Source organism: Streptomyces sp. UC4497, from assembly GCF_054871485.1.
Map to the genome: position 1 here is coordinate 226445 of NZ_JBTYHB010000004.1, position 57245 is coordinate 283689.

At 71.3% G+C, this 57245-nt stretch carries 47 protein-coding genes, 1 pseudogene and 1 riboswitch (2 of these 49 running past the window's edge); of the genes and pseudogenes, 25 read left to right on the top strand and 23 right to left on the bottom strand.

Translation table 11 applies throughout. The features are described 5' to 3' along the window. The 4 genes from ACYSUO_RS08235 to ACYSUO_RS08250 form a co-directional block, all read right to left on the bottom strand. On the bottom strand, positions 1–760 hold the 5' portion of the coding sequence (locus ACYSUO_RS08235; RefSeq protein WP_461775375.1) for an outer membrane protein assembly factor BamB family protein. The gene continues 1397 nt to the left of window position 1, outside the view; 760 of the gene's 2157 nt are visible here — the first part of the coding sequence; its start codon is at positions 758–760; the stop codon falls past the left edge of the window. A gap of 152 nt (positions 761–912) precedes the next feature. Continuing rightward, the gene (locus ACYSUO_RS08240; RefSeq protein ID WP_461775376.1) at positions 913–1758 is read right to left on the bottom strand and encodes a citryl-CoA lyase; all 846 of its coding nucleotides are present in this window, start codon (positions 1756–1758) and stop codon (positions 913–915) included. Then, the gene (locus ACYSUO_RS08245) at positions 1755–2957 is read right to left on the bottom strand and encodes a CaiB/BaiF CoA transferase family protein (RefSeq protein ID WP_461775377.1); all 1203 of its coding nucleotides are present in this window, start codon (positions 2955–2957) and stop codon (positions 1755–1757) included. The genes ACYSUO_RS08240 and ACYSUO_RS08245 overlap by 4 nt, the downstream gene beginning before the upstream one ends. Before the next feature lie 94 nt (positions 2958–3051). Next, on the bottom strand, positions 3052–3855 hold the full coding sequence (locus ACYSUO_RS08250; protein WP_461775378.1) for an IclR family transcriptional regulator: 804 nt from the start codon (positions 3853–3855) through the stop codon (positions 3052–3054). Positions 3856–4032: 177 nt separating this feature from the next. On the opposite strand from ACYSUO_RS08250, the gene ACYSUO_RS08255 reads away from it, so the two are divergent. The 6 genes from ACYSUO_RS08255 to ACYSUO_RS08280 are packed head-to-tail and all read left to right on the top strand — an operon-like array spanning position 4033 to position 12002. Next, complete coding sequence (locus ACYSUO_RS08255; RefSeq protein WP_461775379.1) at positions 4033–5538, top strand: aldehyde dehydrogenase family protein; 1506 nt, start codon at positions 4033–4035, stop codon at positions 5536–5538. Beyond that, positions 5535–7313: a thiamine pyrophosphate-binding protein gene (locus ACYSUO_RS08260; protein WP_461775380.1), complete on the top strand. Its 1779-nt coding sequence runs from the start codon at positions 5535–5537 to the stop codon at positions 7311–7313. The genes ACYSUO_RS08255 and ACYSUO_RS08260 overlap by 4 nt, the downstream gene beginning before the upstream one ends. Before the next feature lie 57 nt (positions 7314–7370). Next, positions 7371–8516 (top strand): ABC transporter substrate-binding protein, encoded by a 1146-nt coding sequence (locus ACYSUO_RS08265; RefSeq protein ID WP_461775381.1) that lies wholly within the window; start codon positions 7371–7373, stop codon positions 8514–8516. A gap of 20 nt (positions 8517–8536) precedes the next feature. Further along, positions 8537–9406, top strand: coding sequence for a branched-chain amino acid ABC transporter permease (locus ACYSUO_RS08270; RefSeq protein ID WP_266717104.1), 870 nt, complete (start codon positions 8537–8539; stop codon positions 9404–9406). Next, positions 9403–11247, top strand: a complete 1845-nt coding sequence (locus tag ACYSUO_RS08275; RefSeq protein ID WP_461775382.1) for a branched-chain amino acid ABC transporter ATP-binding protein/permease — start codon at positions 9403–9405, stop codon at positions 11245–11247. Before ACYSUO_RS08270 ends, ACYSUO_RS08275 begins: the two co-directional genes overlap by 4 nt. Further along, complete coding sequence (locus tag ACYSUO_RS08280) at positions 11244–12002, top strand: ABC transporter ATP-binding protein (RefSeq protein ID WP_461775383.1); 759 nt, start codon at positions 11244–11246, stop codon at positions 12000–12002. Before ACYSUO_RS08275 ends, ACYSUO_RS08280 begins: the two co-directional genes overlap by 4 nt. Here the strand turns inward: ACYSUO_RS08280 and ACYSUO_RS08285 are convergent. Continuing rightward, complete coding sequence (locus tag ACYSUO_RS08285; RefSeq protein WP_461775384.1) at positions 11959–13734, bottom strand: FAD-binding protein; 1776 nt, start codon at positions 13732–13734, stop codon at positions 11959–11961. The two genes, ACYSUO_RS08280 and ACYSUO_RS08285, sit on opposite strands and share 44 nt — an antisense overlap. 204 nt (positions 13735–13938) lie before the next feature. Between ACYSUO_RS08285 and ACYSUO_RS08290 the strand changes: the two genes are divergently transcribed. Continuing rightward, a complete protein-coding gene (locus tag ACYSUO_RS08290; RefSeq protein WP_461775385.1) occupies positions 13939–14199 on the top strand; it encodes a hypothetical protein in 261 nt (86 codons plus the stop codon). Positions 14200–14539: 340 nt separating this feature from the next. After that, positions 14540–14734 (top strand): annotated as a pseudogene (locus ACYSUO_RS08295) (aldehyde dehydrogenase family protein); the annotation flags it as partial. Here the strand turns inward: ACYSUO_RS08295 and ACYSUO_RS08300 are convergent. After that, positions 14723–15580: a MurR/RpiR family transcriptional regulator gene (locus tag ACYSUO_RS08300; protein ID WP_461775386.1), complete on the bottom strand. Its 858-nt coding sequence runs from the start codon at positions 15578–15580 to the stop codon at positions 14723–14725. The pseudogene ACYSUO_RS08295 and the gene ACYSUO_RS08300 overlap by 12 nt on opposite strands. Positions 15581–15593: 13 nt before the next feature. Continuing rightward, a complete protein-coding gene (locus ACYSUO_RS08305; RefSeq protein ID WP_461775387.1) occupies positions 15594–15896 on the bottom strand; it encodes a putative quinol monooxygenase in 303 nt (100 codons plus the stop codon). Positions 15897–16057: 161 nt separating this feature from the next. On the opposite strand from ACYSUO_RS08305, the gene ACYSUO_RS08310 reads away from it, so the two are divergent. The 7 genes from ACYSUO_RS08310 to ACYSUO_RS08340 all read left to right on the top strand — a co-directional run bounded on the left by ACYSUO_RS08310 (position 16058) and on the right by ACYSUO_RS08340 (position 25456). Beyond that, a complete protein-coding gene (locus tag ACYSUO_RS08310) occupies positions 16058–17431 on the top strand; it encodes an MFS transporter (protein ID WP_461775388.1) in 1374 nt (457 codons plus the stop codon). Next, positions 17428–18648: a metal-dependent hydrolase family protein gene (locus ACYSUO_RS08315; RefSeq protein ID WP_461775389.1), complete on the top strand. Its 1221-nt coding sequence runs from the start codon at positions 17428–17430 to the stop codon at positions 18646–18648. Before ACYSUO_RS08310 ends, ACYSUO_RS08315 begins: the two co-directional genes overlap by 4 nt. A 153-nt stretch (positions 18649–18801) precedes the next feature. Beyond that, complete coding sequence (locus ACYSUO_RS08320) at positions 18802–19416, top strand: TetR/AcrR family transcriptional regulator (protein ID WP_461775390.1); 615 nt, start codon at positions 18802–18804, stop codon at positions 19414–19416. A 172-nt stretch (positions 19417–19588) separates the two neighbouring features. Next, complete coding sequence (locus tag ACYSUO_RS08325) at positions 19589–20560, top strand: alpha/beta hydrolase (protein ID WP_461775391.1); 972 nt, start codon at positions 19589–19591, stop codon at positions 20558–20560. 185 nt (positions 20561–20745) lie between these two features. Then, positions 20746–21705 (top strand): NAD(P)H-quinone oxidoreductase, encoded by a 960-nt coding sequence (locus tag ACYSUO_RS08330; RefSeq protein WP_461775392.1) that lies wholly within the window; start codon positions 20746–20748, stop codon positions 21703–21705. A gap of 239 nt (positions 21706–21944) precedes the next feature. Then, positions 21945–23972, top strand: a complete 2028-nt coding sequence (locus ACYSUO_RS08335; protein WP_461775393.1) for an FAD/NAD(P)-binding protein — start codon at positions 21945–21947, stop codon at positions 23970–23972. Continuing rightward, positions 23969–25456 (top strand): nitrosuccinate lyase, encoded by a 1488-nt coding sequence (locus tag ACYSUO_RS08340; protein ID WP_461775394.1) that lies wholly within the window; start codon positions 23969–23971, stop codon positions 25454–25456. Before ACYSUO_RS08335 ends, ACYSUO_RS08340 begins: the two co-directional genes overlap by 4 nt. Before the next feature lie 83 nt (positions 25457–25539). On the opposite strand, the gene ACYSUO_RS08345 is transcribed toward ACYSUO_RS08340, so the two are convergent. Continuing rightward, positions 25540–27585: a SpoIIE family protein phosphatase gene (locus ACYSUO_RS08345; protein ID WP_461775395.1), complete on the bottom strand. Its 2046-nt coding sequence runs from the start codon at positions 27583–27585 to the stop codon at positions 25540–25542. Positions 27586–27889: 304 nt separating this feature from the next. Between ACYSUO_RS08345 and ACYSUO_RS08350 the strand changes: the two genes are divergently transcribed. Further along, positions 27890–28096, top strand: coding sequence for a hypothetical protein (locus tag ACYSUO_RS08350; RefSeq protein ID WP_461775396.1), 207 nt, complete (start codon positions 27890–27892; stop codon positions 28094–28096). 53 nt (positions 28097–28149) lie between these two features. On the opposite strand, the gene ACYSUO_RS08355 is transcribed toward ACYSUO_RS08350, so the two are convergent. Both ACYSUO_RS08355 and ACYSUO_RS08360 read right to left on the bottom strand, forming a co-directional pair. Continuing rightward, positions 28150–29433 (bottom strand): MFS transporter, encoded by a 1284-nt coding sequence (locus tag ACYSUO_RS08355; protein ID WP_461775397.1) that lies wholly within the window; start codon positions 29431–29433, stop codon positions 28150–28152. 41 nt (positions 29434–29474) lie between these two features. Then, positions 29475–32204 carry a family 78 glycoside hydrolase catalytic domain gene (locus ACYSUO_RS08360; RefSeq protein ID WP_461775398.1) on the bottom strand — a complete coding sequence of 910 codons (2730 nt, stop codon included), beginning with the start codon at positions 32202–32204 and terminating at the stop codon, positions 29475–29477. A gap of 110 nt (positions 32205–32314) precedes the next feature. On the opposite strand from ACYSUO_RS08360, the gene ACYSUO_RS08365 reads away from it, so the two are divergent. Continuing rightward, positions 32315–32923, top strand: coding sequence for a TetR/AcrR family transcriptional regulator (locus ACYSUO_RS08365; protein WP_461775399.1), 609 nt, complete (start codon positions 32315–32317; stop codon positions 32921–32923). A 55-nt stretch (positions 32924–32978) separates the two neighbouring features. Here ACYSUO_RS08365 and ACYSUO_RS08370 read toward each other — a convergent pair whose 3' ends face one another. The 4 genes from ACYSUO_RS08370 to ACYSUO_RS08385 form a co-directional block, all read right to left on the bottom strand. Beyond that, on the bottom strand, positions 32979–34064 hold the full coding sequence (locus ACYSUO_RS08370) for a hypothetical protein (protein ID WP_461775400.1): 1086 nt from the start codon (positions 34062–34064) through the stop codon (positions 32979–32981). A gap of 159 nt (positions 34065–34223) precedes the next feature. Then, complete coding sequence (locus tag ACYSUO_RS08375) at positions 34224–35111, bottom strand: geranyl diphosphate 2-C-methyltransferase (protein WP_461775401.1); 888 nt, start codon at positions 35109–35111, stop codon at positions 34224–34226. A gap of 16 nt (positions 35112–35127) precedes the next feature. Then, positions 35128–36465: a family 2 encapsulin nanocompartment cargo protein terpene cyclase gene (locus ACYSUO_RS08380; protein WP_461775402.1), complete on the bottom strand. Its 1338-nt coding sequence runs from the start codon at positions 36463–36465 to the stop codon at positions 35128–35130. Positions 36466–36519: 54 nt separating this feature from the next. Then, a complete protein-coding gene (locus ACYSUO_RS08385) occupies positions 36520–37938 on the bottom strand; it encodes a family 2B encapsulin nanocompartment shell protein (RefSeq protein WP_461775403.1) in 1419 nt (472 codons plus the stop codon). A gap of 413 nt (positions 37939–38351) precedes the next feature. Further along, a riboswitch (TPP riboswitch) is annotated at positions 38352–38446 on the top strand. Here ACYSUO_RS08385 and ACYSUO_RS08390 point away from each other — a divergent pair. From ACYSUO_RS08390 to thiD, 4 genes are all read left to right on the top strand, one after another. Continuing rightward, on the top strand, positions 38436–39836 hold the full coding sequence (locus tag ACYSUO_RS08390) for a purine-cytosine permease family protein (protein WP_461775404.1): 1401 nt from the start codon (positions 38436–38438) through the stop codon (positions 39834–39836). Its footprint overlaps the riboswitch before it by 11 nt. Positions 39837–39922: 86 nt before the next feature. Beyond that, positions 39923–40744 carry a hydroxyethylthiazole kinase gene (gene thiM, locus ACYSUO_RS08395; protein ID WP_461775405.1) on the top strand — a complete coding sequence of 274 codons (822 nt, stop codon included), beginning with the start codon at positions 39923–39925 and terminating at the stop codon, positions 40742–40744. Continuing rightward, the gene (gene thiE, locus ACYSUO_RS08400) at positions 40741–41457 is read left to right on the top strand and encodes a thiamine phosphate synthase (RefSeq protein ID WP_461775406.1); all 717 of its coding nucleotides are present in this window, start codon (positions 40741–40743) and stop codon (positions 41455–41457) included. The genes thiM and thiE overlap by 4 nt, the downstream gene beginning before the upstream one ends. Next, complete coding sequence (thiD, locus tag ACYSUO_RS08405; protein WP_461775407.1) at positions 41454–42275, top strand: bifunctional hydroxymethylpyrimidine kinase/phosphomethylpyrimidine kinase; 822 nt, start codon at positions 41454–41456, stop codon at positions 42273–42275. The genes thiE and thiD overlap by 4 nt, the downstream gene beginning before the upstream one ends. Here the strand turns inward: thiD and ACYSUO_RS08410 are convergent, their stop codons facing one another. From ACYSUO_RS08410 to ACYSUO_RS08440, 7 genes are all read right to left on the bottom strand, one after another. Then, positions 42276–42983, bottom strand: coding sequence for a plastocyanin/azurin family copper-binding protein (locus ACYSUO_RS08410; protein WP_461775408.1), 708 nt, complete (start codon positions 42981–42983; stop codon positions 42276–42278). Next, positions 42971–43495: a hypothetical protein gene (locus tag ACYSUO_RS08415; RefSeq protein WP_461775409.1), complete on the bottom strand. Its 525-nt coding sequence runs from the start codon at positions 43493–43495 to the stop codon at positions 42971–42973. Before ACYSUO_RS08415 ends, ACYSUO_RS08410 begins: the two co-directional genes overlap by 13 nt. Positions 43496–43638: 143 nt before the next feature. Beyond that, complete coding sequence (locus ACYSUO_RS08420; RefSeq protein ID WP_461775410.1) at positions 43639–44739, bottom strand: cupredoxin domain-containing protein; 1101 nt, start codon at positions 44737–44739, stop codon at positions 43639–43641. A gap of 65 nt (positions 44740–44804) precedes the next feature. Then, the gene (locus ACYSUO_RS08425; RefSeq protein WP_461775411.1) at positions 44805–46142 is read right to left on the bottom strand and encodes a copper resistance CopC/CopD family protein; all 1338 of its coding nucleotides are present in this window, start codon (positions 46140–46142) and stop codon (positions 44805–44807) included. Next, positions 46139–46774, bottom strand: coding sequence for a hypothetical protein (locus ACYSUO_RS08430; protein ID WP_461775412.1), 636 nt, complete (start codon positions 46772–46774; stop codon positions 46139–46141). Before ACYSUO_RS08430 ends, ACYSUO_RS08425 begins: the two co-directional genes overlap by 4 nt. A 236-nt stretch (positions 46775–47010) precedes the next feature. Beyond that, positions 47011–48690 (bottom strand): amidohydrolase, encoded by a 1680-nt coding sequence (locus ACYSUO_RS08435; RefSeq protein ID WP_461775413.1) that lies wholly within the window; start codon positions 48688–48690, stop codon positions 47011–47013. 48 nt (positions 48691–48738) lie between these two features. Further along, the gene (locus ACYSUO_RS08440; RefSeq protein ID WP_461775414.1) at positions 48739–50157 is read right to left on the bottom strand and encodes a purine-cytosine permease family protein; all 1419 of its coding nucleotides are present in this window, start codon (positions 50155–50157) and stop codon (positions 48739–48741) included. A 137-nt stretch (positions 50158–50294) separates the two neighbouring features. Here ACYSUO_RS08440 and ACYSUO_RS08445 point away from each other — a divergent pair, with 137 nt between their 5' ends. After that, positions 50295–50909, top strand: a complete 615-nt coding sequence (locus ACYSUO_RS08445) for a TetR/AcrR family transcriptional regulator (RefSeq protein ID WP_461775415.1) — start codon at positions 50295–50297, stop codon at positions 50907–50909. 105 nt (positions 50910–51014) lie between these two features. Here ACYSUO_RS08445 and ACYSUO_RS08450 read toward each other — a convergent pair whose 3' ends face one another. Further along, positions 51015–54203, bottom strand: a complete 3189-nt coding sequence (locus tag ACYSUO_RS08450; RefSeq protein WP_461775416.1) for a bifunctional cytochrome P450/NADPH--P450 reductase — start codon at positions 54201–54203, stop codon at positions 51015–51017. A 236-nt stretch (positions 54204–54439) separates the two neighbouring features. On the opposite strand from ACYSUO_RS08450, the gene ACYSUO_RS08455 reads away from it, so the two are divergent. After that, positions 54440–55054 (top strand): helix-turn-helix transcriptional regulator, encoded by a 615-nt coding sequence (locus ACYSUO_RS08455; protein WP_461775503.1) that lies wholly within the window; start codon positions 54440–54442, stop codon positions 55052–55054. A 56-nt stretch (positions 55055–55110) separates the two neighbouring features. Here ACYSUO_RS08455 and ACYSUO_RS08460 read toward each other — a convergent pair whose 3' ends face one another. Then, positions 55111–55968 (bottom strand): helix-turn-helix transcriptional regulator, encoded by an 858-nt coding sequence (locus ACYSUO_RS08460; protein ID WP_461775417.1) that lies wholly within the window; start codon positions 55966–55968, stop codon positions 55111–55113. A gap of 186 nt (positions 55969–56154) precedes the next feature. Here ACYSUO_RS08460 and ACYSUO_RS08465 point away from each other — a divergent pair, with 186 nt between their 5' ends. After that, complete coding sequence (locus ACYSUO_RS08465; protein WP_461775418.1) at positions 56155–56361, top strand: tautomerase family protein; 207 nt, start codon at positions 56155–56157, stop codon at positions 56359–56361. A 94-nt stretch (positions 56362–56455) separates the two neighbouring features. Then, positions 56456–57245, top strand: partial view of a serine/threonine-protein kinase gene (locus ACYSUO_RS08470; protein WP_461775419.1) — the 5' portion only. It continues 767 nt past the right edge of the window; the window shows 790 of its 1557 coding nt (coding positions 1–790); its start codon is at positions 56456–56458; the stop codon falls past the right edge of the window.

Genomic DNA, 57245 nt, shown 5'->3' on the forward strand with positions numbered 1-57245 from the left:
CCTCCCAGGTGTCGTGGCCGTACTCGCCGGGGCCCGGCGGTCCCCAGAAGGTCCACACGACGTCGCCGGTCTTCGCGTCCAGCGCGTAGCCACGGCCGCGCGCGCCGGCCGTCGAGCCCTCCGTGCCGACGTAGATCCTGCCGTCGTGGTGCACGACCGCGCCGGCGAGTCCGCCGCTGTTGCCGCCGCACTGGCCGCTGTTGTTGTCGCAGCCGTCGTCGCCGCCGTTGTCCTCGACGATCAGCTTCTTCTGCCAGACGATCGCACCGGTCCTCTGGTCGAGGGCGTAAACGATGTTGGCGCCCGAGATGGTGAAGACCTTGCCCTCGGCGACGGCGACACCACGCATGTTGGTGGTCTCGGTGCCGAGGTTCGTCTTCCACAGCACCTTGCCGGTGCGCCCGTCGACGGCGAAGACGTTCTGCTGTGTCGTCTCGACGTACAGCACACCCTTCTGCACGACGATCGTGCACTGCTGGTACGCGCTGGTGGAGCCGCCCTCCAGATTGATGTGCCAGGCGCCGCCGAGCTTTTTGACGTTGCCCGGGGTGATGTCGGTGAGGGTGGAGTGGTTCTGATTGCCGTAGTTGCCGCCGACCTTGGGCCAGTCACGCGCGGCGACGCCGAGGGTGGCGGGCTGCGCGGGGACGGGGAGCGCGAGGCCGGCGGGCTTCGGTGCCGCCTCGGCGGTGGCGGCGAGTGCGGGGAGCGAGGTCGCGCCGCTCGCGGCGGCGGTCAGCAGGAAGGTGCGTCTTTCCATCGTTCAGTGCCTCGATTCGATCAAGGTCCGCTAGATGGTTCGAAAGTTCCGCACAGTAGGTTCGCGGGATGGTGGGTCACGTTAGGGACGGGGGTGCGGGCATGGCAATACCCGGGGCGGGGGTTGTTGCCGGGAACTTCCTCAACTGACGTTCACGCAGGTGAAGTTGGTGCCACCAGGTGGACCGGGACCATCGACGGCGGCATGGGGCTCTTGTTGCGGCGCCCCTGCCCCGTCTCCTCCCAGGCGTGCGCCAGGATGCCGACGCTGCGGCTGAGCACGAACAGGCCGCGCGCCAGCGGCGCGGCGAAGCCGAGTTCGGCGTAGATGACGGCGGTGGCGCCGTCGATGTTCATCGGGACCGGCTTGCGGCCCTCGCGGCCGCGGTTGAGGTGTGCCTCCACGGCCAGGGCCGCGCGCAGGTAGGTGCCCTCGACGGTACCGTCCGCCACGGCCAGCTCCACGAGTGAGAGCAGCGGGTCGCGGCGCGGATCGTGGGGGTGAAAGCGGTGGCCGAAGCCCGGAAGGTAGCGGGAGCGTGCGCGCCACTCGGTGATCACGTCGACTGTGGCAGCTTCCAACTCCTGTCCTGTCGCGTGTAGTTCGACTATGTCCGTGAGTAGCTGTACGCACTGCTGGCCCGCCCCGCCGTGCACGTCCCCGAGCATGTTCACCCCGGTCGCGACCGCGCTGTTGAGGCCCACCCCGCAGGTCGCCGCCATCCGGGCGGCCGCGATGGAGGGCGCCTGCGGGCCGTGGTCGACGCCTGCCACGAGGGCCGCTTCGAGGAGGCGGGCCTGGTCGGGGCGGGGGAGCTCGCCGCGCAGCAGCAGCCAGATCGTCTCGACGAAGGTGGCGTGGCCGATCAGCTCCTGCACGGGGCGCTCGCGCAGTTCGATGATGCCAGGCTCGATGCGGCTGACGGCCGTGGCCCACCACTGGGCGACCTTGCTGTCCGGGTCCTGCCGGTCCTGCCCCTCGGGGGGTGCGGCCGTCATGAGCGCAGCGCCTCAGTGGCGCGGCTGTCGGTGCGCCAGCGCGCGATGAGCCGCTCGCGTTCCTCGCCGTGCTGGTCGAGCAGCGGGGGAGGGGAGGCCGGTGGCAACGGCTCGCCGTCCACCAGGACGCCGTTGCCGCTGACCCGTAGCGTGCGGTCGGAGCCGTCCGGATAGGGGAGATCGGTGAAGAACCCGCGGTGCGCGAGCTGTTCGAGCTCCACCGCCTCCGGCACGGTCAGGACGCGCGCGGCGGGGACTCCGGCGGCGGAGAGTGTCTCCTCCCACTCCAGCGCCGTCTTCTGGGACAGCGCCGCGTTCAACTCGGCGTTCAGCTCGGCCCGGTGGAGCTTTCGTGCCTCGCGCTCCGCGAAGCGCGCGTCGTGAATCAGATGGGACAGACCGGTGAGACGGCAGAGCGTGGCGAACTGTTCCTGGCGGTTGGCCGCGATGTTCAGGCCGCCGTCGGCGGTCTCGAAGGTGCCGGACGGTGCGGCCGTCGCGTTCTGGTCGCCCATCGGCTCCGGATCGACTCCGCTGACAAGGTAGTTGGAGACGGCCCAGCCCATCGCGGACAGCGACACCTCCAGCATCGAGACATCGAGGTGGGCGCCCTGCCCGGTCCGCTCGCGGCCGAGCAGGGCGGCGCTGATGGCGAGGGCCGCGCCCATGCCGCCGAGCGAGTCGCAGACGGGGAAACCGACGCGCAGCGGGGCGGTGTCCGTCGTGCCGGTGATGCTCATCATCCCCGACACGCCCTGGATGATCTGGTCGTAGGCGGGGGCGCCGCTCATCGGGCCCGACTGCCCGAAGCCGGTGATGGAGCAGCTGACCAGGCGCGGATTCAGGGCGTCGAGGCGGGCGCCGTCGTATCCCATACGGGCGAGGACCCCGGCCCGGAAGTTGTCGAGGAGTACGTCCGCGCCGCGCACCAGCTGCTCGAAGTCGGCCCGGTCGGCGGGGTCCTTGAGGTCGAGGGCGAGGGACTGTTTGCCGGCGTTCTGGGCGAGGAAGGAGGCCCCGATTCCGCTGCGGTTCAGCTCGGGGTCGGGGCCGAGGGCGCGGGCCAGATCGCCCTTTCCGGGCTGCTCGATCTTGACGACCTCGGCGCCGAGCAGCATGAGGTGGTAACTGCAGTACGGTCCAGCGAGCACGTTCGTGAGATCGAGTACGCGGATTCCTGAGAGCGGTCGTTCGGGCATGCACCGGCTCCTTCTGCGGTTCCTGAGTGGGTTCACGGCTCCCGCGGGGAGGCTTGCAGGTCCCCGCGGGGAGGGTTGCAGGCCCCCATGGGCATCACTTCTTGGCGCCGACCGGACTGAGCGGGTGGTCGAAGCCCTGTTCCGACATCTGCCGGGCGACCTCGACGAGCGCGGTGGCGAACCGCTGGACGGTCGCCTCGGGGAAACGGTGACTCGGGCCGCTGAGCGACAGCGATGCGACGACGGTCCCGGTGCGGCCGAGCACGGGCACCGCCACCGCCGTGAGCCCCTCGTCGCGCTCGCCCCTGCTGACGGCGAACCCCTGCTCGACCGCGACGTCCGCCCACACCCGCAGCTGTCGAGCGTGCCCCTCGCCGTGCGGCGAGTCGAGGGCGATGCGGCGCAGCAGGCTCTCGGGTGCCGAGCGCAGCAGGATCTTCGACGAAGCGCCCGCCCACAGCGGGAGTTCGTCGCCGACCCGCACCACATGGCGCAGCGGCTGTGGGCTCTCCTGCTGTGCCACGCACACCCGGCTGAGCCCGCGCAGCATGAACAGGTTGACCGTCTCCTGCTGCTCCTCCGCGAGCTCACGCATCAACTTGCGCGTCTCACGCGGGAGTTCCCAGCTCGTGTGCGCCAGGTGCGCCCAGCGCCACAGGCCGGGGCCCGCCGTGTATCCGGCAGGGGTGTCCCAGAGGAGGCCGCACTGTTCGAGGGTCTGCACCATGCGGACCGCCGTGGTCTTGGCGAGCCCCGTGGCATCGACGATCTCCCGCAGGGTGACCGCCGGCTGATCCTCGGTCAGCAACCCCAGGATGTCCAGAGCCCTGCGCACACTGCGTACGCCGGTCGCCCCCTCCGTCGCCTGCTCGGGTCCGGTGCTGTCGGTGCTGCCCATGGGACCGCCTTCCGTCCGCTGTCGTCTGCGCCAGCCGCCGTCGGCTGCCGTCCGTGAAGATCTTCTGCGACTGAATCTTCAACTGACCTCTTGTCACGGCGAGTTGGCGCCCGTACGTTACACGCCGAACCACAGAGCAGTCCACCAGTACCACTCAGCGGTTTCCTGGGAGATGTCATGCTCGATTCCCTTCTCAAGGCCGGCGTGGACGGCGTGGTCGTCGACGCGCCCCCGTACATCGCCGGCCGGTGGGGCGGTGACGGACCCGAACTCCTGCGCACCGGCCCCTACCTGCACCGCACCGTCAGCCGGACCACCGCCGCGACCGGCGAAGAGGTCACCCGCGCCCTGACCTACGCCCGCCCCTCCGCCCGCGCCGTGGCCCGGCTCGCGCCCGCCGCCCGCGCCGACATCCTCGACCGCGCCGCCGTGGCCGCCACGGCCCACCGCGAGGACCTCGCCCGCCTGCTGGCCCTCGAACTGGGCAAGCCCCTCAAGGACGGCCTCGGCGAGATCGACCGTGTGGCGGACACCTTCGCGGTCTGCGCCGCCGAGGCCCGGCAGATCGGCGGCGACACCCTGCCCGTCGCCGGACGGCAGCGCGGCGTCGGCAACACCGCCTTCACCTATCGTGCGCCCGCCGGGGTGGCCCTGGCCATCACCCCGTTCAACGCCCCCGCCAACCTGCTCGCCCACAAGCTCGGCGCCTCCTTCGCCGCGGGCAACACCACCCTCGTCAAGGCCCCGCCGCAGGCCCCGGCCGCCACCGCCGCCGTGGTCGCGCTGCTCCTCGAATCCGGCATGCCGCCGCAGGCCGTCCAACTCCTGCACGGCGGTGGCGAGATCGGCGCCCTGCTGTGCGCGGCCGACGAGGTCGCCGTCATCAGCTTCACCGGCAGCGCGGCCACCGGCCAGGCCGTGGCCCGCGCGGCCGGCGCCAAGCGCCTCGTCCTCGAACTCGGCGGCAACGCCGCCACGATCGTCTGCGAGGACGCCGACCTCGCGAAGGCGGCCAAGGAGTGCGCCCGCGCCGGATACAGCAACTCGGGCCAGAGCTGCATCTCCGTCCAGCGCGTCTACGTCCACAGCTCCCGCTACGACGACTTCCTCGACCGGCTCACCACCGCCGTGGACGGCCTCAAGGTCGGCGACCCGCTCGACCCGGACACCGACGTCGGCGCCATGGTCGACGAGGAGGCCGCGGAGCGCGTGGTGCGCTGGTCGGCCGAGGCCGCCGACGGCGGGGCCCGGGTGCTGCGCGGCGGCAGCCGGGACGGCGCCACCGTGGCCCCCACTGTCGTCGCGGGACCGCCCGCGCACGCCTCCGTCGTCGTGCACGAGGTCTTCGGCGCGCTCGTCACCGTGCTCCCGTACGACGACTTCGACGCGGTCATCGAGACCTGCAACGCGAGCCGCTACGGGCTGCAGGCCGGCCTGTTCACCAACGACATCGGCCGCATCGTCAAGGCGTGGCGCGAGCTGGAGACCGGCGCGCTGATCGCGGGCGGCACCTCCAACTACCGCCTGGACCATGTGCCGTTCGGCGGCGTGAAGGACTCCGGCTTCGGCCGCGAGACACCCCGCTCGATGATCGACGACTACACCGTCGTCAAGACGCTGATGCTCCGCGGCCTGTCCGTGTGGGGCGACACGACCACCCTCGACGGGGAGATGGACGCATGACGCACGAGACCGCCACCCAGGACCCCGCTCAGGCGCCGACCGTCACCGCCGCCCACGCCCTGGTCCGCCAACTGGAGTCCTACGGCGTCCGGCATATCTTCGGCACCTGCGGACACACCAACATCGCCCTGCTCGACGCCCTCGCCCCCAGCTCCATCGAGTTCGTCATCGCCCGCCACGAACAGGCCGCCGCCCACGCCGCCGACGGTTACGCCCGCGCCACCGGCCGCCCCGGCGTGCTCCTCACGCACGTCGGCCCCGGCATGATGAACGCGGTCACCGGCGTCGCCACCGCCGCCCTCGACTCCGTGCCCCTCGTCGTCCTCTCCGGCGACATCCCCTCGTACTACGCGGGCCGCCACCCCCACCAGGAGGTCAACCTCCACACGGACGCCGACCAGAGCGCCATCTACCGGCCGTTCACCAAGCGCACCTGGGACGTGCACCGCGTCCAGGACCTCGCCCGCACCACCGAACGCGCCTTCTGGACCGCGCAGTCGGGCCGACCCGGCGCCGTCCTCGTCAACATCCCCATGGACCTGTTCAACCGGCCCGTGGAACCGTACGAGAATCAGTACCCGCTGCCGGCCGTCACCGGCGCACCCGGCCTCGACGCCGCGACCGCGGAACGCATCGCCGACCAACTCCTCGCCGCCGAGAGGCCGTTGATCTACTTCGGCGGCGGCCTGCGCGACCCCCGAGCCAGGGAAGCCCTCGCCGCGCTCGCCGAACACCTCGACATCCCCCTCGCCCACTCCCTGATGGGCAAGGGCGTCCTGCCGGACACGCACCCGCTGCTGCTCGGCATGCCCGGTTTCTGGGGCCTGGACTCCACGCACGCGTACACCAAGGGTGCCGACGTCGTCCTCGCGCTCGCCACCCGGTTCGCCGAGACCGACGCCAGTTCGTGGGACCCCACTTACACCTGGAACTTCCCGCCCAGCAAGCTCATCCAGATCGACATCGACCCGGCCGAGATCGGCCGCAACTACCCGGTGGAGATCGGCGCCGTCGCGGACGTCGCCGACGCGATCCGCGCCATCGACGCCGCCGTCCGCGCCCGGCAGCCCGAGCCGCGGCGACGCGAAGGACTGCGCGCCTCCATCGCCACCGCCCGCCGCGCCGTATTCGACACCGCCCGCGAGGACGGCCGCAGCGACGCCTTCCCGCTGCGCCCGCAGCGCATCCTCGCCGACCTGCGCGATGCGCTTCCCGACGACGCGGTCCTCGTCACCGACGTCGGCTGGAACAAGAACGGCGTCGCCCAGTGCTACGAACTCCCCATGGGCGGTCGGTTCATCACCCCTGGTGGCGCCTCGACGATGGGCTTCGGGCCGGCTGCCGCCGTCGGCGTCCAACTGGCCGAGCCCGAGCGCGTGGTGGTCGCCCTCATCGGCGACGGCGGCATGAGCGCCCAACTCCCCGCGCTGCCCATGGCGGTGGAACAGGGCCTCCCGGTCATCTTCGTCGTGATGAACAACCGGGCCCACGGCACCATCGCCGACCTCCAGTCCGCCTCGTTCGGCCGGTCCTACGGCTGCGAGTTCACCGACGCCGAAGGGCGCCCGTACAGCCCGGACTTCGCCGACCTCGGCACCTCCTGCGGCGCGGACGGCTACCACGTCACCGCCCCCGCCGACCTCGCGAAGGCGCTCGCCGACGCCGTCACCCGGCGCAGGCCCGCCGTCATCGACGTACCCATGGTCAACGAACCGGTGCCGACCCCCGGCCACTGGAACATCAAGGACATCTACCGCGGATCCTTCACCGACTGACCGCCGCCCCCCTACCCCCGCCACCTGCCCCCGTCCCCGCCACAACGAGGTGACCTCATGATCCGCACCACCCGCACAGCCGTCTGCACGGCCGCCGCGCTGGCCGCCGCCCTCACCGCGTGCAGTGCGCCCGGCGAATCCGGCGACTCCGACAAGGACTCGTCGGGCCCGATCAAGATCGCCGTCGTCAACGCGCAGAGCGGACAGCTCAGTTCGCTCGGCGACTGGGAGTACAAAGGGGCCAAGCTCGCCATCGACGAGTGGAACAAGAAGGGTGGCGTCGACGGCCGGAAGATCCAGGTGAAGCTCTTCGACGACCAGGGCGACCCGACCACCGGCACCAACATCGCCCGGAAGCTGGACAGTCAGGGCTACGTCGCGATGATCGGCACGGCGGAGAGCGCGGTGACCGTGGCCATGGCGCCCATCCTCCAGCAGGCCAAGATCCCCAACATCACCTCGGGGCAGGCCGACGCCCTGGTCGACGTCGGAAGCCCGTACCTCTTCCTCAACGGGCCCACCTCGACGACGTACGACGCGACGCTCGCCGAGTACCTCGTCAAGGACAAGGGCCACAAGAAGATCGCGATGATCTCCAACAATGGCTCCTTCGGCAAGGGCGAGCACGACGCGTTCCTCAAGGCGGCCAAGGACCTCGGTGTCACCCCGGTCACCGACCAGGTGGTCACCACCGACCAGAAGGACTTCAGCAGCGCCCTCACCAAGATCCGCGCGAAGAAGCCCGACGTCGTGTTCATCGGCTCGGAGGAGGTCGAGGCCGGCCTGATCGTCAAGCAGGCGCGGGACCTGGGCATCACCGCGCCCTTCGCGGGCGCCGCGCCGCAGGGCACGCCGGTCTTCATCGACACCGCGGGCAAGGCCGCCGTCGAGGACACCATCGTCAGCTCGCCGTACCTGAGCAACGACGTCAGCGCCGCGTCGAAGAAGTTCGCCGCCGCCTACCAGGCCAAGTACAACAAGGCCGCCGAGCTGCACGGCGCGAAGGCCTACGACGGGACGAACATCCTGCTGACCGCGCTGAAGACCAGCAAGGCCGCCACCGGCCAGAAGCTCGCCGACGCCATCCGTGACACCCGCTACGACGGGCTGCTCGGCGACTTCGAGTTCGGCGAGGACGGGGTCGGCATCACCAAGACCACCATCGGTGTCATCCGCGCCGGCAAGCTCGTCCCGCAGCAGTGACCCGGGGGAGCTGAGCAGACATGCAAGAGACACTGCAGACACTCGTCGGCGGACTCAGCCTCGGCGCCGTCTACGCCCTGGTGGCCATGGGCTTCTCGCTCGTCTACCGGACCATGGGGCTCGTCAACTTCGCCCACGCCGACATCGCGATGATCGGCGCCTACGCCGCGTCGACCTTCTACCTCACCTCCAAACTGCCGTTTGCCGTCGCCATGATCGTGGCGATCGTCGTCACCGGAGCCATCGGTCTCGTCATCGAGCGCGTGCTGCGCCCGCTGGAGAACAAGGACTTCGACCTGATGCTGATCGGCACGATCGGCTTCGGCATCGTCCTCCAGGCCGTCGCCATCCTGATCTGGGGCACCACGGGACGGGCAGTCCCCTCGCCCGTGCCGTCCGCCCCGCTGGAACTCTTCGGCGTCCGGGTACGCACCTACGACCTGGTGGTCATGGCCGTCGCCGCGCTCGCCGTGACCGGCCTCGCCTGGTTCCTCGCCCGCACCAAGCGCGGCGCCGCCATGCAGGCCGTCGCCATGGACCACGAGGCGGCCACCGCCGTCGGCATCAACGTCGGCCGCAGCAACGCCCTCGCCTTCAGCATCGGCGCGGGGCTCGCCGCGCTCGCCGGCGGGCTCGTCGGACCCATGCTCTACGTCGACGCCTCGCTCGGCGGCGCGCTCGGCATCAAGGGCTTCGCCGCGGCCATGCTCGGCGGCTTCGGCTCCATCCCCGGCGCCGTCGTCGGCGGCCTCGCCATCGGCGTCCTCGACTCCTACGCCGCCGGACACTTTCAGGGCTACTCGGTGCTCGTGACCTTCCTGGTCTTCACCGTCGCCATCATGATCCGCCCGATGGGTGTCTTCGGGGAGAGGACGGTGAGCCGCGCATGACCCGCCGCTATCGACTCGGGGGCCTCGGCGTACTCGCGGTGGCCGGCTGGCTGCTGCCGTACGGCCTCGGCGGCTACGCCATCCACATCGTCAACATCGCCCTCATCTATGCCCTGTTGGCCATCGGCATGGGCCTGGCCATGGGCATCTCCGGGCAGATCAACCTCGCCCAGGTCGCCTTCTTCGGCGTCGGCGCGTACGCGGTGGCGATCCTCACCACCCACTCCGGGTACGGCTTCTGGCTTGCGGCGGTGCTCGCCCTGCTTGCCACGGTCGCCGCGGGCCTGCTCGTCGGCATCCCCGCGCTGCGCATGCAGTCCCACTACCTGGGCATCGTCACGCTCGGCCTGGCCCTCGGCTTCATCAACTGGATCACCAACGCGTCCATCACCGGCGGCGCCGACGGCATCTCCGGCATCCCGCAGCCGACCCTGCCCGGCATCGACCTCTCCAGCGAATACCTCTATTACTACCTGGAGTTGGTGATCTGCGCCCTCGGACTCGGCTTCGGACTCTTGGTCGTCCGTACGTCGCTGGGCCGTCGGCTGCGCGCGATGCGCGACGACCCGTTGGCCGCGGGCGCGATGGGCGCGGAGATCCCGCTGCTGCGCATGACGGCCTTCCTCCTCGCCAGCTTCTACGGAGGCCTGGCAGGGGTGCTGTACGCGGGGCTCATCCGTTACGTGGCCCCGGAGACGTTCTCCATCGCCAACATGTTCATCCTGCTCGCCATGGTCATCATCGGCGGCCGCCGCTCCCTCGTCGGCTGCGTGGTCGGGGCGGTCGGCCTCACTCTCATCCGCGAGTGGCTCTCCGACTTCTCGACGTACGCGCAGCTCGGCTACGGCGTCGTGGTCGTCCTGATGGTCGTCTTCGCACCGACGGGCCTGGCCGGAATCCCCTCCCGTATAAGGGAGTTCACGAACAGGCGGCGGGGGAGGAGCGAGGACCGCGCGGTACTGCGCCCCTTCCAGCCGTACGAAGTGGTGCCCACGCCCGACGATGCCGCCGAGGGGGCCCTCCTGGACATCCGCTCGGTCACCAAGGACTTCCGCGGTCTACGGGCGTTGGACGACGTCTCCCTCACGGTGCGCCCCGGTGAGATCCGCGGCATCGTCGGCCCGAACGGCTCCGGAAAGACCACCCTCTTCAACGTCATCACCGGCTTCTACCGGGCGAGTTCGGGAACGGTCGCCTTCGCGGGCCGCGACACCACGACCACCCGCCCCTACGCGTTGTCGCTCCTCGGTGTGGCGCGCACCTTCCAGAACCTGCGCCTGTTCGGCCAGTTGACGGTCCGTGAGAACATCCTCGTCGCTCTCGACAGGTCCCGCACCCGCACGATCTGGCAGTACGCGCTGTGGCAGCCGGGAGTGGCCCGGCGGGAACGTCGGCTGCGCCAGGAGGCCGCCGAACTCCTGGACCGCTTCGGCCTCACCGACTTCGCACGCTCCGCGCCGGGCTCCCTCCCGTACGGCATCCAGCGCCGCATCGAGATCGCCCGCGCCATGGGCGCCCGCCCGCGCCTCCTCCTGCTGGACGAACCGGCCGCGGGCCTCAACGGGGACGAAGTCCGCCAACTCGCGGACATCGTGCGCTCCATCCGCGACAGCGGCACCACGGTCGTCCTCATCGAGCACAACATGGGCCTGGTCATGTCGCTGTGCGAGCGCGTCACCGTCCTGTCCAGCGGCGGTGTCATCGCCGAGGGCACACCGGCCGAGGTGGTCGCGTCGCCCGAGGTGATCGAGGCGTACCTCGGTGACTCGGCGATGGCCCACGACGTCCCGCTTCCGGCGCCCACACCACCGCTGCCGCTGCCGAAGGAGCCGACCCGGTGAAGCTGATCCCCGCTCCACGCCCCCGCACGCCCGCCGCCCCGTCCGCCGCGACACTCACCGTGGACGACCTGTCCGTCCACTACGGAGGCGTCCGCGCGGTCAGCTCCATCGGCTTCAGCGTCGAGCCGGGCGCGTCGGTCGGCATCATCGGGGCCAACGGCGCGGGCAAGACGTCCACGCTCAAGGCGGTGATGGGCCTGGTCCCGCGCGGCGGTGGACGCATCACACTGGGCGACCTCGACCTGACCCGCGTACGGGCCCGCGACATGGTCCGGCACGGCATCGGCTACGTACCGGAGGGCCGCCATGTGTTCCCCGGCCTGACGGTGGAGAAGAACCTGCTGCTCGGCGCGTACGCCCGCGCCTGGGACGACGACACCCGGTCCACACTCGCCGAAGTCCACGAACTCTTCCCGGTCCTGGGGGAGATGGGCCAACGACTGGCCGGAGCCCTGTCCGGCGGCCAACAGCAGATGCTCGCCATCGGCCGGGCCCTCATGGCACAACCCCGCATCCTGCTCCTCGACGAACCCTCGATGGGCCTGTCACCCAAGCTCGTCGGCGACATCCTGCGCGTCCTGACCCGCCTCCGTGAGGACGGCCTGAGCATGCTCCTCGTGGAACAGAACGCCAAGCTCACGTTCGGCGCGACGAGCCACTGCCTGGTCATGGAGAACGGCGCCGTCGCCATGACCGGCACCTCGGAGGAGCTCAGCGAGGACCCGCGGGTCCGGCAGATCTATCTGGGGCTGTGACGGACGGGTCGGCGGCGCCCGTGGTGTGTCGGGCTACGTGGCGGGCCGCCACGTAGCCGAAGGTGAGTCCGGCACCGACCTGGCAGCCCGCGCCCGGGTACTCCGAGGCCATGACCGAGTGGGCGTCGTTGCCGCAGGCGTAGAGGCCGGGGACGGGGGCGCCCTTCGCGTCGAGGACACGGGCCTCGGGGTCGGTGCGCAGGCCGAGCGCGGTGGCCAGCGGCGTAGGGACGACGGCGATGGCGTAGAAGGGACCCTTCTCGATCGGGCCGAGGTTGACGTTCGGGGTGTGGGCCGGGTCGCCGTACTGGCGGCCGAAGGGGTGAGAGCCCTTGCCGAACTCCTCGTCGACGCCGGTGGCCGCGTACCGGTTGCTGTCGTCGACGGTACGGGCCAGGCCCTCGGGGTCCACGCCGATCGACGCGGCGAGCTCGCGCAGGGTGCGGCCCGTACGCAGATACCCGGACGCGATGTGGCGCCGCAGCAGGGACTTCGGCAGGTGCGGATGGACCATGCCCAGTCCGTACTTGGCGAGGGTGCGGGCGTCCGTGACCAGCCAGGCCGGGATCGAGGGCACGGACTTGTGCGCGTCGTACATGGCGCGGGTGAAGCGGTGGTACGAGACGGACTCGTCGACGAAGCGGCGGCCGGCGGCGTTCACGGCGACGATGCCGGGCTTGGCGCGGTCCCAGATGTGCGGGAAGACGGCGGTGGAGCCGTCGCGGCGGCGGCCGATGGAACTGGGGAACCACAGCGCGTTGTCGTCGCGGGACTCGCCGAGCACCCCGCCGACCCCGGCGGCCAGGGAGATGGTGTCGCCGGTGGCCCCCTCGCCGGCCCGCGTGAACTGGGGTGTGGGAGACGGCAAATGACGCGCTCTCAGCTCATGACTCGCAGAGAAGCCACCCGCCGCCAGCACCACGCCCCCACGCGCACCGACCCTGACGGTGCGCCCCCGGTGCGAGACGACGGCGCCGACGACACGACCCTCGCCATCGGCGACGAGTTCACTGGTAAGGGCCGTGAACCAGACGTCGCCGCGGCGGCGCAGCAGCTGGTGGTACAGGTTGGCGACCAGGGCGTTGCCCATGGCGAGGCGGGTGCCGCGCGGGTGGCCCAGCATGTCCCACGCCCAGCGCACCCCGAGGCGCAGGGCGGTGGCGACGCCGCGCGGTGAGCCGTCGAAGATGCTCAGGAGCTGGTTCACCTCGGGGCGGCGGACCATGAGCGTGCCCCGGAACAGCGCGAACTCCGGGACCGGGCGGCGGACCCGGCCGAAGCGTGCCTTGCCGAGCCTGCGGCCGTCGAACGTACGGGGTTCCAGGGCGCGGCCGATGCCGAACCCGGCGATCTCGGGGTGATAATCGACGACGGTCCTGGAGTGCCAGAAGCCGACGCCGAGCCGCTTCTCCAGGTAGTCGACCATGGCGGGACCGTGGGCGAGGTAACTCTCCCGCAGCGCACGGGGCGCCCGATCACCGACGAGCGCGTCGAGGTACTCGTGCGCCGCCTCCGTGTCGGCGGCCGGATCCTGCTGGTGACGGTGGCCGGGAATCCAGGCGGTGCCGGCCGAATAGGCAGTGGTTCCGCCCAGCCACTCCGTCTTCTCCAGGACGAGAACGTCAAGCCCCTCCTCGGCGCCGACGGCCGCCGCGCCGAGCCCGCCCGCCCCGGAGCCCAGGACCAGCAGGTCGACCTCGTGGTCCCAGGTGTGCTCGCGCTGCTCCGCCATGGTCAAGATCCTTTCATGGTGCGGGGGTTCGGGGAACGGTCGCGGGGAGGGGGGGCAGTGCGGTGCTGGTGCCGGTGCGGGGACGCTGTTCGGCGCGTCCTCGGATGGGTGCTGTGACCTCAACATCCCTTACCCCGTAACGAGGTTGAAAGCCCACCCCTCGTGCGAAGATGCCGCAAGGTGAACAGACACGGGGGGGGTGTCATGGCAGACGATTCGGTTCCTGACCTGTCGAGGAACCTCACAGACCGAGATCTTGCGCGCCTGATGAAGCGCGGCACGGATGAACTCGCCGACGATCCGACCGCGGCGGAAATCCGCGAGCGAATTCAGGACAGAGAGAACCTGGAACAGGACCGGGATCACAGGGAACGGTCCGACCGCAGTGCGGTCATCGGGTTTCTGTCCGGAGTGGCCATCCTGGTCATTGTCATCGTCGTCTCCATCGTGACTTTCGAGCCGTAAGACCTTTCGACTTCGCGCTGCCGCGTGGTGAACGGCGAGGCTGCAGCGGGTTTCCGCGCCGGACGCCGGTGTGGGAGGAGGTACTCATGGAGGAGAGGGCGCCCGGGCCGGTCGGCGCAGATCGGGACTATGAGTGCCAGATCTACGTAGCCGCTCCCAGCTGTGATCGGTTGATGGAACAGGTGGCAGCCGCCCTGAATGTGTCATACGGCGCGGATCGCGGGCTGACCTATGGATGCGTCGGCGTGGAGTGGGCGCACAGCTACTACGAAGGCACTGGTGCTCGCGACGACTTCCTCGACTGGCGCTCGCTCCTCATGTGCCAACCGCGCCGCGGTGCCTCGCCAACTCCTCGCCGTACGGCCTCAATGCGAGCGTCTGGTCCGGCAACGGGGCCCGCGGCCGTGCGGTGGCCGCCCGCGTCCATGCCGGGACCGTCAACGTCAACGAGGCGTTCGCCGCCGCCTGGGGCAGCATCGACGCCCCGATGCGCCGTCTGGCGCCGGCCGCACACCACGGCCCGTCAGGGCTGATCGTCCATCAAGTCCAGGTCGTTCCAGGCGTGTTCCACGCGACCCACCGACCGCAGCCGGTCGGGGGAGGTGCCCAGTTCCGCGACGACGGCCTGCACGGCCGAGACCATCGCGGTCAGCGACGGGGTGGAGTGCAACCCCTCGATCGGCGTCACGAGAACGTGGTCGGCGTCCTCCGCCAGGGGAGAGGAGCGCAGGTCGGTCAACACGCAGACGGTCGAACCCTGTTCGCGGGCGAGCCGGGTCAGCCCGCGCAGGGCCCGGGTGAGGCGCCAGATGTTGATGGCGATGACGCAGTCGCCCGCCTGGAGGTGGCTCAGTCGCACGGCCTGCACGGTGGGGGCGCCGAGGGCGAGTTGGATGTCGTAGCCCATGATGGCGCCCAGGTGCGCCAGGATGTGGGCCGGGCCCGCGGCGCTGCCCGAGCCGACGATCAGGGTGCGACGCGCGGTGCGGATGGCCCCGGCGATCTCGCGGATCGCCTCGACGGATTCCGTGGTGTTCAGCGATTGCAGGTTGGCGGCGTCCTGGTGCAGTGCCCGGGCGGCGGCGTCCTGCGCGTGGCTCGGTGCTCCTTCGGTCCCGGTCAGCCGGTCGAGGTAGAGGCCGCGCAGCCCTTCGCGTAGCGCCGGCCATCCCTCGAAGCCGAGCTGCTGACAGGTGCGTACGACGGTGGAGGTGTTGGCCCCGGCGCGCTCGGCGACCTCACGGGCCGAGGCGTAGCTCGCGAAGTGCGGCTCGCGGACCAGGACCCGGACCACGCGTTCCGCCTGCGGGCCCAGGGCCGCGTACCCCTCCTGGTTGCGCAGCCAGGTCTCGATCACGGACACGGGCGACTCCTCGGCCACGGGACACGCCCGTTCACGGGCGGCCCGACACGGTATGGGCGACGTCGAACAACTGGCTGTGCACGGCGTCCGGCGAGCTGAAGAAGCGTGCCATGCCCTCCGCCAGCTCGGCCCGGCGGGGTGACTGCTGCCACGCGGCGTACGCGGCCATGTCGGGCCACACGGCGGTGACGACCAGCTCCTGCGCATCTTCGCTGGTCAGGATGCGGGACTCAAGAGCTCCCGAGGCTTCGAGGATCTGTCGGCGGCGGTAGAAGGCGAGGAGTTCGCCGGCCGTGCCGGGCGTGGGGCGCAGGGTGAGTACCGAAATCTTCATGCATCAACCATTGCATGGATTGACTCTGTGCATCTAACGTTGCGCCGCATCGAGTGCGGGACCCCGTTCGTGGAGGCGCAGTGAACCCTTCCCAACCGTCACAAGCACCACAGACATCACAGGCATCACAGACGTCACAGGCACTGAACGGCGAGGACCTGTTGCACAGGCTCGACCGTCTTGAGCCCTCATCCGCACACCGCCGCCTGATGTTCCAGGGCGGCCTCGGCTACACCTTCGACTCCTTCGACGGCGCGCTGATGGGCTACGCCCTGTCCGCGGTCATCGCCTTGTGGAGCATCGACGCCGGACCGGCCGGCTGGCTGCTGTCCTCGCTCTACTTCGGCTACCTGATCGGCGCCCTCGGGGCCGGCGTGCTCGCCGACCGGTTCGGTCGACGGCGCCTGATGATGTTCGCGCTGCTCATCTTCTCTGTCTTCAGCCTGTTGATGGCCACCTCGACCGACCCGACCCAACTCTTCGTCTGGCGAGCCCTGTCGGGCATCGGAGTGGGCGCCGAGAGCGTGCTCGTCGCGCCCTACATCTCGGAGTTCCTGCCCGCCCGCTACCGCGGCCGGTTCGTCGCCCGCACGGTCGGCTTCCTCTCCTTCGGCTACATCCTGGCCGGTGTCGTCGCGGCCGTCGTGATCGGCCCGCACGCGGAGACCGGGTGGCGGATCGCCGCGCTGATCACGGCTCTGCCCGTGGTGCTCCTCCTGTGGTGGCGCAAGAGCCTTCCGGAATCCCCGCGCTTCCTCATCGCTCGTGGGCGGCTCGCCGAGGCCGAAGAGGTGGTCCGTCGGTTCGAAAGCGCCGCCCCCAGTGCCGCTTCCACACCGCAGAGCCCTCACACCGCTCCCGCCCCACCGGCACCGAGCGCACCAAACACCCCGGCCACGCCAAAGAGGCCGACTCTCGCCCAACTGACCGCCCTCTTCGGCCCCGGCCTGGCCCGCCGGACACTCGTCCTGTGGGTCATCTGGTTCACCCTGACCGGTGTCAACTACGGCTTCGCCAGCTGGCTCCCCACCTTGCTGGTCACCGCGAAGGGCTTCGCCATCACCAAGTCCTTCCTCTACGGACTGGTGACCGCCCTCGCCCAAGTGCCCGGCTACTACATGGCCGCCGCCCTGATCGACCGCATCGAACGCAAGTGGGTCATCGCCCTCTACGCCACCGGCGCCACCCTCTCCGCCCTCCTGGTCGCGCTCACCGACAGCGAGGTGCTGCTCCTGGTCGGCGCCGCCTTTCTCGCCGCGTTCATCAACGGCTCCGCAGCGGCCTACTACGTCTACACATCGGAGTTGTATCCCACCGCCATCCGCACCACCGGCATGGGCGCCGCCTCCGCGGTCGGACGGTGCGGTGCCATTCTCTCGCCCATCGCCATCGGCTACCTGTACGGCGCGGTCGGCTTCAGCAAGGTGTTCCTCGGCCTCGTCGGCCTGCTCGCCATCGCCGTCCTCGTCGTCACCGTGTTCGGCGAGAGGACGGCCGGACACAGCCTTGAGCACATCGAAAGTAGGACCGCATGAACCGCCTGCTCATCACCGACGCACACCTGCTGCACCCGGAGACCGCCGAGATCACCGACACCTCCTGGGTCGAGGTCGCGGACGGCCGGATCGCCGCCACCGGCACCGGCCGGGCGCCCGAGCCGACCGACGACGTCCGACACATCGACGCAGCGGGCGCCACCGTCATGCCCGGACTCGTCGACGCGCACGTCCACCTCCTGCTGAGCACCCTCGACCGCCAGGAGTCCGCCTCCTGGACCCCCGGGTACGCCACCGTCCGCGCCCTCGCCGAAGCCGGCCGCATGCTGCGCCGCGGCTTCACCACCGTCCGCGACGTCGGTGGCGCCGATTACGGAATGGCCCGAGCCATCGAGGAGGGACTGGCCCCGGGCCCCCGCTTGATCTTCGGCGGCAAGGCGCTGTCGCAGACCGGCGGCCACGGAGACCTCCGCCCGCTCGGCGACGACACCATGCCCTGCTGCCAGGCCCGCCCCGCCTTCTCCCGCATCGCCGACGGTGTTGACGCCGTCAAGGCCGCCGCACGCGACGAGTTCCGCAAGGGCGCGGCACACTTGAAGATGCTCCTCAGCGGAGGTGTCGCCTCACCTCACGACGAGGTCTCCGAAGTCCAGTACACCGACGAAGAGATGCGCGCCGCTGTCACCGAGGCCAAGAACCACAACCGGTACGTGACCGTGCACGCCTACCACCCCCGCGGCGTCAACCGCGCCCTACGAGCCGGTGTGCGCTGCGTCGAACACGGCAACCTCATCGACGACGAGACCATCCGCCTCCTGCTGGAGAACGACGCCTACCTCGTCCCCACCCTGATCACCTACGACCAAATGGCCAAGTTCGGCGAGAAGTTGGGCATGGCGGAGGCGTCCCGCCGAAAGATCGCGGACGTCCACGAGGGCGGCCTCGCGGCCCTCGAACGCGCCCACAACGCAGGCGTCAACCTCGTCTACGGAAGCGATCTGCTCGGCCCCATGCAGACCGCCCAACTCGAAGAGTTCACCCTGCGCGCCGAGGTCCAGCCGGCCGCCGACATCGTACGAGCGGCCACCAGCACCGCAGCCCGCCTGCTCAACCTGGAATCCCGGATCGGCACCCTGGCCGTCGGCGCCGACGCGGATCTCCTCGTCGTCGACGGAAACCCGCTGGACGACATCGGCGTCCTCACCCGCCCGCAGGACAACCTCCGGCATGTCATCAAGGGCGGCGCCGTCACCTGAGGTTCGTCGCGGGGCGGCCCGCCTGCGGGAACAGTTCGCCGCACATCCGGGATCCCCTCTTTCGTTTCCCCTCTTTCGGTTCGATCGCTTACGGTGTATGCACCGTTCACATTAGGGACAATGTCGACGGTGCGAACACAGAGGAGCGTGACCATGCCGCAAGGCGCTGCGTACCACCACGGGGATCTCCGGGCGGCCTGCCTGCGGGCGGCGCGTGAGCTGCTGGAAGAGGACGGCAGTGCCGGCCTGTCGCTGCGTGCGGTGGCGCGCCGCGCGGGGGTGTCGGCGACGGCTCCGTACCGCCACTACGCGGACCGCGACGCGCTCGTCTCCGCGGTGGCGGCGGAGGGCTACCGCGAACTCGCCGAGCAGCTGGCCGCCGCGCACCCCGCACCCTCGACGCCGGACGACCTCGCGGCGGTCGCCGTCGTCTACGTGCGGTTCGCCCTCGACCACCCGGCGCTGTTCCGGGCGATGTTCGCCGAGCCCTGCGACCCCACCAGCGAGGAACGTGTCGCCGCGACGGCTGTCATCTCGGAGTACGTCCAGGGCATCGTCCGCAACGCCTTCCCCGGCTCGGACGCGAGTGTCCTGGCGACCACGGTGTGGGCCCTCGTGCACGGACTGGCCTTCCTGCACCTCGACGGCAAGCTCGACGCCTCCACCCCCGAGGCGGTCACCGGGCAGGTCCGCGCTGCCGTGTCCGCGCTGTTCACTGCCGCCCCGGCGTTGCAGGCGGCCGGGCAGGGCGAGACGGCGCCGGCCTAGGGCGGAGGGGGCCTTCGCCCACGGTCACCGCAATTCCGGCGGACGGTTTCGTGCCGTGTTGCGGACTGTGGGCGGGGCTTGAAGATGGGATGCGGGGGCGATGCACGTGGGTTCGACCGTCTGGTCCGACCGACGGAGTCATGCCTAAGGGGGCTCGTCACGAGGAGTGGACATGGTTGATCTGCCGCCGCCCATCACGCCCTACCTGGAGCCGGCCGCGAGGGAGCTGGCCGAGGCGACCGATCCACACCCGCGGATCTACGAAGTGCCACCCGAGAAGGGGCGCGAGATCCTGCTCGGGCTGCAGAACGACCCGAGTGTGCCGAGGCCCGACGTCGACGAGGAGTGGGTCGACGTGGACGCGGGCGAATGGGGCACGGTCCGTACCCGCATCATCCGGCCGAAGGGGTCGAGCGGTCCGTTGCCGGTGGTGTTCTACATCCACGGCGCGGGCTGGGTGTTCGGCGACGACAAGACGCACGACCGGCTGTTCCGTGAACTCGCCGTCGGCGCAGGCGCGGCAGGTGTCTTCCCGGTGTACGACCGGGCGCCCGAGGCCAAGTACCCGACACAGGTCGAGCAGAACTACGCGGTGGGCCAGTGGGTGCTGAAGCACGGTGCCGAGCACGGTCTGGACACCTCGCGGATCGCAGTGACCGGTGAATCGGTCGGTGGCTGCATGTCGGCGGTGTTCGCGCTGATGAACAAGGAGCGCGGTGGGATCGACCTCAAGGCGCAGGTCCTGCTGTATCCGGTGACGAACGCGGACTTCGACACCCCCTCGTATCTGCAGTTCGCCGAGGGCTACTACCTCACGCGTGACGGGATGAAGTGGTTCTGGGACGCGTACACCACCGACCCGGCGCAGCGCGCCGAGGTGCATGCCGCGCCGTTGCAGGCATCGCTGGAGGAACTCAAGGGCCTGCCGACGACGCTGGTCATCACCGATGAGGCCGATGTGCTGCGCGACGAGGGCGAGCAGTACGCGAACAAGCTCCGTGAGGCCGGGGTGGATGTCACCTCAGTGCGGGTTGCGGGCATGGTCCACGACTTCCTGCTCCTCGACAGCCTGCGTGACACGCGGGCGGCCAACGTCGCGCGGACCCTCGCCGTGGACGCGCTGAAGAGCGCACTGTGCGACTAGCGCAGAGCGCGAGCAGTGGCCCCGTGGCCCTGCGCGCAGACCGCCTCCCGGGCTCCAATGTTGACGTTGCTTACTTCGCGACGTAGTGTGTGCGGTGTAAACATTGGAGTGCGTGTCGCGCGGGCCGGGGCCGAATCGCCCGACCGCCCGCGGAACCCTCCCCTCAATCACGTGAACGGAATGTCATGAAGGCAGTGTCGATCAAGGAGCCCGGTGGGCCCGAAGTCCTGCAATGGGTCGATGCCGAAGACCCCGTACCCGCTGCCGGGGAAGTGGTCGTCGACGTGGTGGCCAGTGCGGTGAACCGGGCCGATGTCATGCAGCGGATGGGTCTGTACCCGGTCCCGGCGGGTGCGTCCCCGTACCCGGGGCTCGAGGTGTCGGGCCGCATCGGCGCCGTCGGTGAGGGAGTGACCGGCTGGAAGGTGGGGGACGAGGTCTGCGCGCTGCTGACCGGGGGCGGCTACGCGCAGAAGGTCGCTGTTCCGGCAGGGCAGTTGCTCACCGTGCCCAAGGGGATCGGTCTGGTCGAGGCGGCCGGGCTGCCCGAGGCGGTGGCCACCGTGTGGTCCAACCTGGTCATGACCGCGAGCCTCAAGGAGGGGGAGACCCTGCTCGTTCACGGCGGCGCGGGTGGCGTCGGCACCGCGGCCATCCAGATCGCCAAGGCGGTCGGTGCCCGGGTCGTCACCACCGTCGGCGGCCCGGAAAAGGCGGCCAGGGCAAAGGAGTTGGGCGCCGACGTGGCGGTCGACTACCGCACCCAGGACTTCACCGAGCACGGCCCCTACGACGTCATCCTGGACGTGGTCGGCGGCCAGTACCTCGAGCGGAACGTCCGGTCCCTGGCTCCGGACGGACGCCTCGTAGTCATCGGTTTGCAGGACGGCCTGGAAGGCCAACTCAACCTGGCCGACATGGTGTTCAAGCGGCTTGCCGTGCACGGCACGACCCTGCGCACCCGCTCCGCCGAGCAGAAGGCGGCCATCGTGGCCGAGGTCCAGAGCGAGGTCTGGCCGATGATCGAGAGCGGTGCCGTGCAACTGGTCGTCGACCAGACCGTGCCGATGGCCGAGGCCGCCGAGGCGCACCGGCTCATCGACACGGGTAAGCACATCGGCAAAATCCTTCTGGTGAACGCCTGACGCCTGAAGCCTGACTGAGTGATTGGCGCTCTTTCACGGCAATAGATTGCGGCTTGATGGCCCGGCCAGATCGCCTGGCAGACCCGGCGCCGCCGCGCGGAACCCAGCCCGGGACCAAACACCAACCAACGGATCAAACACTCAGTCAGGCCCTAGTGGGATCCGAGCCCTGATCGAGCGTACCGTTCGATGGTTGCTGGGGAAGCCACCCGTCCCCGACTGCCGAGCGGAGTGCCCTTGTGAGCAGCGGACGCATGGAAGTGTGCCTGGTCGGCGCCGGACCACGCGGGCTGTCCGTGCTGGAACGGATCTGTGCGCAGGAACGCAGGGCGCCGGGCCGGCAGCGGATCGTCGTCCACGTGGTCGATCCGGGGCCGCCTGGCTCGGGCCAGGTATGGCGCGCCGATCAGCCCCGCCACCTGCTGATGAATACCGTCGCCTCCCAGGTCACGGTGTACACCGACGCCAGTGTCAGGATCGCCGGGCCCCTGGAGGAGGGGCCGAGTCTCCACCAGTGGGCCAAGGCCCTCGGACCCAGCGCCCTGACCGCGCAGTCGGGGCAGCCCTACGACGACGAGACGCTCGCCGAGGCCCGCGACCTCGGGCCCGATACGTACTCGACCCGAGCCCTGTACGGCCAGTACCTCAATTGGGTGTTCCGGCAGGTTGTCGCGAACGCGCCCGTCCACGTCACGGTCCGCGTACACCCCCAGCGGGCCGTCGCCCTGGACGGCACCGCGACACAAGCGCAGGCCGTGACGCTCCAGGACGGCACCCGGCTGAACGGACTGTCTGCCGTGGTCCTCGCACAAGGGCATGTGCCCGCCCATCCGACCACGACCGTACGGCAGTTGACCGCCTTCGCCGCGGACCACTCCCTGACGTACATCCCCCCGGCCAACCCCGCCGACGTCGACCTGTCAGCCGTCGCACCCGGCGAGAGCGTGCTGCTGCGAGGCCTCGGCCTGAACTTCTTCGACTACATGGCGCTGTTCACACACGCCCGCGGCGGCGTCTTCCGGCGCGAGAACGGGCGGCTCGTCTACCACCCCTCGGGGCGCGAGCCGCGCCTGTACGCAGGGTCCCGGCGCGGCGTGCCCCACCAGGCGCGCGGCGAGAACCAGAAGGGCGCCCACGGACGGTATCTGCCCAGGCTGCTGACAGTCGACCACATCACGGCGCTGCGTGGGGCCCCGGGAAAGCGCAGGCTCCACTTCCGCCGTGACCTGTGGCCACTGATCGACAAGGAAGTGCGCAGCGTCTACTACGAGGCCCTGCTCGCCGGCCGTGACGGCCCGGACGCCGCGGCCGCGTTCGCCGACCGTTACCTGCGGGCCGAACCGGGCCCCGCAGAGGATGCCCTTCTCGACGCGGCCTGTGTCGCGCCCGGTGAGCGCTGGGACTGGGATCGCGTCGCGGCCCCGCTCGGTACCCGGGACTTCGCCGACCCGGCCGACTTCCGGGCGTGGCTCCTCGACCACCTCGGCGAGGACCTGCGCCAGGCCCGCGCGGGCAACGTGGGCAGCGCCCTCAAGGCCGCCCTGGACGTCCTGCGGGACCTGCGCAACGAGATACGTCTCGGCGTCGACCACGGCGGCCTCGACGCCGCCTCGCATCGCGACGAACTCGACGGCTGGTACACGCGGTTCAACGCTCATCTGTCGATCGGCCCGCCCGCGTCTCGCGTCGAGGAGATGGCCGCGCTCATCGAGGCGGGCATCCTCGACGTCGTGGGGCCCGGGCTGCAGGTGAGCACCGACCCGGACGGCCCCTGCTTCGTCGCCACCTCCTCTCGCGTCCCCGGCGTCCGGGCGCGCGCCACGGCCATGATCGAGAGTCGGCTCCCCGACATCGACGTGCGCCGCACCGCCGACCCGCTGATGCGGCAGTTGCTGCGCACCGGCCAGTGTCGCCCGTACCGCGTACCCGGCGGCCCCGGCGAGGACTGTGTGGACAGCGGCTACGAGACCGGCGGGCTCGATGTCACCGAGCGTCCCTACCGACTGCGCGACGCCCAGGGCCTGCCGCACCCACGGCGGTTCGCCTACGGCGTGCCCACCGAGTCCGTGCACTGGGTGACCGCGGCCGGCATCAGACCCGGCGTCGGCTCCGTCACTCTGGAGGACTCCGACGCCATCGCGGCGGCCGCCCTCGCGCTGCCAGAACCCGGCTCCGAGTCCGGCGAGCGGGACCAATTCACCACCGAGGCGCGGCTGTTGGCCACGGCGCGGCCCGCCGCCGACACCAGCGCGGGGGCAACGGCATGACCACGCAGGACATGACTTCGCGCGCGCATCTGGACGCCGGGCTGCTCAGCCCGGTCCGCGCGGGCACCCCCGTCGAGGCGGCCGTCGGCGACAGCGCCTGGCTGCAGGCCATGCTCGACGCCGAGGCCGCCCTCGTGCGTGCGCAGGCCCGCTGCGGCACCGTGCCCGCAGCTGCCGCCGAGGCGATCACGACGCTCGCGCGGGCGGACCTTCTAGACGTACGCGAACTCGCCCTCGCCGCGCGGGAGACGGCCAACCCCGTCGTGGGACTCGTCAAGGCGCTCACCAGGGTGGTGGCCGAGCAGGCGCCCGAGGCGGCCGAGTACGTGCACCGCGGCTCCACCAGCCAGGACGTGTTCGACACGGGCGCGATGCTGGTGGCACGCCGTGCGTTGCGCCTGATCGTCGCCGATCTGCGGACCACCGCCCGGTCCCTGGCCGCGCTGGCGGTCACGCACCGCGACACGGTGATGGCGGGCCGCACGTTGGCGCTGCACGCCGTACCGACCACGTTCGGGCTGAAGGCAGCGGGCTGGAGACAGCTGGTCCTGGAGTCGACGGAGCGGCTGGAGCGGGTCGCGGACACGCTGCCGGTGTCGTTGGGCGGGGCCGCGGGGACGCTGGCGGGCTATCTCCAGTACGCGGGGGAGGGGAGAGGCGAGGGGACCGGACAGGGAGGCGGTGTGCCGGCCGTGCTCGACGATCTGACCGTCGCCTTCGCCGGTGAGACGGGACTCGCCGTGCCCCGGCTGCCCTGGCACGCGCTGCGTACCCCGGTGGCCGACCTCGGGGCCGCGCTCGCCCACACCGTCGGTGCGCTCGGCAAGATCGCCGCCGATGTGCTGGTCCTGTCCCGCACCGAGATCGGTGAGGTGAGCGAGCCCGGCGGCACCGGGCGTGGTGTGTCGTCGGCGATGCCGCACAAGCGCAACCCCGTCCTCGCGACGCTGATCCGCTCCACCGTGCTCCAAGTGCCCGCTCTCGCGTCGGTGCTGACCCAGTGCCTGGCCACCGAGGACGAGCGGTCCGCGGGTCTGTGGCACAGCGAGTGGCAGCCGCTGCGCGAGTGCCTGCGGCTTGCCGGGGGCGCCGCCCACACCGCCGTGGAGCTGGCCCGCGGGCTGACGGTCCACCCGGAACGGATGCGGGCCAATCTCACGGTGACCGGCGGGCAGATCGTCTCCGAGCGCTTCAGCGCCGTCCTCGCGCCGCGCCTCGGTAGGGAAACGGCAAGGGAACTGCTCACCCGTGCGTCGGCGCGGGCGGCCGCCGAGGCGCGACCGCTGGCCGACGTACTGGCCGAACTGCCGCAGCTGAGAGGCGTGTTGACGCCCGGGGAAGTCGGCGCGCTGATCGATCCGGCCGGCTACACGGGCGTGGCCGCGGCGCTGGTCGACCGGGCCGTGGCGGCCGACCGGACACCCACAGCGCCTGCACTCAACCCTCCACCGGTCCCTTCACACTCAGGGGTCGAAGATGGCTAGCACGGACACCGATATCGCCGTCGACACCGACGTCGTCATCGTCGGAGCGGGTTCTGAAGTCCGAAGTCACCTGTGCCTGTGGCTCAGCGCTCGCGCTCCTGCGTGCATGGCGGCGAGTCGGCCGTGACGCGGAGGCCGATGATGGCGATGTCGTCGCGGCGCTCGCACGGCAGGGTGAGCAGCTCCTTGATGAGGGTCGCGAGCGGCAGCTCCTGGGAGGTGAGGTCGGCGGCTCGGGCCGCCAGCCGGTCGAGCCCGTCGCCGATGTCCTGCCCGGGTGTCTCCACCAGGCCGTCGGTGTAGAGCAGCAGGGTGTCTCCCGTCCCGAGCCGTTCGTGCCACTCACCGCGCTGCGCGCCAGGTGCCACGCACAGGGGCAGGTCCGGGCCGTCAACGCCGGTGAGATAGCGCGGGGCCCCGTGGCCGGCCGGAATGAGCAGGGGCGGGAGATGCCCGGCGTTGGACAGGACCGCATCCCGGCCGCCGCCCTCGGTCGGCGTGAGCACCGCGTGGAGGATGGTGACGTACGGACTGGTGCCGAGGCCCTGTGTCACCTGGTCCAGGCGGCTCAGTGTCCGGGCGGGGCTCGTGGGGTCGTCGTAGGCGAAGCCGCGCAGCATGTTGCTGACCTTGCCCATGGCTGTGGCGGCGTTCAGGTCGTGCCCGGCGACGTCGCCGATCGTCAGGGTCAGGGATCCGTCGCGGCAGGCCGTGGCGTCGTACCAGTCACCGCCGATCTCGGCCCTGGAGCTGGCGGGCTGGTACACCGCCGCCAGCTCCGCACCGTCGACCTGGGGAGGAGCGGTCAGGAACGAGCGCTGGAGGGCCAGGGCGGTGTCACGCACATTCTGGAGTTCGAGCGTGCGTGACACGGGGCCCTGAGCCCGGTGGAGGATCTCTTGGAGGAGCTCGATGTCCGCATCGCTCGGTGGCGGATTGCCCTGGCAGGTCGCCGCCGCAGCGAGGGCCACCGTCCGCTCGTCCACGACGATCGGCAGCAGCGTCAGGCTCGTGCCCTCGGCGCGGGCCAGCCATTCCCGTGTCGGCCCGGAGAGCAGGCCGTCGGGCGGTCCGCCGGCCGGGAACCTGATGACCTGGGCCCGGCGCTGCTCGATCGCCTGCTCGGCCAGCGGGCCGAGAACGAAGTCGCCCGCGAGCGGAGCGATCGGCGGAAGGTTCGGGGAGCGGGCGATGCGTACCCGGCTGGTGAGGTGGAGGCCGGAGCCGGCATCGCGCCCGGTGGGGCCGCCGCTCTGGAGCTGGAAGACGGCGAAGGCATCGACGAGGTCGGGCACCACGGCCGATGCCGTGCCGGCGAACAGTTCCGCGAGGTCACCCGCCACGGGCTCGGCCGCCACCCTTGCGAGCAGCCGTTCCCGCATCTGCCTGTGCCACTGCTCCTCGGCGTCACTCACCGTGCCGATCCACTCGAAGAGCTCGCCGTGCCTCAGCACCGGCACCGCAATGATCTTCACGTGGCGGTAGCCGCCGGTGTCATCCGCTGCGCGTACGCGAATCTCCGCGTCGAGGAGCGACTGGCCGCTCGCGGTGGCCTGCCACTGCGACTCGAACCACGCGCGGTCCTTGGGATGCACGGCGTCCATCCATGAGCCGTTGCCGTCCGGGTTCCACAGGCCGCCGCTGCCCTGCCCGAACCGGCCGACCAGCGCCGACACGCTCCCGTCCCTGTCCATCAGCCAGACCACGTGCGGGATGGCCGACAGCAGGGCCTCGTAGCGCCTGACCGCATTCGCGGGAGACTCGTGCCCCTCTTCCCGCACCCCACCACCGGCACCGAGCGCGCGCGTCGTGATGCGCGCGACCAGCATCAACGTGGCAGGCCCGCACCAGATCCGCACCGGGATGCACGTCACCACACACGCATGGTTGGCCGCGCCTTCGGCGCCAGTGCCGGGGACATCGACCAGGACGGTCGATTGCTCCGTCCCGGCAAGATCCAGGGCACGCAGCACGGGCCGCAGGGCGGGCCCCGCAAGGGCGACGCCCGCTTCCTGCCCCACCCGCCAGAAGCCGAACAGCTTCTCGAACGGCTGATTGCGCTCCCTCAGCCGGTGAAAGGGCCCTGTGGCCAGCCCTGCCCCCACGGTCGCCGCCTGGAGACTCTCCAAGTCAAAGACGGGACCCGGGCTGAGAGCGGCGTCCTCTTCCACCCCACCATGATCCCCTGAGAAGACGGAATGAGCAGCCGTACGCGCGGCGGGGAAGGGCACCGTTGGCGGCGCGATGCCCTGCGACGGCGGGTTGACGGCATGCACCCCGATTCCGCTCCGCGAGCACCACTCGTCCACCATGACGGCTTCACATCGGCACGTTCGCTCACGGAGTGCATCCGGATTCACTCGTGCGGGGCCGACGAGATAACGGTTTCGCCGGGGCACGCGCCCGCGTACGGGGCACAGTCGTTTCCCGGGTATGAGCCACGCACTGCACGATGAGCCCCTCGCCGAGCTGTCCGCCCCGTACTGGATCGACTCACCCCTCCTCCAGCACGGCCTCGGCTCCTGCTCCTGCGTCCGCACTCCGGCGCCGCCGCACCTCTACGCGACGCTGCGCCTCATCGCGGCCGGTCTGGTCAGTGGTGTGCTCGTCGTGGTGCTGGCGGTCGCCGTGATGGGGTAGGGCGCGGTCGGCCCGCCGCGGATACGAGGCCCGGTCGCCGCCGGTGCGGGTGGCTATCGGACCCCGCGGATGGGGATGACGGCCAGGGCCCCGATGACGGCGGCGACCGCACCCGCGCCGAACAGGGCCGTGTAGTTCTGCGGGGCCGCGGCCGAAGCGCCGATCGCGAGGAGGGTCGGGGCGATGGCGGGGACGACCGAGGACGGCAGGGACATGGCGAGGTTCATGATGCCGAGGTCCTTCGCGGTGTTGTCCGGGTCGGGCAGGACCTCGGTGATCAGGGCGAAGTCGACCGCGAAGTAGATGCCCTGTCCCAGGCCGGTGACGGCCACGGCGACGAGGAACGCGGGGAAGTCGCCGGCGAGTGCGGTGAGGACGAGTCCGGCGGCGAACAGCACCGCGGAAGTGATGACGAAGGGTTTGCGCCGGCCGACCTTGTCGGAGAGTTTTCCGGCGAGCGGTGAGAAGAGGACGGCCGTGCCCGTGCCGACCAGGGACGCCATGAGGACGCTCGTGCCGACGGTCGCCGGATCGATGTGGTGGACCGTGATCAGGTAGAAGGCCTGGTAGCCGTTGACGCTGGAGACGCCGAAGAAGATGCAGAAGCGGCTGAGCCAGGCGAGCCCGAAGGCGGGGTGCCGGACCGGGTTGACCCAGAACGTCGTCAACGTCATCCGGAGCGTGACCCGCGGGCGTTCGGCGCGGCCGATCGGCCGGTCGGTGATGAACGCCGCGAGGACGAGCGCCGAGACGATGCCCAGGGCGGTGGGGTAGAGGACCATGAGCCCGAGGTCCGGCTGGCCGAGTTGGGCCAGGAAGATGCCGACCACGGCGCCGATGGGGGCGCCGAGTCCGATGGCCGCGGACGCGGGACCGCGCCGCTCGGCGGGCAGTTGGTCCGGGACGATCGCGTTGCACGCGACGAGGGCGCAGACCGCGCCGATGGACAAGGTCACGTAGGCCAGCGCGAGAGTCGTGGTCGAGCGGGCGACGACCTCCAGCGCGCCACCGATGGCCATGACGACCGCCCCGATGAACAGGTAGGGCCTGCGGCGGCCGAATCGCGACGCGGTGCGGTCGCTGAGCCGGCCGACCAAGGGGTAGCCCACGAGTTGGGCGATCCCACCGGCCGTGACGGCGGCGGAGAGCACGGTCGTGGCGCGGGCGCTGTCGATGCCACCGGCCGCTATGGACAGCGTGAGGATCGATGCGGCGAGCAGGACTCCGTTGAGGGAGCCGACCGCGAGGCCGAGAACGGGGATGAAACCGCGGCGTGGGCCCGTGCCGTTCGTGTCGCGGGCGTTCGTCGGGGTGAGTGGAAGTGCGTTGGCGGTCATCGGGAACTCCTTTGTCCGAAGCATGACCGTGGGGTGTGGTGCTACTTCCTGCCGTGCTCCTGCGCGGGCAGGGAGACGTGCAAGTAGTGGGTGCCGGGGGCGAGTTGGACGGAACGTCCGGCTGCGACGAGGGTGGCGTCCACGCCGTGCGGTATCTCGGTGTGGATCGCGGCGACACCGGCGGTGACGGTCCAGCCGACGTGGAGCGGGCCGTACGGTGTCCACACCTCGGCGTCGGCGTGGTTCAACGGGCCGGTGAGGTCGGGTTCGATCGACGTCGACCGGAAGCCCGGGGCGGTGGCCCGGATGCCGGCGATGCGGCGGTAGAGGAAGTCGTCGACGCAGCCGAAGGCGTAGTGGTTGAAGGAGACCGCGCGGACCGTGCCGTCGGGTGTGATGGCGTCCCACGCCTCCCAGACGGTGGTGGCGCCGCGGTCGACCTCGTACAGCCAGGACGGGCACTTGTCCTGCCACAGCAGGCGCCGCGCGAGGTCCGCGTGGCCCGCGTCCCAGAGCACATCGAGCAGATACGGGACCGAGAGGAAGCCGGTGTCCAGGCGATCGCCGCGCTCGGCGATGAGGTGGACGAGGTGGTCGACGAGCAGCGGGCGTTGCGCGGCCGGGACCATGTCGAAGGCGAGGGCCAGGACGTACGGGCCTTGCAGGGCGACGGGGAGGTGTCCCTCGGCGTCGACGTATTCGGCCGCGAAGGCCGCGCGAACCCGTGCGGCTTCGTCGCGCAGCCGCGCGGCGAGGTCGGGGCGGCCGAGCGCGGCGGCGGACCGGGCGGTGACTGTGAGCGTCTGCGCCTGGAACATCGGCGCGATCAGCTCGGCCGTCAGCTTCGGCGCGATGCCGATGGCCTCGTGGAGGGGGCGCCCCTCCAGGGTGCTCGGTGTGAGCCAGTCGCCGAAGTGCTCACCCGCGTTGTAGAGCAGTGCCTGGCGGGTGTGTCGTTCAGGTGTGAGGGCGGTGTCGCGCAGCCGCTCGGGCAACTCGGCGGCGCGGCTGCGCTGGTGGTCGATCCAGCGCAGCGCGGCATCGAGTGTGTCGGCCAGCACCCGCCGGTCGCCGTAGCGTTCGTAGAGCACCCAGGGCACCAGGGCGATGGCGTCGCTCCACCCGGCGCAGGCCTTGATGGAGCCGAACCCCTCTGCGGCGTCCGCCAGTTGGTCGTCGTAGGCCGAGCGGGGCGAGAGGATCGGGATGCGTCCTTCACCGTCCTGGTCCGCGCGCAGGTTGTCCAGCCATCGGGTCAGAAACGGGGCGACGAGCGCGTTGTTGGCCGCCGCGGGGGCGAAGACCTGGATGTCCCCGGCCCATCCGGCCCGCTCGCGCTGCGGGCAATCCGTGGGTACGGACAGGAAGTTGGCGCGCTGACTCCACACCACGTTGCGGTGCAGCCGGTCGAGGCGCTCGTCGGACAGGTGCAGGGATCCGGTCTGCGGCAGATCGCTGGAGAGCACCACCGCGCGCAGGTCGTCCAGGTGGGGCGGGTCCTGGACTCCGCGCACCCGTACGTAGCGGAAGCCGTGGAAGGTGAAGGACGGTTCGTAGGTCTCGGTGGGGCGGCCGGCGGCGGCGTAGGTGTCTCGCTGCTCCTTGTTGATGCCCTCGATGTTCTCGAACCAGCGGCCGTCCGCGTCCAGTGTCTCGGTGTGTTCGAGCGTGACGGTGTCACCCTCGCCCGGCGCGCGCAGTGTGATCCTGACGCGGCCCGCGATCACCTGCCCGAAGTCGGCGATCCAGCCGCCGTCGGGGTCCGGAACGACGGACAGCGCCGGCAGTTCGTCGACGCGGCGGACCGGTTCCCCGGCGAAGGGAACGAGCACGCCCGGGTCGGCCGGCTCGGTCTCGACCGGGTTCCAGGTGGTGTCGTCGAAACCCGGCGTGCTCCAACCCGGGTCGTGCAGACGGGCGTCGAAGCACTCGCCGATGAAGAGATCCGCGTACGTCCACGGTCCTTCGGCGGAGACCACATCACCGTCGGAGGTGACACGGTGGCGCTGCCCGTCCGTGGTCTCGACGTGCAGCTGCCAGAGCGCGCCGGTGGTGGCACCGAACTGGGCGCTCGACCCCGTCAGCCCGATCCGCCCGGCCCACCAGCCGTCCGCAAGGGCCACACCCAGGATGTTGTCGCCGCGGCCGAGCAGGTCGGTCACGTCGTAGCACTGCACGGAGAGGCGGGAGGTGTAGCTGTCGAAGCCGGGAGCCAGGACCTCGTTGCCGACGCGTCGGCCGTTCAGCTCCGCGGTGTAGATGCCGCGGGCCGTCATGTACAGGCGGGCTCGGGCCACGGGAGTGTCCAGATCGAAGCGCTGCCGCAACAGGCGTACCGGTACGAGGCGTTCGCTCGCCTCCCGTTGCGGGCGGCGGCCGGTGACCCAGTCGAGCAGCGTCCACCGCTCGATGTCCGTGGGGCGCGCCTTCGGCAGTACCCACCTGGCCGTCCAGTCGCCTTCGGACAGCAGCGCGCTTCCGAACCGGGCGCAGGCCCAGCCGCTCACCGCCCCGTCCGTGTCCCAGACGCGCACGCGCCACTCGTAGTCGGTGTCGGACCGCAGGCGCAGACCCGGCACCTCCACGAGGTGACACTCCCGGCTGGGCACACGCCCTGTGTGGGCGACGAGTTCACCGGCCGCGCGGACCTCGATCTCGTACGCGGACTGCTCCCGGCCTGGCACCCAGGAAAGGCGCGGGTACGGCACGGCGACCGCGAGGGCGGCGGGCTGGTACTCGACGGTCAGGCGGGTGACGGGTGCTGCGACCACCGGCGGCTCCTTCGTGACATGCCTCGTCGGGTGGCGAGAACGAAAACCGAAAGTACTCGGGTTTCAACGAAAAGCCAATGGGTTCGGTTTTCGGAGGTAGTCTGCGATGCATGAGCGAGTCGAGACGCCGTGGCAGCTACGCCGTGGGGCGGGAGAGAAGGGACCGCATCGTCGCGACGGCCGCCGAGCGGTTCGCGACGGCGGGGTATGCGAACACCTCGATGACGGGCATCGCCAAGGAAGTGGGCATCACGGCGACCGGCCTGCTGCACCACTTCCCGTCGAAGCAGCACCTGCTGCTCGCGGTCGCCGAGCACCGCTTCGATGTCGCGGCCGCGCTCGTGGACTCCTCGGCCGACGCCGACGGGGACGCACTGATCGACGCCCTGCTCGCGGTCACCCGGCGATTCGTCTCCGAGCCGGGACTCATCGAACTGTTCGTCACGCTGAGCGCCGAGGCGGCGGACCCCTCAAGCGCCGCACACGAGCTCTTCGCGGCCAGGTACCAACGCACGATCAGTGAACTCGCGGCGCGCTTCGAGGCGTGTGCCCGGAAGGGTTTCTTCCGTGAGGACGTCGACTACGAGGCCATCGCGCGGGAGTGCGTCGCTGTCTCCGACGGCCTTCAGTTGCAGTGGGTCCTGTCCGGCGGGCGCATCGACCTGCTCGCCGACATCGGGCGGCACCTGGAGCGGCTCGCCGAGTCACTGCGCCCATGATGCATCGGGTCGGCGAGGGGCGGGGCGGGCGCCCGGTGGACGCGCCGCCCCCGATTCACGACCGCACAGCGGTCCCGCACTTGTCGTCCCCGGCGCCGCCCACCCGCTCGTCCATCGCGACGCTCCGGTCGTAGGGGTCGACCACGGGGCCGTCACCGGGGTCGTGCTCGTCGGTGAAGGACGGGGTGAGGTAGCCGGTGTAGGTCTCGCAGCCGGCGTTGGTGGTGTCCACGCGGTTCGAGACGACCGAGAAGGTGCCCGGCTCCGTGACCACCTTCGCCGGGTCGTGCCAGTTCATCACCACTTCGCGGCGGACGATGACGCGCGTGACACGGTCGTCGCCGGTCTCCGCGCTCATCACCGGGTACACGTACGTGACGTCGGTGGTGACCTCCAGCGCACCCTTGTCGCCCGCGCGGTACGTGATGCGGCCCCGGGTCTTGACCACGTCGCCGGCCGGCTCGACCTTCGTCGCGTCGAAGCGGCTGAACAGCACGAGCGGGTTGTACTTCTCGCTCGGCGCGCTCAACGACCGGTCCAGGAAGGCGCGTTCCTTCGGCTGGTGGGGGTTGATGAGGGCGATGGCCTCGGCGGGGTGTGCGCCGCGCAGCACTGCCGGGTCCAGGCTGGACGCGGCGAGGAAGTCCCGGGAGCGTTCGAGGGCCCGGGCGACCTGGGCCTTGCTCATCCAGCCGGTGGCCCGGGCCGCTGGCACGGTGATCCCGGCCGTTCCGGAGGCCCAGCGTGCGGCGGGGGAGCCCCTGAACGGGTCGGCCGGCGTGGGGCGTTCGGCCGACCCGGCCGAAGGCGGCGCCGCTGCGAGCGGTGTCGTCTCGTCGGAGGAATAGTTGGACTCGAACCAGTCCGTCACCCGCCCCGGGGCGAGTGCCACGACCACCACGGCCAGGGCCGCCACCAGGCCGAGTACGTACCAACCCGTGCGGCGGCGCGGCCGGGCCGGCTGGTGCGATCGCCACGGCTCGGGCCGGGCGTCCTCCTCCTGCAAGCGACGTGTCACCATGCGGGCGCGCGCCGACGGCTCCTTCGGTGCGTCCCGCACACCGTCCTCGGACTCTTGGAGGAAGCGCTCCCAATCCTCGTCGGACAGCGACGAACCGCCCTGATCCCCACCCGGATTCACTTGTGAACTCCCCTTCTGTCGTGCCGTGTCAGTGGCGGCCGGTCCCTCCCCAGGGCCGGCCGCCGTCGACGGATCATGGCACAGGCGCGAACGCCGGGTGACACCGAAGGGGGGTGGAGCCGTCCTCGAACGGCCCCACCCCCTTCGGCCAGGGAACGGTCAGACGCGGTCCGCCGCGATCAGCAGGTACTGGAACGAGCCGTCCCTGTACGAGTTGATGAACGCGTCCTCGATGCCTGTCACCAGCGATGACGTGGCCCGCAGCTCCCAGTACGGGAGTGTGTCGGGTGTCAGGTCGATGACGGTCTGCGGCACCAGGCGGTTGTCGGCCATCGCGCGCAGGTACTCCCGGCGCGAGTGGATGTTGCACTCGAAGTGCGCGTTGATCTGGGACACCCACTTCGAGGGCTGGCCGTACCGCGGGTTCCAGCAGCCGGTGATGGTCACGTAGCGGCCACCGACCTCCAGGATGCGGGAGTGCTCGGCGAACAGGTCGTGCAGATCGACGTACATGGTCGACTCGTTGTTCCACGACGCCGAGATCTGCCCGGTCTCGAACGGGGTGGACAGCATGTTGCAGACCTGCGCCCTGACGTGGTCCTGGATGCCGAGTTCCTCGGCCCGGCCGTTGGCGAAGTCGGCCTGCTTGGCCGAGAGCGTGACTCCCTCGACCTTGCTCCCGAAGCGCTGGTGCGCCATCACCATCGAGCCGCCGCGGCCGCAGCCGGCGTCCACCAGGGTGTCGTCGCGTCCGATGTCACCGAGGTGCCCGAGCAGGAACTCGGCCTGAGCCGACTCGAGGCGGTGCAGCTCGGCGATCAGCTTCTGCTCGTTCGCGTCACCCGTCCCGTCGCCGAGCGCGGTGTGGTCGACGGCGCCGATGCCGTAGTGGTGGTGGTACAGACCGTCGACATCGCCGAGCCGCAGGTTGACCGGCCGGGCCTCGCCGTCCCAGTAGCGGGCGATGTCCCCCTGGTAGGGGGTGGCGGGCCCGGGGATGTACGGGGAGGTGGTCTGGGCCGTGGCGGTGAGTTCGGTGCTGGTCACTGATGTGTCCTATCTCTTACCAGAAGTCGGGCAGGCTGTAGCGGTAGGTGTTGTTCTGGTGCCATTGGTGGTTGCCGTCGACCCACGCCGCGACGCCCCGCAGGAAGCGCTGGACGGTCGGGAGCGGGCAGGCGGCGGCCAGGGCCGCGGCCTCTGTCTCGAAGGCGTGCATGAGTTCGTTGTGGACCTCGACCGACTTGAGGTAGGCCTCCTTGTCGGACAGGTCCTCGCGTTCCGCGATCACGACCGGCAGGTTCAAGTGCCGCCCGGGAGCGTCGAGTTCCTTCGTGTACGAGTACAGGTCGTTGACGATGGTCGTCGCGTTCCCCGCGAGCGCGATGACCTTCTGCATGTCCGGCAGGGCGTGCAGATCCGCAGGCAGTTCGTAGCCGCCGACGGTGTCGGTGATGGTCGGGCAGGGACGGAAGTTGTTGAACTGGCGCATCGCCAGGTACTCCCACACCTCCGGTACGTGGTCGTGCTCGGACCAGGCCGCTTCGGCGAGGTAGCCCATGTGCAGCCGGGCCATGTCGTGCCGGTAGCGGTCGGCCTGCGAGGCGCTGCTCGCCTGGACGAAGTACTCCATGGCGGAGCGGTAGGCGCGCCGGGGCGCGTCCGCGTAGAGCGATTCCGTCCACTGCGGCTGGTACTCCCGCGTCGTGAACAGCGGGTCGAGCGTGGTGTGCGCGAGCAGGAGCCGGGAGCCGAGGCCGACGGGCGAGCCACCGTGGTCCTCGCAGTAGCAGTCGTCCAGCGCGTTCTCGGCCATCATCAGCCGGGTGGCGATCATGACGTGGTCGACGGTGGGTGCGTCGGGGTGGCAGCCGACCATGTAGCTGCCCACGGAGAACCCGTCGAACTCCTCCTCCCAGTCGTCGGGGTACAGATCGACCTCGTCCAGCGCCCAGGTCTTGATCCGGCGGCCGACCTCCGCGACGCGTACGGGATCGGGATCGGGCACCGGATGGTGGTACAGGCCGGGAACGGGCCGGCCCTTCGCGGTACTCGGCGCCGGAGCCGGGTCCGACGGACTCGGCTCCGCCCGCGGAGTCAGCCGCAGGCCCGCCGTGCCGAGGCCGCTGGGCCCGCGCAGCAACCGCTCCAAGTCGAGGCCCGCGGGCGGGACTTCGGCCGCCGGTGTCTCTACCACCGGCGCCTCGACCACCGGCACCGGGGCCGTCGGCACCTCGACCGGGGGTGCCTCGGCGACGGGCGGGGCCACTCGGGGCGTGCCGCCCGTGACGGCACTGATGTCACGGGCGCGGGCCGCGGCGTCGGCCAGTACCTGCGCCCCGAAGCGGGAGGCCGCTTCCGGCAGGCTCGACTGCGGAGGTGTCGGCTCAGGCGGGGGCATCCATGTCTCCTTGAGGGCTCCTTGGTGGGGCGGTCGGCCGAAGGTCCTGCTCCGCTACCTGCTGGGCCAGCGGCCGATCTGCACGTTCTCCAGCACACCGACCGCGTCCGGCACGAGGATCGCGGCGGAGTAGTAGGTGCTGACGAGGTACTTGGTGATGGCCTGGTCGTCGACGCCCATGAACCGGACCGACAACCCCGGTTCGTACTCGTCCGGCAGCCCGGTCTGGTGCAGGCCGACGACACCCTGGTTGTCCTCGCCGGTACGCATGCACAGGATCGAGCTGGTGCGCTCCTTGGTGACCGGGATCTTGTTGCAGGGCAGGATCGGCACCCCGCGCCAGGCCGGCACCTGCTGGCCGCCGAGGTCCACGTGGTCGGGGTAGAGCCCGCGCGCGTTGAACTCGCGGCCCATCGCCGCGATCGTGCGGGGGTGTGCCAGGAAGAACTTCGAGCCGCGGCGGCGGCAGAGCAGCTCGTCCAGGTCGTCCGGGGTGGGCGGACCCGAGTGCGGCTGGAGGCGCTGCTTGAAGTCGGCGTTGTGGAGCAGGCCGAACTCCCGGTTGTTGACGAGCTCGTGCTCCTGGCGCTCGCGCAACGCCTCGATGGTGAGCCGGAGTTGCTCCTTCGTCTGGTTCATCGGCTCGTTGTAGAGATCGGCGACCCTGGTGTGCACCCGCAGGATCGTCTGGGCGGCCGAGAGCTCGTACTCGCGCGGCTTCGCCTCGTAGTCGACGAAGGCGCCGGGGAGTTCGTGCTCGCCGACGTGTCCGGCCGACATGGGGATCTCGGCCTCACCGCGGTGGTTCTGGCCCCGGGTCGCGAGCGACTTGAACTCGTCGATGTGCTCCTGAAGGTGCGGCGCCGCGGACAGCACGGCCGCGAAGTCGGCGCGCGACAGCGTGAGCAGGGTGCCCGAGGTCTCGGCGACCGCGGTCTGCTCCCACCGGGCGTCCTCGTCCAGCAGTGCGTTGTCGCCGAAGCGGTCGCCGTCGGCGAGGACGTCGAGCGCGACCTCGTCGCCGTACTCGCCCTCGGAGAGCTGGCTGATGCGGCCGTGGGCGATCAGGTGGAGCTTGTCCGCCGGTGCCCCGCGCTCGACCAGTGTGTCGCCGGCCCGGAAGTCGCGCTGCACGCACCGGTCGGCGAGGGTGGTGAGCACCTCGACGTCGTCGAAGCCGCGCAGCAGCGACAGTTCACCGAGTTCGCGGGGGATCACCCGGACGTCGCCGCCGTCCTGGATGAACTCGATGGTCCCGTCGCCGACGGTGTAGGTCAGGCGGCGGTTCACCCGGTAGACGCCGCCCTTGGTCTCCACCCAGGGGAGCATCCGCAGCAGCCACCGCGAGGTGATCTCCTGCATCTGCGGTGCGGACTTGGTCGTGGTGGCGAGGTTGCGGGCGGCCGCCGTGCCGAGGCTGGTCTGCTGCGGCGGTACCGACGCGGTTTCCGGCGTGGTCGAGTCAACGGTCATCGGGTGAGCTCTCCTTGGTCGGGCGAAAGCGCGCATGCCCGTAACAACGGGACAGAAGAAGGAAAGAGGGATATGTCTGAGGCAATGCGTCCAGAACCTGGATCACCGTAAGGGCCGCCTCGCCCGCCCGGCCAAGGGAAGCCGGTGACATTAACTCGATGCGATGATCAAGGCCGCGCGGTGTTTGCCCGGCCACCGATGGATCTCGGCCCGTTTCCGTGGTGTGTCCCCGCGGATGCCGGCCCGTGCTCACGCGGCAGCAGGGTGTCGCGGCATCGCAAACCCGATGGAAGTCGGCCAGCAGCCCCAGAGGTCCTCATTGCGGACTTTGCACGGGGCAAGGTAATGGCGGCACGGCCGGGCAGGAACCCACCCGCGCGCCGCAGCGGGCCATCGCGTTACCCTGGCCGCCGTAACCGGACACGGGGTGCCCCACCAGAGGGCTGAGAACACACCCGTCGAACCTGAACCAGTTCGTACTGGCGGAGGGATGTCTCATGCCTGTCGCGCATGTTTCCAGTGGCCTGCCTGCCGACCGCGAGAGCGGCGCCTTCGACGGGCGGATGCCCGCGGCACCCGGCGACCTCGGCATCGAGGGGCACGGCATCGAACCGGTGCCCGAAGGCAACCGCTACGGCGGGGCCGGGCGCCTGTTCACCGTGTGGTTCGCCCCGAACCTGACCATGACCGGCGTCTTCACCGGCACCGTCGGCATCGCGCTCGGACTCGACTTCACCACCGCGCTCGCCGCCGTCGTGCTCGGCACCCTGGTCGGCGCGGTGCCGACCGCCTACCTGGGGACGTGGGGAAGTCGGACCGGGGCGGGGCAATTGCCGCTGGCCGGGCTCGCGTTCGGGCGGGGCGTCGTGCTGCCGGGCGTGCTGCAGTGGCTGTCGTCCATCGCGTGGGACGCGCTGATCGGCCTGTTCGGCGGTGACGCGCTGGCCCGGCTGTTCGGCTGGCCGTTCTGGGCCGGCGTCCTCGTCATGCTGCTCGCCCAGGGCCTGCTCGGTGTCTTCGGCTACGAGGCCATCCACCGGCTGCAGATCGTCATGACCTTCGTGCTCGGCGCCGCGTTCGCGCTGATCGCCTGGCGGCTGCTCGACGGCGTGCACCCCGCCGCCCACGCCTCCGTGCACGGGGCCGACCGTGTCGGCGCGTTCGTCCTGACCAGCACCATCGCGCTGAGCCTCAGCCTGTCCTGGGCGCCGTACGCCAGCGACTTCAGCCGCTACTTGCCCGCCGCCACCTCCCGTACCCGCATGTTCTGGTACACGCTGCTCGGCCTGCTGGTGTCGTTCGTGGCCGTCCAGGCGCTCGGGCTGTGGGGCGCCTCCGTGCTGACCGACCAGACGGCCGCCGGGGTCGACGAGATCCTCGGCGGGGGAGCGGTCGGCGCGTTCGGGCTGCTCGCCGTGGCGCTGGCCGCGCTGTGCAGCAACGCCATGAACGACTACAGCGGCTCGCTCGCCCTGCAGACCATCGGCGTGCGCATCCCGCGCCCGGTGGCCGCCGCCCTCGCCGCCGCACTGGGCTTCCCGCTCGTGCTGTGGATGCACGCCGCCGACACCACCGCGCGGTTCCAGAATGTGCTGCTGTTCGTCGGGTACTGGATCCCCGGCTTCGTGGCGATCGTCCTCGTCGACTGGCGCGCGCGGGCCAGGGCGCGGGCCGGAGCGCCGATCGACCTCGCCGCCGAGCGCGAGCGGCGAGAGCCTACCTGGCCGGCGCTGCTGGCCTTTGTGGTGGCCTTCGCCGCGGCGGTCCCGTTCATGGACACCAGCCTGTACGTGGGCCCGGTGGCCGAAGCACTGCACGGCGCGGACGTGTCGTACTACGTGGCGTTCCTCGTGGCCGCCGCCGTGTACGCGCCGCTGCGGCTGCGGCGACGCGGCTGACCTGCCGTACGAGCCCCGCACCTCGCACCACCTGTACTTCTCGCACCACCTGTACTTGTCTCACCTCCTGTACCTGGAGTCACCCCATGCCTCAGACGTCCCCCGGCCGCCCCGACGACCTCGTCGCCTTCGCGGCGCAGGCGCTCGGGCGCGTACAGCAGGACGCACCGCTGGTGCAGTGCCTGACCAACGCGGTGGTCACCGGGTTCACCGCCAACGTGCTGCTCGCGGTCGGCGCCGCGCCCGCCATGGTCGACATCCCCGACGAGGCCGGGCCCTTCGCCCGCGTGGCCTCGGGCGTGCTGGTCAACCTCGGCACCCCGCGCGCCGAGCAGCGCGCCGCGATGCCCGAGGCGGCGCGGGCCGCGGCCGAGGCGGGCACGCCGTGGGTGCTCGACCCGGTGGCCATCGGCGCGCTGCCCGTACGCACGGCGCTCGCCGCCGACCTGCTCGCGCTGCGGCCGACGGTGATCAGGGGCAACGCCTCCGAGATCATCGCGCTCGCGGGCGCGGGTGGCGGCGGCCGGGGCGTGGACGCCTCGCATGGTGTCGACGACGCCGAGGACGCGGCAGCGCAGCTCGCGCGGACGGCGGGCAGCGTGGTCGCCGTGTCGGGCCCCGTGGACTACGTCACCGACGGCACCCGCAGTGCCCGGATCGCCAACGGGGACGCGCTGCTGATCCGCGTGACCGGTGGCGGATGCGCGCTGGGCGCGGTGATGGCCGCGTTCGCCGCGGTGGACGAGGACCGCTTCGCGACGACCGTCGCCGCCGCCACCGCGTACACCGTCGCCGCCGAGTCAGCTGCCCGGACCGCGGCCGGTCCCGGCAGCTTCGCCGTCGCATTCCTGGACGCGCTCGCCGCGCTCACCCCGGAGGACCTCGCGAAGCGGGCGGAGGTGTCATGACGGCGCGTCCGCACCTAGTGGCTGCCGGTGTCGACCTGTCGGTGTATCTGGTCACCGACACCGCGCAGTGCGTGGCCCGCGGCCGGACCGTGGCCGAGACCGTCGAGCAGGCCGTGGCCGGAGGTGTCACCGCCGTACAGATCCGGGAGAAGCACGCGAGCGGGCGGGAGTTCCTGCGCACCGTCCTGGACGTCGCCGAGGTCCTGCCCGAGCAGGTCGCCCTGATCGTCAACGACCGGGTCGACGTGTTCCTGGCCGCGCGGGCGAACGGCGCACGCGTCACGGGCGTGCACGTGGGCCAGTCCGACCTGCCCGCCAGCTCCGTACGTCAACTCATCGGCGAGGGTTCGGTGTTGGGTCTGAGCGCGGCCACCGCCGAGGAGCTGCGCGCCGCCGCGACATCCGCCGCCCGCGTCGACCACGTCGGCATCGGCGCCCTGCACGCCACCCGTACCAAGGCCGACGCCCCCGAGCCGCTAGGCCTCGACGGCTTCGCCGCACTGGCCCGGCTGAGCGAGCTGCCCGCCGTGGCCATCGGCGGCGTCACCCCCGCCGACCTGCCGCGCCTGCGGGCCGCGGGAGCGGCAGGTGCCGCGATCGTCTCGGGCATCTGCGCCGCCGACGACCCCCGGGCCGCCGCCCGGACCTACGCCGACGCGTGGTCCGACAGCGCCGACCCACGTCCCCGTATCCGAAAGGACGTCTCCGCATGACCGAGACACCGCCCGCGGTCGCGCCGCCCCGCGTGCTCACCATCGCCGGGTCCGACTCCGGCGGAGGCGCCGGGATCCAGGCCGACCTCAAGACCATGCTGGCCCTCGGCGCGCACGGCATGAGCGTGCTCACCGCCGTGACGGCCCAGAACTCCCTTGGCGTACAAGGTGCTTGGAGCCTCCCGCTCGACGCCGTGCGCACCCAGTACCGCAGCGTCGTTGACGACATCGGCGTGCAGGCGCTCAAGACCGGCATGCTCGCCGACCCCGACATGGTCGTCACGGTCGCCGAGCTGCTGTCCGAGGCGCCGGCCCCCGTCGTCGTCGACCCCGTCAGCGTCTCCAAGCACGGCGACCGGCTGCTCGCCGACGACGCGATCGACGCCGTACGGGACCGCTTGCTGCCGGTGGCGACGGTGGTCACGCCGAACCTCGACGAGGTAGCCGAACTCACCGGCGTCGCCGTCGAGGCCGACACCGCGGAACGTGACATGCGGCGGGCCGCCGAGCGGCTGCTCGCCTATGGCCCCCGCTGGGTGCTCATCAAGGGCGGTCACCTGCCCGGCGAGGCCGTCGACCTGCTCACCGACGGCACGGACGAGCACTGGCTGCGTTCGCCGCGCCACGACAACGCCCATACCCACGGCACGGGTTGCACCCTCGCCTCGGCCGTCGCGGTCGGCCTGGCGCAAGGGCATGAGGTGCCGGAGGCGGTGCGCCGGGCGAAGGAGTACGTCACCGGGGCGATCGCGGCGGGGTTCGCGCTGGGGGCCGGGATCGGGCCCGTCGGCCATGGGTGGCGGTTCCGGGCGGTGTGATCACTTCCCTTCGGTGGTGTGCGCGGAGGCCGTCGCCGCGCGGGAGCCGACCAGGAGCAGGCAGAGCACGGCGCACCCGGCGACGATCCCGGCCAGGACGAGCAGCGGGTCGAGCGGGCGGGCGGCGCCGACGGCCTGGGGCGCCGGGGTCTGCTCCGCTTGCGGTGTGGGGGATGCGGGGGCCGGTGGCGCGGCGGCCGCACTGCTGTGGTGTTCGGACGGCGAGGGTGTCGAGGGTGTCGAGCTGGTCGTGGGGCTCGCGCTCGACGTCTTGGTGGGTGTCGGGCCGGCGTGCTCGTGGGTGTGTGCGGCCTCCGGGGGAGGGGTGCTGGGAGCCGGGGCGCGGGTCGTCGCTGCGGCCTTGACGACGATTCCGCCGGTCATCCCGGGATGCACGGTGCAGACGTAGCCGTACGAGCCCGACTTGGTGAACGTATGGCTCCAGGTGCCGCCCTTGTCGAGCATCGGTGAGTGGATCGAGGCCGGGCCCGACGTGGTCTTGACGTCGTGCGGCGCGGTGTCCTGGTTGACCCAGGTGACACTGTCGCCGACCGGGATCGTGAGCGTACGGGGCCCGAACTTGTAGTCCGACATGAGGACTTGGTGACCCGCCGCGTGGGCGGCGGGCACGGGGAGGAACACGACGGTGCCGGAGCCCATCACGGTGGCGAGCGCGAGGTGGGCGGCGCGGTGGGTCAGGCGGGGCATGTGAACTCCGCGGCGACGAGCAGACGCAGCTGGTCTGCGGGGCGGATGCGGGACAGGGCGAAGCCCGTGGTGCGGCGCAGGTGGCCGTAGGGGACGCGGGCGGTTCCGAGGACGAGGAGTGTGTCGTCGGTGCGGGACACGACACGCAGGGGCAGCGTCGCGGGGACGCCGGGAACGGTCGGGTCGGCCGTGGCCAGCTCGCCGTGGACGAGCAACTTGGCGCCGTCCGCCCGTGATTCGAGGGCGCTGCTGACGAAGGAGAGCTCGTCGCCGCCGAGCGCGTCACCGGTGAGCCTGAGGGCCAGCACGCAGTCGTCGGGCGACGGCGCGACGGTGAGCGTCGCCTCGTCGGCGGTGACACGGCGACGCAAGGTGGTCAACGGGCCGAGCCGGGCGGTGACTTCGACGATGCAGCGGTCTCCGGCGGCGGCGTACGCGCCGGGGCGTGGCAGCCAGGAAGGGCCGGGGCCGGGTGGTGCGGTGGGCGGGGCGGGCAGTGTCTGAGTGGTCATGTGTGCGCTCATGACAGGTACCTCGGTTCACGAGGGAGGGGCATGGCATTGGGCAGGTCGTTTGGGGACAATGGCGGCGGTGGCGGGCCGGCCGACTGCGACTCGGCCGGCCCGCCGTCACACGCTTCGTCCGCGACCTCGGTTCAGCAGGAGGTCGAGACGTAGTTGATCGACGGCGCGAGGAGGTGCTCCGCCCAGACCGTGTGCATCTTGACGTACGCGTCGGGGTTGAGGATGTCCGCCACCTGCTGGCCCGGGGACTCCTCCAGGTGGGCCTTGTTGACGTGCTGGAGCAGGACGCCGAGTGTGTCGTCGAGGACGGAACCGCCGCCCTCCACGGTGGGCTCGAGGATCGACTCGACCCAGACGGTGTGCATCTTGATGTAGCTGTCGAGCTTCAGCGCGTCCTGGACCTGCTGGCCGGGGGACTCCTCCAGGTGGGCCTTGTTGAGGTGCTGGAGGATGGGCAGGAGGACCTGCTGGACGCTCTGGCACTGCCCGGCGTCGTCACCGTCGTCGCCACCGCCGGAGCCGCCGCTCGACCCTCCGGTGGCGCCGCCCATGGAGCCGCCGGACTCGTGGCCCCCGGACGAACCCCCGGAGGAGCCGCCGGTGGAACCGCCCGTCGAGCCGCCGGATCCGCTGCCGCCGGTCGAGCCACCGGAGCCGGAGCCGCCCGTGCTTCCGGAACCACCTGTGCTGCCCGAACCACCTGTGTCCGAACCGCCCGCCCCGCCCCCGGAGTCGTCAGCCACCACCGTGATCGAGGCGACCATGTCGGGGTGCACGGCACAGTAGTACTCGTAGGTTCCGGGCTTGGTGAAGGTGTACGACCAGCTGTCGCCCTTCTCCATCGTGCCGGAGTCGAACTTCGCGGGGCCGCTGGTCGCGGTGACCGTGTGCGGAGCGGTGTCCTCGTTGACCCACTTCACGGTCTCGCCGACCTTGACGGTCATCTTGGTCTGCGCGAACTTCATGTCCGCGATCTTCATGGTGTGGTCGGCTTCATCTGCCGCGGCGGCGGGCCGCTGCTCCTGCGTCTGGGCCATCGAGTGGGCCTCGGCGGCCGGTTGGGCCGCGGTGGTGGCGGGAGCCGCTGCTCCGTCGGCCGCCTGGAGGAGGCCGAGGCAGCCCACGGACGCCAGGGCGGCGCCGAGCCCGGCCGCGAGCAGCACACGATTGCCGCGCCGGGACGGTGGCCGCTGCTGCACCTGTGTGTCGCGATCGGAAACGTCAGTGGTCATGAACGTACTTCTCCTCACGGATCCCTGCGGATCGGCTTTTGGGTTGGGTGATGGTGGTACGCGGGTCAACGGCCGGGAGCGGCGGTGACCAGCAAACTCGTCGCGGCGAGCACGACGAGGACGAGCCCCGTCTCGGCCGCGACCGAGTAGACGAAGGGCCGTACGGTCGCGCGGTCCCCGCGCAGCAGAACGGCGATGTCGAGCCGGGTGCGGACCCAGCCGCGACTGCGCTGGGCGATGAGCAACACCCCGGCGAGCAGAGCGAGTTTGACGAGCAGCAGTTGCCCGTAGCCGGTGGCGAAGAGGGCGCCGAACGAGCCGACGACCTGCCAGGTGAGTACGGCTCCGGCTGCCGCGATCGCCGCGACGGACACCCCGGCGAGCATCGAGTAGCCGGAAACGGCCGTCGACATCTCGTCCGGACGCCGACGCGGCAGCACGCCGGCCAATAGCAGGGTGAGCCCGCCCAGCCACAGCGAGATGCCCAGCAGATGGACGAGGTCGGCGACCGCGCCCCAACCCGGGTGACTGCCCTCGGTGTTGTGGCCCGCCATGCCCGTGGTGCGCAGCAGCCCCAGGCAGACGACGGCCGCGCCGACCCGCCAGCCGGGCGACCGTGCGGCGCGCTCGCCGTTCTGCAGCAGCGCGGCGAGCACCACCGCCGCGAGCACCCACATCAGGGCCCGGCACGCCAGGGCGACACCGACCTCGCTGCCCAGTAGGTCGACGTATGTGGAGGCCTTGAACGCGTCGCCGATCGGGCCCATCGCGCCGTACGCGCCCTGCAGCCCGGCCGTCGCCACGGTGGCGGCGAGCCCGGCCGCCCAGGACGAGGCGAGGATGCGCCGGGTCCTGCGCTCCCGTGTGCCCGCGGGCCACAGCATTGCCACGAAGGCCAGCCCGCCGACGTACAGCGCCAGCGCGAGATATCCGACCCAGCGGGCGACGGCCCAGGCGGTGCGGACCGTGCCGGACGGCCCGACCGCGGGCGCGGCGGCGTCGTCCGTGGATGTGTGGTCCGGAGCGGCGGAACCGGCGTGCGCGGGGAGGGTGAAGGACAGTGACCCGGAGGTCGGATGCCCGTCCTCCTTGCTGCGTACATGCCAATCAAGAGCGAGGCGACGGCCGGCTTCCTTGGCCTTGCGCTGGGGGATGGCGGCGGAAACGGTGTCACGGCCCTTCTCCTGCGTGAGCGCCAACTCGTCGCCCCCCAAGGCGACATGGAGGTCGGCGAGGTCGACGGGCTCGGTGAAGGTGAGTGTGACTTCCTTCGGGGGCTCGTCGAGACGGGCCCCGCTCTTGGGGGACGAGGACTCCAGCTCGGTGTGTGCGGAGGCGGCGGGGGTCGTGAACAGAAGTGCCACGAGGGCGAGAACGACGACGTAGAGCGAGCGAGTTCTCACGGCGTCAACTCCGTGAGCAGGGCGGGGTCGGAGGCGAGGCCGACACAGGGGGGTGCCTCTTCAGCGGATGTGGTCTCGTCGCCACCGTTGGTCAGGCCATCCAGAAGCCCGGTCACAGGGGTGAGCGCCCCCTTCAGGAGCGGCTGCACGAGGCGGACTTCTCCGTCCGCGCACGACGGCGACGTCGAGGGGGAGGAGGGAGATGGCGAGGGGGTGGCGGACGGCGGTGATGAAGGAGTCGGCGAGGTCGGCGACGTGTGGCCGGAATGGCCGGAGTCGTCGGGGAAGCCGCTGGAATTGTCGTGCCCCTCATGGTTGCCCGCCGCTTCCCCCGCTCCTTCCGTACCGCCGCCGGGAATTCCACCCACGGGCAGCACGCCGGGGTCCCCGGTTCCTGCACCCTCGGAATCCGAGGTGGGGGACTGGGTCGGTGTCGGTTCGGGGCTGCCGGGGGCGGACGGGGCGGCGGGCGCCTCGACGGTCGGTGGGGCGGAGCCGGTTGTGGTCTGGCCGGCCGTGGCGCCGATGCCGGACGCGTAGCCGAGGACGATGATCACGGTGGCGGCGAGTGCGCCGGCCACGAGCTCGTCACGGTGGTCTCCTGGCCAGGAAGCCCTGGCGAAGAAGGACATGAATTTCCTCCTGACGGCGGACCTGCAATGCCAAGGAGTGCATCGACGTCAGGAGTCCCGGTGGATACGCGTCAGTTAATGCGCGGTTTCATTGCCTCATTTCTGCGACCCGGTCCGCTGTGAGAAAGGTCGTCACCGGTGGAATGCACGCATTGCCGTACAGAGGGAAATGGCGAAAGGGAACAAGGATCCCATCAATTCTTCACGGGATGCCCTTTCTTGCATATGCCCGGCTTTCAGGCCTCGTGGACCACGTCCCCCGCCACCACGACGAGTTCGGCGACGGTGCCGGGGATGTCCTCGGGGGCGGCCCGGAGGATGTCGCGGGAGAGCACGGCGAAGTCCGCGACCTTGCCCACGGAAAGTGAACCCCGTTCGTCCTCAAGGAAGTTGGCGTACGCCGAACCCATCGTGTAGGCGTGCACGGCCGTCGCCACGTCGACCGTCTCCTCGGGCATCCACGCCGGGCCGCCTGCCAGCGGCTTGCGGGTGGCGGCCGTGTAGATGCCGATCATCGGGTCCATCTCCGCGACGTTCCAGTCGCTGGAGAACGCGAGGGTCGCGCCGGCCGCGTCGAGGGTGCGCATCGGCCACGCCTTGTGCCAGCGATCCGCGCCGACGTTCGCCGCCCAGTCCTGGCCGGGGCCCGCGATCTCCGGTGCGCAGTGCCGCGGCTGCATGCACGCCACGACCCCGAGCCCGGCGAAGCGCGGCGCGTCCGCCGGGTCGAGGCACTCCACGTGCACGACCTGGTGGCGGGCGTCGCGCGGCCCGTTGACGGCGCGAGCCTGCTCGACGGCGTCCAGGACGGTGCGGATGCCCCGGTCGCCGGTGGCGTGCACGAAGCACTGGAAACCACGGGCGTCCAGCTTCGTGAGCAGGTCGGCGAACTCCTCGGCCGGATAGAAGGTCTCGCCCCGGTGACCCCCGCAGCCGGTCGAGTACGGTTCGAGGAGCGCGGCCGTGCGCGGCTCCACGACGTCGTCGATGTAGAGCTTGAGCGGGCCGAGCCGCATCCGCTCGTCGCGGTACGCGCGCGTGGCGGCCTCGAAGTCGTCGAGGTCCGCGTCGGAGGTGCCGCGCGGGTGGAACAGGGCGGCGACGAGCCGCGAGCGCAGCCGCCCCTCCGCCCTGGCCCGCTCGAACAGGGCCAGGTCGTCCAGGGAGTTCTGCGGCTCCACCACCGTGGTGATGCCGAACCGGATCGCGTCGTCGAGCGACTTCACGAGCCGCCCGTACTGCCGCTCGGGCGACGCCCACGGCACTCCGAGCTCGCGTAGCGCCCGGTGGCCGTCGCGGGACAGCCCGCGCACCGCGAAGTCCCTTATGAATCCGGTGGGTTCACCGGTCGTCGGGTCGGTCTGGGCGATACCGAAGGGGAGTTCCGTGCGGTCGGCGCGGACACCGAGCCGGTCAAGGGCCGCCGTGTTGAGCCAGGCCGTGTGCACGTCGTAGCTCAGGACCATGGCGGGGGTGTCACCGGTGACCGGGTCGAGGTCCGCGGCCGTGGGCATCCGGCCGTCCGGCAGCGCCGAGTAGTCGAACGCCTCGGCCTCGATCCAGGCGGCGTCCGGGTTCCGCTCGCGCCACGCGGAGATGCGGTCGTGGATCTCCGAAAGGCTTGCCGCACTGGCGAGTTGGACGCAGGCGTCGTCCGAGCCGAGCCGGACGTGGTTGTGGGCGTCGATGAACCCGGGCAGCACGAGCCGCCCGTCCGCGTCGACGACCCGGGTGTCCGGGCCGGTCCAGGCCCCGGCGTCCGCGTCGTCGCCGAGCCACACGATCCGCCCGTCGTGCACGGCGAGCGCCTCGGCAGCGGGCAGCTCCGGATCGACGGTGTGGATGCGGGCGCCGCGCAGGACGAGGTCGGCGGCGACGGGGGCGGGCTCGGGGGAGCGGTGCTGTGCGCGTGCCATGGGGGTGCGGTTCTTTCTCGTACGAGGGGTGGGGTGAGGGAAGGGGTGTCACGCGGTGTGCGGGCGCGCGCTGGAGCGGGCGAGCGCCGCGTACACGACGGCCGCGACGACGGCGCCGAGGGCGCTGAGGTCCATGCCGCCGAGCGGGACCACGAGCGGGCCGCGCCACAGGGCGCTGTCGCAGGTGAGCGCCGCGAAGACCATGCCGACGACCAGGGCGGTGAGGCCGGCGGGGCTGAAGCCGGCGCGGTACCAGTAGCGGCCCGCGCGTCCGGTGTGCAGGGACTCGGCGTCGTAGCGGCAGCGGCGCAGCACCATGTCGGTGAGGAAGACACCGCCCCACGGCGCGAACACGATGACGAGCAGCGAGAGGAACGACAGCAGCGACTCCGTGAAGTCGACCAGGAACAGCGCCGCGAGCGAACCGGCGGCCGTCACCGCCGCGCTGATCAGGATCGCCTTCGCGCGGCTCCAAGGGATGCCGAGGACCTGGAGGTTGAGGCTCGACGAGTACAGCGTGATGATCGAGTTGGTGACCGAGCCGCCGAGTACCAGGGAGAGGAACAGCGGCTGGAACCAGGTCGGCAGCAGCCCCTGCGTCCCGGCCACCGCGTCCGTGAGGTCGGCCTGCGTCGCGGCCGCCGCGCCGGCGACGCCGAGGGCCACCGAGGAGATGAGTCCGCCGAGCGCCCCGTTCCAGGTGAGCGCGCGCATCGTGGTGGTCGCCGGCAGGTAGCGGGTGTAGTCGGCGGGCATCGGCACATAGCTGATCGGCCCGGCGAGGACCACGACGAACGCGAGGGACCAGGCGGCCGCGCCGCCCGGCGCGGGCGCGGCGCCGGTGTCCGTGCCCGGCAGCAGGAACAGCAGCATCGCCGCGAACCCGATGGTCAGCGCGTACGCCATCCAGCGCTCGGCCCACTGCACGGTGGCGTGGCCCCACAGGGCGACGGCGAAGGTGAGGGCCAGGGTGGCGGCGAGGCTCGCGGCGCGGGCGGCGGTGCCGTGCCAGCCGAGTTCGGCGCAGATCGCCTGGAGCGCGAGGACACCGACGACGGTGTTCACGATGGTGTAGCCGATGCTGACGATCCAGTTCAGCAGGCCCGCAGGCCAGTTGCCGCGCACGCCGAACGCGGCGCGGGAGATCACCAGCGTCGCCGTGCCCGTCCGTACGCCGCTCATGCCTGCCGCGCTGATGGCGAAGAACGTCAGGCCGCCGAGGACGACCGCGAGCACGGCCTCCCAGAAGGACAGTCCGAACGAGACGGCGAGCGCGCCGTTGATGACGTAGGTGAACGTCAGGTTCGAACCGAACCAGAGCCAGAACAGGTCCCGTGCCCCGCCGTGCCGTTCGGACTCGGGGATCGGGTCGATGCCGTGCTCCTCGACCTGGAACACCTCGTCCCGGGCCGGCTGCGGGGGCGCGTCCGGCGTGGGGGCGTTCCGTGCGGTCGGGTGTGCCGTCATGCCGCCGCCTCTCGTCGCAGGGGAACGGCTTGAATGCCGTTCAAGAAACTTGAATGGCATTCAAGATGCGGCGGAGTGCCGCCCCGCGTCAAGAGGTAGGCTGCGATCAGTACGAACAGAGGTGAGGGGCGGCACGGATGGCAGGGTCGACAGCGGCACGGCCGGGGCGGCCGGGCGGCGATCTGCGGACCCGTACGCTCCAGGAGGCGACGGCCGTCGTCGCCGAGCAGGGCCTCGCGTCCCTGACCATGGCCTCGCTCGCCAAGCGGCTCGGCACCAGCGGCGGCCACCTGCTCTACTACTTCGGCTCGAAGAACCTGCTGCTCGTCGAGGCCCTGCGGTACAGCGAGGCCGCGCTCACCGAGGAGCGGGCGGGGCTGCTGGCCCGCCGGGTGACTCCGGCCCGCCGGCTCGACCTCTTCCTGGACCTGTATCTGCCGGCCGGCCCCCGCGACCCGCGCTGGATGCTCTGGATCGAGCTGTGGGCACGATCCGGCGCCGACGACGAACTGCGCGCCGCGCAGCAGGAGTTGGACCAGGGCTGGCAGCGCGACCTGGAGGCGATCCTCACCAAGGGAGTGGACCGCGGCGCCTTCGCCGTCGACGACGTCCCCGGCCGCGCGGCCCAACTCCTCGCGCTGCTCGACGGTTTGAGCACCCGCGTCGTCCTGGGCCAGCCGGGCGCCGAACGCCGCCAGGCCCTGACCGCGGCGCGCTCGGCGGCGGCGGCGCTGGTGCCGGCGGCGGACTGACGCCTTACCGCGTTACGGCAAGCCGTCAGCGGGTCGGTCGGCTGCCCCGCACCGGCGTAGCGCAGTGACAGCCGGAGCCGGCCCGCTGGGGTGGGGCATGCGCGGTCAGCCCCCGTACACGTCCTCCACGTAGCGGCCCTCGGCCATCAGCTCCGTGAGCCACTGTTCGGCCGCGGACTCGTCGGCTCCCGGGGTGCGCTCGCGGTGGAGTGCCCGGAACGCGGCGCGGACGCCGGGGGCCATCCGGGCGCCGTCCCCGCACACGTACACCCGCGCCCCCGCGTCGAGGAGGCGGCCGATCTCCGCGCCCTCGGCGGCGATGCGGTGCTGGACGAAGGCGTGGCCCTCGACCGGCGCGTCGCTGAAGACGGGGCGGAGCGAGATCGCGCCCGCGGCGTCGGCGGCGCGGAGTTCGTCGGCATGCATGAAGTCCCGCTCGGGGTGGTCGCAGCCGAAGTAGAGGAGCGCGGGCGGCAGCTGGGTGCCCTGCGCCGCTCGGTCGGCGACCACTCCGCGGAACGGGGCGAGTCCCGTCCCTGCGGCGATCATGATGACGGGTTCCGGAGTGTCCGGGGCGATGCGGAAGGCGTCGCGGCACGGCTGGACGCGGCCGAGGACGGTGTCGCCGGGGCGCAGGGCGGCCAGGTGGTGCGAGCCCGTGCCCCGGTAGCGGCCGTTGCCGGAGGCGGCGGGCGCGTCGAGTACGGACACCATCAGGTCGACGTGGCCCGGGAGTTCGGCCGGGCTGGACGAGATCGAGTAGTGGCGCGGGCGCAGCGGCGGAAGGAGGCCCAGGAGGCGGTTCCAGTCGAGGGCTTCGCGCAGCGCCGGGTGGTCCTCGACCAGGTCAAGGAAAGTGCGCGGGTCGTCGGCGGACAGCTCCCGCAGCGCGGCGGCCTCCGGCGGGCAGGGGTTCGCGGCGGCGAGCGCGGCCACCTCGTCCGGGCCCGGACGGTGCTGCAACTCCACGTGGTACGTGAGCAGTTCGCGTACGGTCACGGGCCGGTCGAGGGGCGGGGCGTCGCGCCGCGGGCGGGAGTCACGGATGTCGAGCACCGCGTCCGGGTCGAGGTCGAGGACCTTGAGCGCGCGGTCGACGAGCCCGTCCTCGTGCGCGGGCAGCACCGCGAGGTGGTCGCCGGTCCGGTACGACACACCATCGGGCAGCGCGAGCCGCACGAACCGCTTGACGCGGGGGTGGCCGGGCGCCGTCAGGTCCCGCGCCTCGGTGACGGTCAGCGGAGCGAGCCCGTGCCGGGCCACCGCGGCGTCCAGCGGCCCACCGGTGATCTCCCGGATCTCGTACGGGGTGGTGGGCTCGACGGGGGTGTTCGCGGCAGTGGCCTCCGGGTCCCCGTATTGCTCCAGGAGCGCGGTGCGCAGGTCGGCGGTGAAGGTGCGGACGGTGCCGCCCAGGTCGCCGGAGGCGTCGGCGGCGGCCCGCTCGCACAGCCGCTCGGCGCCCTGCGCGGCCAGGCGCTCGTCGATGCGGGTGGGGAAGTGCTGGTAGGTGGCGGCCCAGTTGCGGTCGCCGACACCGAGCACGGCGTACCCCACGCCGTTCGAAGGTGCCTCGGCGTCGAGCCGGGCGGCGAACTGCCCGGCGTCGTCTGTGGGTCGGCCGTTGTAGGACGCGGCGACGATCACCACGGGCCGGTCGGTCGGCAGACCCTCCGCGTACGCGTCCAGCGGTGCGACCTCCGTCTCGCAGCCGAGCGCGGCGGCCTCGTCGGCTAGCTGGGCGGCGAGCCCCGTGCAGGTGCCGTAGTTGCTGCCGTGCAGGAACAGGGCGCGAGTGCCGGGCAGTACCCGCGTCGGCAGTGTGTCGGCCACCAGGTCCGCCTCGGCCTTGCCGGTGGCGCCGGGCAGGGGAGTGTGTCGGCGGTCGGCCGGGGTGCGCGGCGCGAGGGTGAGGGTGAAGCCGTCGGGCTTCAGGGTGAGGGTCTCCTTCACGGAGAGCTCGTAGTCGGCGTGATCGACCAGACGGTAGCGGTGCACGAGCATCGCGAGCAGCATCGTCGCCTCGTGCAGCGCGAACTGCCGCCCGATGCAGGCCCGTTCACCGGTGCCGAAGGGCTTGAAGGCGTGCGGGGAACGCGCCGCCTCGGCTTCGGGCGTGAACCGGTTCGGGTCGAAGCGCTCCGGGTTGTCGCCCCACACCGGCTGCCGGTGCAGCATCGGCGACATGACGGTCACGGCCTGCCCCGCGCGCAGCGGAATGCGGCCGCCGAGCAAGGTGTCCTCGCGGGCCTCCCGACTGAACGCGGCGGCCGTGGGCCACAGCCGCAGCGCCTCGTTGAGGACCTGCCGGGTGTACGTGAGCCGGCCGACCTCGTCGAAGTCCGGCGCCGGGTCCGTGGTGTCACCCCACAGGGCGTCCACCTCGCGGCGTACGAGATCGAGGGCGGCCGGGTTCTTGGCGAGGTAGTACAGGGCGAAGGACATGGCGCCCGACGTCGTCTCGTGCCCGGCGATCAGGAACGTGATGACCTGGTTGCGGATGTTGGCGGTGTCCAACGTGGAGCCGTCCTGCGGGTGCTGCGCCGTCAGCATCAGGCCGAGCAGGTCGTCGGTGTGCCGCTCGCCGCTCTCGACGCGCGCGCTGATCACGTCGTCGACGACCTGGGCGAGATAGTCGGCGTCGGCGCGGAACGCCGCGTCGACGGCCTCGTAGTCGCCGCCCGGCACCCGCGCCAGGCGCTTCATGCTCCACTCCAGGCAGCGCACCATCGCCTCGACGAACGGGTGCGGCTCGCTGCTCGCGAAGGAGGCGAAGTCGTAGCCGAATCCGGCGAGTCCGATGGTGTCGAGCGTCATCCGCGTCATGTCACCGGGCACGTCGACCGGGCTGCCGTCGGCCGCGGCCAGGTCCCAGGAGTCGACGAGGCGGCGCGCGACCTCGTACATCACCGGGTGGTACGTCCGCATGGAGCCGAGCGCGAAGGCCGGCATCAGGATGTCGTGGGCGCGCACCCAGTTCGGCTCGTCGTTGTAGGCGGTGAACAGGCCGTCGGCGGCGAACTCGCGGACGTTGCGCAGCGCGGGCCCGATGCTCTTGGTGAATCGGGTCTCGTCGGCGAGCTCGGTGACGAGGTCGAGGTCGGAGACGAACAGGGCGTCCCGGCCGTGCACCCGCCGCACCAGCTGCGGACCGTGCTCCCGCATCAGGCCCATGATCTGCTGCAGCGGTCCGGGGCCGAGGCCGGTGGCGGTGACGTCGACGACGGGGACACCGGCGGCGGCGTAGGCGCTGTCGTCGGGCGTGGGGGAGGGGGCGGGCGCGGAGTCCGGCATGGTGGGGCGGTGCCTTTCGCGAGGGGGAACCTGCTGGCGCAGCGTGGGGGAGCTGCGTCTTCCAGCTTGATCCGCTCCCCCTGCCGGCCAGTCCAGGTCCACTACATGATTGTGTAGTGGCTGACGGTGTATCGGACTTGTGCGCGGGCGCCGTCCGTGGCACGGCGGTACGTACGGAGGCGGGAGGCGAGGCGTCGGTGGACACCGGGGACGCCGTGGTGTGGCGCAATCGCGCGATGGTGCTGTTCGACCGGATCCCGATGCCGGTCGCGGTGTGCGATCCCTACGGTGACGTACGGCTGGTGAACGCCGCGTTCGCCCTGGAGTGGGGCACCACCGCGGGCCGCCTCAAGGGGCGCGCGATCCTCGACCTGTTCGTGCCGGTCGACGCGGCGCAGGTCGACCGGATCGCACAGGCGCTGAAGGCGCGCCGCCGCTCGCGCTACACGGTGGCGGTGGCCTGGCGCGGCGGCGACGGGGCGCGGCGCCGGGGCGAGTTGATCGTCGACACGGTGAGCGAGACCGCGAGCCGCGTGCCCGATCTGCTGGTGACGGTACGGGTGCTCGACACGGCCGTCGTGTCCGACCCGAAGCCGTCCGCGTCCGCGCCCGCGCACCCGCAGGAGGCGCGGATACTGGAGCTGCTCGCGGCGGGCGCGACGACGGCCCGCGCGGCACGCGAGACCGGCCTGACGACCGACGGCGTCACCTACCACCTGCGCCAACTGTCGCGCCGCTGGGGCGCGTCGAACCGTACGGAACTGGTGGCGCGGGCGTACGCGGAGGGCGTGCTGGTTGCAGGGGTGTGGCCGCCGCGGCTCGCGTCGCCGCCGCCGGAAGCAGGTGCCTGACGGGGCGTCACAGGGAAACGGGCGCCTGACGGTGCGTCACTGGAGTCCGCGACCGGTCATTGCGGGGTGTCGGTGAGTTGTGTCCCGATGACGGCGAGCAGCTCCAGCTTGTCCGCGCTGTCGGTGCCCAGCGCGGGCGTGAACCACAGCAGCCGCTGTCGGCCGTCCTCGCTGAACAGGTTGAGGCAGTTGACCTCCAGCGTGCCGAGGCTGGGGTGGTTGATGCGCTTGCGGTCGTTCGCCCGGACCTTGACCTCGTGCCGGGCCCACAGGGCGGCGAACTCGGCGGAGCGCGCGGTCAGTTCCGCGATGAGGGTGCGGGCCTCGGGGTCCTTCGCGTCGCGGCGCGCCGCCGCGGACCGCAGATCGGCGACGAACGCGCTGGACTGCGCCTCGTGATCCGCCTCGGGGTACAGGCGTCGCGCGTCGGGGTCCGTGAACCAGCGGTGCACGAAGCTCACGTTCTTGCCGCGGAAGCGCGCATGGTCGCCGAGCAGCGCGACCGCGAGCGGGTTCTGCACGAGCGTGACGTGCAGATCGGTGATGACCTGCGCCGGCGTCGAGGTCAGCCGTGTAAGCAGATCCAGCATGCCGGGATGAACATGCGCCCGCGGCCCTCCGACGGCGGGCAGCGGGCGGTCGGCGAGGCGGTACAGATAGTCGCGCTCGTCCGACGTCAGGCGCAGCGCGCGGGCCAGCGCCGCGAGCATCTGCTCCGAGGGTTGGGAGCCCGCGCCCCGCTCCAGCTCGTTGTAGTAGTCGACCGAGGCGCCCGCGAGCTGCGCCACCTCCTCGCGGCGCAGCCCCGGCACCCGGCGGCGCGGACCGGTGATCAGGCCGACGTCCTCGGGGCGGATGCGTTCGCGGCGCGAGCGCAGGAAGGCGCCGAGCTCGGTGTACTTGAGAGAAGCCACGCACCCAGTCTGCGCGCATGGGGCCCGCCGGTGGGCCGCCGACCCAGGGGATGTCATCCCCTGGCACGCAGGCCGCGGGCGCCGCATCGTGGCCAAGGCGGACGACCAGGTCGCGACGCTGAGCAAGGCGCCGCCCACCACCCCACCTCGTGTAAGCAACGAATGATTGTGAAAGGAACGCACCCCATGCCCTTCGCCAACCTCAAGGTTCCCTCCGACACGCTCACGGCGGCCTCCAAGAAGAAGTTGCAGGACGCCGTCACCGACGCGTTCGTGGACGTCTACGGAGAGCGCGCCCGCGCCACCACTCTCGTCATCCTCGAAGAGGTCGCCGACGGCGGCTGGAGCCTGGGCGGCACCGTCCTCAACGCCGGGATGCTCGGGCGCAGTTGAGCGTGGCGGGCACCTTCCGCGGGGCCGGGTGAACACACCCGGCCCCGTCCCTCGTATCCCTGGACGAGATACCGGCCGCGGGCTCAACGGAGGGATGACCATGGTCGAGGGGTACGGGTCCGCCGCAGGCACGGTCGCCGGGCGGTACCGGCTCCTGGAGGTCGTCCACCGGGAGACGAACCACGTCTGCTGGCGCGGTGAGGACCTGGAGGCCGGGCGCCCCCGACTGCTCACACGGATCCTGCTCCCGGACGACACGGACCGGAAGGCCGCCCGCCGCATCACCGCGCGCGTCCTGCGAACCGCCGAGGCCGTCCGGCTGCTGAGGCCGGGCCGGGTCGCGACGGTGGTCGACGCGGTCGCGGAAGCCGGGGTGCTGTGGACCGTCACCGAGGGGATCGAAGGACTACCCCTGGGGGAACTCCTCGACGTGGAGGGGCCGTTCACCTACATGCGGGCGGCCCGGATCGGCCTCGAGCTGCTCGACGTGCTGGACGCCGCCCACGCGCAGGGCATCACCCACGGCGAACTCGGCCCCGGCCAGGTGTTCGTGCGCGACCGGGGCGGCATCGTGCTCACCGGCTTCGGCCTCGCCGGCGCCACCCTGGCCCCGAGGATCACCGCGCCCGCGTACGCCTCCCCGGAACAGGCCCGCGACGAACGCATCGGGCCCGCATCCGACCTGTGGGCACTCGGCGCGCTGCTGTACCGCATGGTCGAGGGACGGCCGCCCTACCGCGACCGGGGCCCGTCCGAACTCACGCTGCGGAGCGTGGACCGGCAGCCGCTGCGCGCCCCGCAGCGGGCCGGCTCGCTGACCCGGGCCGTGGAGGGGCTGCTGCGCAAGGACTCCCGGGAGCGGCTTCCCCGAGGCGTGGTGCGTG

Bases quoted from the DNA above. Each gene is read 5' to 3' on its own strand.
- ACYSUO_RS08240 (WP_461775376.1), bottom strand. From the start codon at position 1,758: ATGACGGCCGCACCCCCCGAGGGGCAGGACCGGCAGGACCCGGACAGC.
- ACYSUO_RS08245 (WP_461775377.1), bottom strand. From the start codon at position 2,957: ATGCCCGAACGACCGCTCTCAGGAATCCGCGTACTCGATCTCACGAAC.
- ACYSUO_RS08250 (WP_461775378.1), bottom strand. From the start codon at position 3,855: ATGGGCAGCACCGACAGCACCGGACCCGAGCAGGCGACGGAGGGGGCG.
- ACYSUO_RS08255 (WP_461775379.1), top strand. From the start codon at position 4,033: ATGCTCGATTCCCTTCTCAAGGCCGGCGTGGACGGCGTGGTCGTCGAC.
- ACYSUO_RS08260 (WP_461775380.1), top strand. From the start codon at position 5,535: ATGACGCACGAGACCGCCACCCAGGACCCCGCTCAGGCGCCGACCGTC.
- ACYSUO_RS08265 (WP_461775381.1), top strand. From the start codon at position 7,371: ATGATCCGCACCACCCGCACAGCCGTCTGCACGGCCGCCGCGCTGGCC.
- ACYSUO_RS08270 (WP_266717104.1), top strand. From the start codon at position 8,537: ATGCAAGAGACACTGCAGACACTCGTCGGCGGACTCAGCCTCGGCGCC.
- ACYSUO_RS08275 (WP_461775382.1), top strand. From the start codon at position 9,403: ATGACCCGCCGCTATCGACTCGGGGGCCTCGGCGTACTCGCGGTGGCC.
- ACYSUO_RS08285 (WP_461775384.1), bottom strand. From the start codon at position 13,734: ATGGCGGAGCAGCGCGAGCACACCTGGGACCACGAGGTCGACCTGCTG.
- ACYSUO_RS08290 (WP_461775385.1), top strand. From the start codon at position 13,939: ATGGCAGACGATTCGGTTCCTGACCTGTCGAGGAACCTCACAGACCGA.
- ACYSUO_RS08305 (WP_461775387.1), bottom strand. From the start codon at position 15,896: ATGAAGATTTCGGTACTCACCCTGCGCCCCACGCCCGGCACGGCCGGC.
- ACYSUO_RS08315 (WP_461775389.1), top strand. From the start codon at position 17,428: ATGAACCGCCTGCTCATCACCGACGCACACCTGCTGCACCCGGAGACC.
- ACYSUO_RS08320 (WP_461775390.1), top strand. From the start codon at position 18,802: ATGCCGCAAGGCGCTGCGTACCACCACGGGGATCTCCGGGCGGCCTGC.
- ACYSUO_RS08325 (WP_461775391.1), top strand. From the start codon at position 19,589: ATGGTTGATCTGCCGCCGCCCATCACGCCCTACCTGGAGCCGGCCGCG.
- ACYSUO_RS08330 (WP_461775392.1), top strand. From the start codon at position 20,746: ATGAAGGCAGTGTCGATCAAGGAGCCCGGTGGGCCCGAAGTCCTGCAA.
- ACYSUO_RS08340 (WP_461775394.1), top strand. From the start codon at position 23,969: ATGACCACGCAGGACATGACTTCGCGCGCGCATCTGGACGCCGGGCTG.
- ACYSUO_RS08350 (WP_461775396.1), top strand. From the start codon at position 27,890: ATGAGCCACGCACTGCACGATGAGCCCCTCGCCGAGCTGTCCGCCCCG.
- ACYSUO_RS08355 (WP_461775397.1), bottom strand. From the start codon at position 29,433: ATGACCGCCAACGCACTTCCACTCACCCCGACGAACGCCCGCGACACG.
- ACYSUO_RS08365 (WP_461775399.1), top strand. From the start codon at position 32,315: ATGAGCGAGTCGAGACGCCGTGGCAGCTACGCCGTGGGGCGGGAGAGA.
- ACYSUO_RS08380 (WP_461775402.1), bottom strand. From the start codon at position 36,465: ATGCCCCCGCCTGAGCCGACACCTCCGCAGTCGAGCCTGCCGGAAGCG.
- ACYSUO_RS08385 (WP_461775403.1), bottom strand. From the start codon at position 37,938: ATGACCGTTGACTCGACCACGCCGGAAACCGCGTCGGTACCGCCGCAG.
- ACYSUO_RS08390 (WP_461775404.1), top strand. From the start codon at position 38,436: ATGCCTGTCGCGCATGTTTCCAGTGGCCTGCCTGCCGACCGCGAGAGC.
- thiM (WP_461775405.1), top strand. From the start codon at position 39,923: ATGCCTCAGACGTCCCCCGGCCGCCCCGACGACCTCGTCGCCTTCGCG.
- thiE (WP_461775406.1), top strand. From the start codon at position 40,741: ATGACGGCGCGTCCGCACCTAGTGGCTGCCGGTGTCGACCTGTCGGTG.
- thiD (WP_461775407.1), top strand. From the start codon at position 41,454: ATGACCGAGACACCGCCCGCGGTCGCGCCGCCCCGCGTGCTCACCATC.
- ACYSUO_RS08410 (WP_461775408.1), bottom strand. From the start codon at position 42,983: ATGCCCCGCCTGACCCACCGCGCCGCCCACCTCGCGCTCGCCACCGTG.
- ACYSUO_RS08415 (WP_461775409.1), bottom strand. From the start codon at position 43,495: ATGACCACTCAGACACTGCCCGCCCCGCCCACCGCACCACCCGGCCCC.
- ACYSUO_RS08420 (WP_461775410.1), bottom strand. From the start codon at position 44,739: ATGACCACTGACGTTTCCGATCGCGACACACAGGTGCAGCAGCGGCCA.
- ACYSUO_RS08430 (WP_461775412.1), bottom strand. From the start codon at position 46,774: ATGTCCTTCTTCGCCAGGGCTTCCTGGCCAGGAGACCACCGTGACGAG.
- ACYSUO_RS08435 (WP_461775413.1), bottom strand. From the start codon at position 48,690: ATGGCACGCGCACAGCACCGCTCCCCCGAGCCCGCCCCCGTCGCCGCC.
- ACYSUO_RS08440 (WP_461775414.1), bottom strand. From the start codon at position 50,157: ATGACGGCACACCCGACCGCACGGAACGCCCCCACGCCGGACGCGCCC.
- ACYSUO_RS08445 (WP_461775415.1), top strand. From the start codon at position 50,295: ATGGCAGGGTCGACAGCGGCACGGCCGGGGCGGCCGGGCGGCGATCTG.
- ACYSUO_RS08450 (WP_461775416.1), bottom strand. From the start codon at position 54,203: ATGCCGGACTCCGCGCCCGCCCCCTCCCCCACGCCCGACGACAGCGCC.
- ACYSUO_RS08455 (WP_461775503.1), top strand. From the start codon at position 54,440: ATGGTGCTGTTCGACCGGATCCCGATGCCGGTCGCGGTGTGCGATCCC.
- ACYSUO_RS08465 (WP_461775418.1), top strand. From the start codon at position 56,155: ATGCCCTTCGCCAACCTCAAGGTTCCCTCCGACACGCTCACGGCGGCC.